The 55,767-nt window shown below is 62.8% G+C and carries 56 protein-coding genes and 1 tRNA gene (2 of these 57 cut by a window edge); 19 read left to right on the top strand and 38 right to left on the bottom strand.

Features of this window, described 5'->3' with window-relative positions:
* On the bottom strand, nucleotides 1-665 hold the 5' end (the start) of the coding sequence (istA, locus tag R5R73_RS13860) for an IS21 family transposase (protein WP_416221188.1). 859 nt of this gene lie to the left of the window's left edge; 665 of the gene's 1,524 nt are visible here — the first part of the coding sequence; it begins with the start codon at nucleotides 663-665; its stop codon lies beyond the left edge, outside the window.
* A 36-nt stretch (nucleotides 666-701) separates the two neighbouring features.
* Nucleotides 702-1,121, bottom strand: coding sequence for an SIS domain-containing protein (locus R5R73_RS13855; protein ID WP_322527818.1), 420 nt, complete (start codon nucleotides 1,119-1,121; stop codon nucleotides 702-704).
* 153 nt (nucleotides 1,122-1,274) lie between these two features.
* Between R5R73_RS13855 and R5R73_RS13850 the strand changes: the two genes are divergently transcribed.
* Both R5R73_RS13850 and R5R73_RS13845 read left to right on the top strand, forming a co-directional pair.
* Complete coding sequence (locus R5R73_RS13850) at nucleotides 1,275-2,018, top strand: sulfite exporter TauE/SafE family protein (RefSeq protein WP_322527817.1); 744 nt, start codon at nucleotides 1,275-1,277, stop codon at nucleotides 2,016-2,018.
* Between the two features lie 656 nt (nucleotides 2,019-2,674).
* Nucleotides 2,675-2,959, top strand: coding sequence for a DUF3892 domain-containing protein (locus R5R73_RS13845; protein WP_322527816.1), 285 nt, complete (start codon nucleotides 2,675-2,677; stop codon nucleotides 2,957-2,959).
* A gap of 505 nt (nucleotides 2,960-3,464) precedes the next feature.
* On the opposite strand, the gene R5R73_RS13840 is transcribed toward R5R73_RS13845, so the two are convergent.
* Nucleotides 3,465-4,267 (bottom strand): IS5 family transposase gene (locus R5R73_RS13840; RefSeq protein WP_139284296.1). Its coding sequence is split into 2 segments (ribosomal slippage): nucleotides 3,465-3,937 and nucleotides 3,937-4,267, totalling 804 coding nucleotides; the frame shifts between segments, so codons are not numbered across the junction.
* Between the two features lie 145 nt (nucleotides 4,268-4,412).
* Between R5R73_RS13840 and R5R73_RS13835 the strand changes: the two genes are divergently transcribed.
* The 4 genes from R5R73_RS13835 to R5R73_RS13820 all read left to right on the top strand — a co-directional run bounded on the left by R5R73_RS13835 (nucleotide 4,413) and on the right by R5R73_RS13820 (nucleotide 8,173).
* A complete protein-coding gene (locus R5R73_RS13835; protein ID WP_322527815.1) occupies nucleotides 4,413-5,669 on the top strand; it encodes a hypothetical protein in 1,257 nt (418 codons plus the stop codon).
* A 46-nt stretch (nucleotides 5,670-5,715) separates the two neighbouring features.
* Nucleotides 5,716-6,585 (top strand): DNA adenine methylase, encoded by an 870-nt coding sequence (locus R5R73_RS13830; RefSeq protein WP_322527814.1) that lies wholly within the window; start codon nucleotides 5,716-5,718, stop codon nucleotides 6,583-6,585.
* A gap of 433 nt (nucleotides 6,586-7,018) precedes the next feature.
* Nucleotides 7,019-7,642: a LysE family translocator gene (locus tag R5R73_RS13825; RefSeq protein ID WP_322527813.1), complete on the top strand. Its 624-nt coding sequence runs from the start codon at nucleotides 7,019-7,021 to the stop codon at nucleotides 7,640-7,642.
* Between the two features lie 327 nt (nucleotides 7,643-7,969).
* Entirely contained in the window at nucleotides 7,970-8,173 is a 204-nt protein-coding gene (locus R5R73_RS13820; protein WP_071229947.1) for a cold-shock protein, read from the top strand.
* Between the two features lie 158 nt (nucleotides 8,174-8,331).
* Here R5R73_RS13820 and R5R73_RS13815 read toward each other — a convergent pair whose 3' ends face one another.
* Nucleotides 8,332-8,595 carry a type B 50S ribosomal protein L31 gene (locus R5R73_RS13815; RefSeq protein ID WP_276232970.1) on the bottom strand — a complete coding sequence of 88 codons (264 nt, stop codon included), beginning with the start codon at nucleotides 8,593-8,595 and terminating at the stop codon, nucleotides 8,332-8,334.
* Between the two features lie 158 nt (nucleotides 8,596-8,753).
* On the opposite strand from R5R73_RS13815, the gene R5R73_RS13810 reads away from it, so the two are divergent.
* Complete coding sequence (locus tag R5R73_RS13810) at nucleotides 8,754-9,059, top strand: hypothetical protein (RefSeq protein ID WP_322527812.1); 306 nt, start codon at nucleotides 8,754-8,756, stop codon at nucleotides 9,057-9,059.
* A gap of 10 nt (nucleotides 9,060-9,069) precedes the next feature.
* Here the strand turns inward: R5R73_RS13810 and R5R73_RS13805 are convergent, their stop codons facing one another.
* Entirely contained in the window at nucleotides 9,070-9,348 is a 279-nt protein-coding gene (locus tag R5R73_RS13805) for a hypothetical protein (protein WP_322527811.1), read from the bottom strand.
* A 238-nt stretch (nucleotides 9,349-9,586) separates the two neighbouring features.
* On the opposite strand from R5R73_RS13805, the gene R5R73_RS13800 reads away from it, so the two are divergent.
* Together R5R73_RS13800 and R5R73_RS13795 are read left to right on the top strand one after the other, a co-directional pair.
* Nucleotides 9,587-11,158 carry a BCCT family transporter gene (locus R5R73_RS13800; protein WP_322527810.1) on the top strand — a complete coding sequence of 524 codons (1,572 nt, stop codon included), beginning with the start codon at nucleotides 9,587-9,589 and terminating at the stop codon, nucleotides 11,156-11,158.
* Nucleotides 11,159-11,328: 170 nt separating this feature from the next.
* On the top strand, nucleotides 11,329-12,906 hold the full coding sequence (locus R5R73_RS13795) for a BCCT family transporter (RefSeq protein ID WP_110630569.1): 1,578 nt from the start codon (nucleotides 11,329-11,331) through the stop codon (nucleotides 12,904-12,906).
* A 114-nt stretch (nucleotides 12,907-13,020) separates the two neighbouring features.
* Here the strand turns inward: R5R73_RS13795 and R5R73_RS13790 are convergent, their stop codons facing one another.
* From R5R73_RS13790 to sstT, 3 genes are all read right to left on the bottom strand, one after another.
* A complete protein-coding gene (locus R5R73_RS13790; RefSeq protein ID WP_071229941.1) occupies nucleotides 13,021-13,494 on the bottom strand; it encodes an Hsp20 family protein in 474 nt (157 codons plus the stop codon).
* A gap of 358 nt (nucleotides 13,495-13,852) precedes the next feature.
* Entirely contained in the window at nucleotides 13,853-15,067 is a 1,215-nt protein-coding gene (locus R5R73_RS13785; RefSeq protein ID WP_322527809.1) for a TraB/GumN family protein, read from the bottom strand.
* A 144-nt stretch (nucleotides 15,068-15,211) separates the two neighbouring features.
* A complete protein-coding gene (gene sstT / locus R5R73_RS13780) occupies nucleotides 15,212-16,456 on the bottom strand; it encodes a serine/threonine transporter SstT (protein ID WP_071229938.1) in 1,245 nt (414 codons plus the stop codon).
* A gap of 36 nt (nucleotides 16,457-16,492) precedes the next feature.
* Here sstT and R5R73_RS13775 point away from each other — a divergent pair, with 36 nt between their 5' ends.
* Nucleotides 16,493-16,618: a hypothetical protein gene (locus tag R5R73_RS13775; protein ID WP_282097184.1), complete on the top strand. Its 126-nt coding sequence runs from the start codon at nucleotides 16,493-16,495 to the stop codon at nucleotides 16,616-16,618.
* 81 nt (nucleotides 16,619-16,699) lie between these two features.
* Here the strand turns inward: R5R73_RS13775 and R5R73_RS13770 are convergent, their stop codons facing one another.
* From R5R73_RS13770 to def, 7 genes are all read right to left on the bottom strand, one after another.
* Nucleotides 16,700-18,148 (bottom strand): TrkH family potassium uptake protein, encoded by a 1,449-nt coding sequence (locus R5R73_RS13770; protein WP_322527808.1) that lies wholly within the window; start codon nucleotides 18,146-18,148, stop codon nucleotides 16,700-16,702.
* A 55-nt stretch (nucleotides 18,149-18,203) separates the two neighbouring features.
* On the bottom strand, nucleotides 18,204-19,577 hold the full coding sequence (trkA, locus tag R5R73_RS13765; RefSeq protein ID WP_071229936.1) for a Trk system potassium transporter TrkA: 1,374 nt from the start codon (nucleotides 19,575-19,577) through the stop codon (nucleotides 18,204-18,206).
* A gap of 178 nt (nucleotides 19,578-19,755) precedes the next feature.
* A complete protein-coding gene (locus R5R73_RS13760; protein WP_071229935.1) occupies nucleotides 19,756-19,962 on the bottom strand; it encodes a dodecin in 207 nt (68 codons plus the stop codon).
* Between the two features lie 101 nt (nucleotides 19,963-20,063).
* On the bottom strand, nucleotides 20,064-20,759 hold the full coding sequence (gene pncA / locus R5R73_RS13755; RefSeq protein WP_244179761.1) for a bifunctional nicotinamidase/pyrazinamidase: 696 nt from the start codon (nucleotides 20,757-20,759) through the stop codon (nucleotides 20,064-20,066).
* Between the two features lie 233 nt (nucleotides 20,760-20,992).
* Nucleotides 20,993-22,321, bottom strand: coding sequence for a 16S rRNA (cytosine(967)-C(5))-methyltransferase RsmB (gene rsmB, locus R5R73_RS13750; RefSeq protein WP_322527807.1), 1,329 nt, complete (start codon nucleotides 22,319-22,321; stop codon nucleotides 20,993-20,995).
* A complete protein-coding gene (gene fmt / locus R5R73_RS13745) occupies nucleotides 22,318-23,355 on the bottom strand; it encodes a methionyl-tRNA formyltransferase (RefSeq protein WP_322527806.1) in 1,038 nt (345 codons plus the stop codon). Before fmt ends, rsmB begins: the two co-directional genes overlap by 4 nt.
* Before the next feature lie 135 nt (nucleotides 23,356-23,490).
* Entirely contained in the window at nucleotides 23,491-23,997 is a 507-nt protein-coding gene (gene def / locus R5R73_RS13740; protein WP_322527805.1) for a peptide deformylase, read from the bottom strand.
* A 188-nt stretch (nucleotides 23,998-24,185) separates the two neighbouring features.
* Between def and R5R73_RS13735 the strand changes: the two genes are divergently transcribed.
* Both R5R73_RS13735 and dprA read left to right on the top strand, forming a co-directional pair.
* Nucleotides 24,186-25,346, top strand: coding sequence for a LysM domain-containing protein (locus R5R73_RS13735; RefSeq protein WP_322527804.1), 1,161 nt, complete (start codon nucleotides 24,186-24,188; stop codon nucleotides 25,344-25,346).
* A 94-nt stretch (nucleotides 25,347-25,440) separates the two neighbouring features.
* Entirely contained in the window at nucleotides 25,441-26,613 is a 1,173-nt protein-coding gene (dprA, locus tag R5R73_RS13730; protein WP_322527803.1) for a DNA-processing protein DprA, read from the top strand.
* 54 nt (nucleotides 26,614-26,667) lie between these two features.
* Here the strand turns inward: dprA and R5R73_RS13725 are convergent, their stop codons facing one another.
* Nucleotides 26,668-27,507: a 5'-nucleotidase, lipoprotein e(P4) family gene (locus R5R73_RS13725; RefSeq protein ID WP_322527802.1), complete on the bottom strand. Its 840-nt coding sequence runs from the start codon at nucleotides 27,505-27,507 to the stop codon at nucleotides 26,668-26,670.
* Between the two features lie 201 nt (nucleotides 27,508-27,708).
* On the opposite strand from R5R73_RS13725, the gene R5R73_RS13720 reads away from it, so the two are divergent.
* From R5R73_RS13720 to aroE, 3 genes are all read left to right on the top strand, one after another.
* Nucleotides 27,709-28,257, top strand: coding sequence for an L-threonylcarbamoyladenylate synthase (locus R5R73_RS13720; protein ID WP_322527801.1), 549 nt, complete (start codon nucleotides 27,709-27,711; stop codon nucleotides 28,255-28,257).
* A 94-nt stretch (nucleotides 28,258-28,351) separates the two neighbouring features.
* The gene (gene hemF, locus R5R73_RS13715) at nucleotides 28,352-29,284 is read left to right on the top strand and encodes an oxygen-dependent coproporphyrinogen oxidase (protein WP_322527800.1); all 933 of its coding nucleotides are present in this window, start codon (nucleotides 28,352-28,354) and stop codon (nucleotides 29,282-29,284) included.
* Nucleotides 29,281-30,093: a shikimate dehydrogenase gene (gene aroE, locus R5R73_RS13710; RefSeq protein ID WP_071229927.1), complete on the top strand. Its 813-nt coding sequence runs from the start codon at nucleotides 29,281-29,283 to the stop codon at nucleotides 30,091-30,093. Before hemF ends, aroE begins: the two co-directional genes overlap by 4 nt.
* A 333-nt stretch (nucleotides 30,094-30,426) precedes the next feature.
* On the opposite strand, the gene R5R73_RS13705 is transcribed toward aroE, so the two are convergent.
* Nucleotides 30,427-31,254 (bottom strand): M48 family metallopeptidase, encoded by an 828-nt coding sequence (locus R5R73_RS13705; protein WP_083387130.1) that lies wholly within the window; start codon nucleotides 31,252-31,254, stop codon nucleotides 30,427-30,429.
* Nucleotides 31,255-31,349: 95 nt separating this feature from the next.
* The gene (locus R5R73_RS13700) at nucleotides 31,350-31,973 is read right to left on the bottom strand and encodes a hypothetical protein (protein ID WP_071229926.1); all 624 of its coding nucleotides are present in this window, start codon (nucleotides 31,971-31,973) and stop codon (nucleotides 31,350-31,352) included.
* A gap of 240 nt (nucleotides 31,974-32,213) precedes the next feature.
* Between R5R73_RS13700 and R5R73_RS13695 the strand changes: the two genes are divergently transcribed.
* On the top strand, nucleotides 32,214-33,086 hold the full coding sequence (locus tag R5R73_RS13695) for an ATP-binding protein (protein WP_322527799.1): 873 nt from the start codon (nucleotides 32,214-32,216) through the stop codon (nucleotides 33,084-33,086).
* Nucleotides 33,087-33,213: 127 nt separating this feature from the next.
* Here the strand turns inward: R5R73_RS13695 and der are convergent, their stop codons facing one another.
* The 13 genes from der to R5R73_RS13630 all read right to left on the bottom strand — a co-directional run bounded on the left by der (nucleotide 33,214) and on the right by R5R73_RS13630 (nucleotide 46,512).
* Nucleotides 33,214-34,617 (bottom strand): ribosome biogenesis GTPase Der, encoded by a 1,404-nt coding sequence (der, locus tag R5R73_RS13690; RefSeq protein WP_322527798.1) that lies wholly within the window; start codon nucleotides 34,615-34,617, stop codon nucleotides 33,214-33,216.
* 189 nt (nucleotides 34,618-34,806) lie between these two features.
* On the bottom strand, nucleotides 34,807-35,973 hold the full coding sequence (gene bamB / locus R5R73_RS13685) for an outer membrane protein assembly factor BamB (RefSeq protein ID WP_071229920.1): 1,167 nt from the start codon (nucleotides 35,971-35,973) through the stop codon (nucleotides 34,807-34,809).
* Nucleotides 35,973-36,629 carry a YfgM family protein gene (locus R5R73_RS13680; protein ID WP_071229919.1) on the bottom strand — a complete coding sequence of 219 codons (657 nt, stop codon included), beginning with the start codon at nucleotides 36,627-36,629 and terminating at the stop codon, nucleotides 35,973-35,975. Before R5R73_RS13680 ends, bamB begins: the two co-directional genes overlap by 1 nt.
* A gap of 140 nt (nucleotides 36,630-36,769) precedes the next feature.
* Nucleotides 36,770-38,047, bottom strand: a complete 1,278-nt coding sequence (hisS, locus tag R5R73_RS13675; RefSeq protein WP_322527797.1) for a histidine--tRNA ligase — start codon at nucleotides 38,045-38,047, stop codon at nucleotides 36,770-36,772.
* A gap of 182 nt (nucleotides 38,048-38,229) precedes the next feature.
* A complete protein-coding gene (ispG, locus tag R5R73_RS13670) occupies nucleotides 38,230-39,345 on the bottom strand; it encodes a flavodoxin-dependent (E)-4-hydroxy-3-methylbut-2-enyl-diphosphate synthase (RefSeq protein WP_322527796.1) in 1,116 nt (371 codons plus the stop codon).
* A gap of 8 nt (nucleotides 39,346-39,353) precedes the next feature.
* Nucleotides 39,354-40,412: a RodZ domain-containing protein gene (locus R5R73_RS13665; protein WP_322527795.1), complete on the bottom strand. Its 1,059-nt coding sequence runs from the start codon at nucleotides 40,410-40,412 to the stop codon at nucleotides 39,354-39,356.
* A 59-nt stretch (nucleotides 40,413-40,471) separates the two neighbouring features.
* The gene (gene pilW, locus R5R73_RS13660; protein WP_322527794.1) at nucleotides 40,472-41,209 is read right to left on the bottom strand and encodes a type IV pilus biogenesis/stability protein PilW; all 738 of its coding nucleotides are present in this window, start codon (nucleotides 41,207-41,209) and stop codon (nucleotides 40,472-40,474) included.
* Nucleotides 41,210-41,403: 194 nt separating this feature from the next.
* Nucleotides 41,404-42,537 (bottom strand): 23S rRNA (adenine(2503)-C(2))-methyltransferase RlmN, encoded by a 1,134-nt coding sequence (rlmN, locus tag R5R73_RS13655; RefSeq protein WP_322527793.1) that lies wholly within the window; start codon nucleotides 42,535-42,537, stop codon nucleotides 41,404-41,406.
* An 82-nt stretch (nucleotides 42,538-42,619) separates the two neighbouring features.
* Nucleotides 42,620-43,048 (bottom strand): nucleoside-diphosphate kinase, encoded by a 429-nt coding sequence (ndk, locus tag R5R73_RS13650; RefSeq protein WP_071229915.1) that lies wholly within the window; start codon nucleotides 43,046-43,048, stop codon nucleotides 42,620-42,622.
* Nucleotides 43,049-43,350: 302 nt separating this feature from the next.
* On the bottom strand, nucleotides 43,351-43,677 hold the full coding sequence (locus R5R73_RS13645; RefSeq protein ID WP_071229914.1) for a HesB/IscA family protein: 327 nt from the start codon (nucleotides 43,675-43,677) through the stop codon (nucleotides 43,351-43,353).
* A gap of 44 nt (nucleotides 43,678-43,721) precedes the next feature.
* A complete protein-coding gene (locus R5R73_RS13640) occupies nucleotides 43,722-44,897 on the bottom strand; it encodes an aminotransferase class V-fold PLP-dependent enzyme (RefSeq protein ID WP_322527792.1) in 1,176 nt (391 codons plus the stop codon).
* A 156-nt stretch (nucleotides 44,898-45,053) separates the two neighbouring features.
* Nucleotides 45,054-45,536, bottom strand: a complete 483-nt coding sequence (gene iscR / locus R5R73_RS13635; RefSeq protein ID WP_322527791.1) for a Fe-S cluster assembly transcriptional regulator IscR — start codon at nucleotides 45,534-45,536, stop codon at nucleotides 45,054-45,056.
* Between the two features lie 193 nt (nucleotides 45,537-45,729).
* Nucleotides 45,730-46,512, bottom strand: a complete 783-nt coding sequence (locus R5R73_RS13630; protein ID WP_322527790.1) for an RNA methyltransferase — start codon at nucleotides 46,510-46,512, stop codon at nucleotides 45,730-45,732.
* A 135-nt stretch (nucleotides 46,513-46,647) separates the two neighbouring features.
* On the opposite strand from R5R73_RS13630, the gene R5R73_RS13625 reads away from it, so the two are divergent.
* Nucleotides 46,648-47,442, top strand: a complete 795-nt coding sequence (locus R5R73_RS13625; RefSeq protein WP_322527789.1) for an inositol monophosphatase family protein — start codon at nucleotides 46,648-46,650, stop codon at nucleotides 47,440-47,442.
* A 62-nt stretch (nucleotides 47,443-47,504) separates the two neighbouring features.
* Here R5R73_RS13625 and R5R73_RS13620 read toward each other — a convergent pair whose 3' ends face one another.
* The 7 genes from R5R73_RS13620 to queA form a co-directional block, all read right to left on the bottom strand.
* Nucleotides 47,505-47,753 carry a hypothetical protein gene (locus R5R73_RS13620; RefSeq protein ID WP_322527788.1) on the bottom strand — a complete coding sequence of 83 codons (249 nt, stop codon included), beginning with the start codon at nucleotides 47,751-47,753 and terminating at the stop codon, nucleotides 47,505-47,507.
* Nucleotides 47,754-47,827: 74 nt separating this feature from the next.
* Nucleotides 47,828-49,030 (bottom strand): AI-2E family transporter, encoded by a 1,203-nt coding sequence (locus tag R5R73_RS13615; protein ID WP_322527787.1) that lies wholly within the window; start codon nucleotides 49,028-49,030, stop codon nucleotides 47,828-47,830.
* 264 nt (nucleotides 49,031-49,294) lie between these two features.
* Nucleotides 49,295-50,200 carry a protein translocase subunit SecF gene (gene secF / locus R5R73_RS13610; protein WP_322527786.1) on the bottom strand — a complete coding sequence of 302 codons (906 nt, stop codon included), beginning with the start codon at nucleotides 50,198-50,200 and terminating at the stop codon, nucleotides 49,295-49,297.
* A 12-nt stretch (nucleotides 50,201-50,212) separates the two neighbouring features.
* Nucleotides 50,213-52,060, bottom strand: a complete 1,848-nt coding sequence (gene secD / locus R5R73_RS13605) for a protein translocase subunit SecD (protein WP_322527785.1) — start codon at nucleotides 52,058-52,060, stop codon at nucleotides 50,213-50,215.
* Between the two features lie 105 nt (nucleotides 52,061-52,165).
* A complete protein-coding gene (gene yajC, locus R5R73_RS13600) occupies nucleotides 52,166-52,498 on the bottom strand; it encodes a preprotein translocase subunit YajC (protein ID WP_071229905.1) in 333 nt (110 codons plus the stop codon).
* A 105-nt stretch (nucleotides 52,499-52,603) separates the two neighbouring features.
* Nucleotides 52,604-53,722 carry a tRNA guanosine(34) transglycosylase Tgt gene (tgt, locus tag R5R73_RS13595; RefSeq protein WP_322527784.1) on the bottom strand — a complete coding sequence of 373 codons (1,119 nt, stop codon included), beginning with the start codon at nucleotides 53,720-53,722 and terminating at the stop codon, nucleotides 52,604-52,606.
* 219 nt (nucleotides 53,723-53,941) lie between these two features.
* A complete protein-coding gene (gene queA / locus R5R73_RS13590; protein ID WP_322529604.1) occupies nucleotides 53,942-54,979 on the bottom strand; it encodes a tRNA preQ1(34) S-adenosylmethionine ribosyltransferase-isomerase QueA in 1,038 nt (345 codons plus the stop codon).
* A 134-nt stretch (nucleotides 54,980-55,113) separates the two neighbouring features.
* Between queA and R5R73_RS13585 the strand changes: the two genes are divergently transcribed.
* A tRNA-Leu gene (locus tag R5R73_RS13585) sits at nucleotides 55,114-55,200 on the top strand.
* A gap of 369 nt (nucleotides 55,201-55,569) precedes the next feature.
* A protein-coding gene (locus tag R5R73_RS13580; protein ID WP_071229903.1) for a hypothetical protein crosses the window boundary here: on the top strand, nucleotides 55,570-55,767 show its 5' portion. The gene runs 42 nt beyond the window's last position; only the first 198 of its 240 coding nucleotides appear in the window; the start codon lies at nucleotides 55,570-55,572; its stop codon lies off the right edge, out of view.

The following is a 55,767-nucleotide window of genomic DNA, read 5'->3' as shown; positions in this document are numbered from 1 at the left end:
TAACGCTCGGTGAGGTCGGCTTCCGCCTCCCGGCCGAGGTTGCGGAAGGCCGCCGACAAGCTGTCGGTGCGGTGCTCCGCGGGGACACCGCCAAGCCGCTCCAGCGCACGGGTCAGGCCTTCAGCCAGCGCCGGGTAGCTCTCGCCACCGAGCACCACCCGGACATAACACCAGCCGCTGTAGGCCAGGCGGAAGTGGTAGAGCCGGTGATCAAGCAGCTCCCCTGCCACGGTAATGACAATCCCCTTGAGCTCGGTGAAGTCGGAGAGGCCGCGCAGCCCGGGGCCATGGGTTTGCGGGAACATTACCTCTTTCTCCGGGCCGTGCGCGGCTCGCCAGCCCTTGACCCGGCGCTGCAGGGTTCGCAGCAGGCTGTCCGGGTACTGGCCGGGGTGCTGCTCCTGCAACCACTCCAGCAGGGTCAGTGCCTGCAAGCCCGGGGCGGCGGCCAGCTGGGGGACGAGCGTGGTCTCCCACACATCGGCGAAGGGGTCGGGCCGGGTTCGCCAGTGCCGTGATGCCGGCGGCTCGGAGGACTCGGCCCGGCGTTCGAGGCGGCGAGCGGTTCTGACGGAGAGGCCGGCCTTGGCGGCGGCGACCTCCTGGGTCTGGCCTTGTTGACGTTGCGACATATAGAGCGTGACCTGTTGGCTGGTGACCGCCATACCGGCTCCCTGGTGGGTCGGGACAAGCGGTCAAGCTTAGGGCAACCGGTCACAGTAGTTGTCGTCGGCCGGCCAGAGTAATTGTCGCTCTATAGTGGAAAGGCCGAACAGCACGTCTCCTTGCCTGCCCACGGCTTCGACATAGCGTGAGAACACATATTCGTAGCCGAAGTCATTGGCGACGCAGGAGAGGTGGCTGGGATCGGAAATGGCGATGGCGGGCAGGCCCCGGCGGTTATCACGGAAGCGCCCGGTGAGCTCTTCGGCGAAATGCATGGCGTCGCAGTGAGAACCGCCATTGCCGCAGGCGAGAACCTTGCCACCGGCTTTGAAGCGTGCCGCCAACAGCTCCGCCGCCTGAGCGACCGCTTCCAACTGGGCTTCATCCTGACTGAAGCGGGAAAGCACGTCGGCGGCTTCTTTCATCTGATCTCGGACGATCTCTTTCAATTCCACGGGGGCTTCCTTCGGGCTGGCATTGCTGAAGAGGATAGCAAGCCTGCACGTCCGATGCGGTAAAGCAGCGCTTCGGGTGGCCGTTCGTCACCTTGCCAGCCCGATGGGGGCGACGCACACTCTCACCGATCCCTTTTCGAGTCTGGTGGCCGTGTGAGTGTCGAGACGATTGTCATCATCGCCTGCGCCTATTTCGTGGCCGCCTTCGTCAAAGGGGCGACGGGCCTCGGGTTCTCGACATCCGCATTGCCCATCCTCGCGCTTGGCCTGGGCCTCAAATCCGCCATGCCGCTGGTCATCATTCCCTCGCTGATCAGCAATGCCATCGTCATGCGGCAGGCAGGGCACTTCGGCGAGACGATCCGGCGCTTCTGGCCCATGTTCCTTGCCACCATTCCCGGCTTGCTGCTGGGCCTCGCCGTGCTGGATCTGATCGATAGCCTCGTCGCCGGCGCGATACTGGGCGTGGTGCTGATCGGCTACGGCGCTTTCACGCTGTTTCGCCCAGGGCGGCCGATGCCGGATGCCCTGGGCCGGAAGCTCGCGCCGGTCTCGGGCTTTCTCACGGGGCTGGTCAATGGCATGACCGGATCGCAAGTGATGCCGGTGCTGCCGTTCCTGCTCGCGCTCCGGCTCGATCCCAAGCGGTTCATTCAGGCGATCAACATCTCCTTCAGCCTGTCGAGCGTCATCATGGCGATGGGGCTGGCGAAGCTCGGCCTCATGACGGTCGAATCGATCTGGATCTCGCTGCTGGGGCTGATACCCGTCTATGCCGGCACCCGAATCGGCGGCATCGTGCGTCAGCGGATGGACGCCGCCACGTTCCGCCGAGTGGTCCTGCTGATGCTGATCGTCTTCGGTGTGGTGTTGGTCAGCAAGACCGCCCTGGCCTAGCGCTCGCCAGGTAGCCACTGGCCATCCTCACCGGTAACAAGCTCTCCCCACCTGCGCGCAGCAAACGCCTACCTGATTCCCGCCATGCTCGACGCTATCGGCCAAGCCGGGTAGGGCGGGTAGGGCGGGAAGCGCTCAAGCATGGCCATCCGTAAGCCGATAGGGAAAGAAAGGTTCCCGAGTCGACCCGAGGAAGCCGGAATGTTCCAAGAACGCCACAGGTTAGGCGGTTGTGGCCACTCCAAGGCGCTGGATGCCCCCGGCTGCGCCCTTCACCGCCGGCGCGCTGTCGACTCCCCGCCCCGCCTGCGCGCTAAATGGGTCGGTTCTGATGCAGCGTTGCAGATGGCGTAAAGCCGCGCCAGTACTGGGGCGGCGGTTGGTTTAGTAGCCCTGAAAAATCATGCGGAATGTTGCGTTTTGCAGCCTACTCGACGAAAGGCGGGGGGAAGTGAATAGAGAAATGAAACTGAATGTGGCAGATTGATACGAAAGGTATTCCCGGTAGTGCTTCTCAGAGCTGAGCCGTTCCGACACGCAGCGGCTGGCTCCATAATAAGTGGAGGCGGTTACTGGCTCATCAAAATATCGGGCTCGCACAAAAGGGAAAGCGAGCTTGCGATCTGACACCTGGCTGACGATAAGAGGAAACGCTAATGGCTAATCATCGCGTTCAGTGCATCAATAAAAGTGATCGCCAAAATCCGCATGAAAGAATAATTAATATTGGCGGTATAAATGCCGATGGTAGTAGATGGAAAATAAGCCAGCCGCGTGCTATAGCCGGTATCGAATCTGGGGAATGGAAATTCTGGGTAAATACAGGCGGTGACTCAGTCTGGGTGGTTGTAGCAATTAGCTCACATGGTAATAAGTACTTGAAGACAGAAAATGATGGCGAGCAGCCAAATAACTTACTGAGCCTTCCAGAATGCCCTTAAGTTAATAGCTAGTTATAGGAGGCTGATAGCTCTTTATAATTAACCGATTGAAATGCTAAATTATCGGCCTCCGACTCTCGTCCGCCAGCTAGATGCGGACTGATTGGTACGTCGCTGTAAATGGATTGTTGGGGCAAGAATTAGCGGCATGGTTTAATTCATCGATTTTTAATGCTTTCTATTATTCATGGCTCTATTTCAATCTAAAGAGTAAAAATCAGGGGGGGCGATTATCTGATTTTTAAGTTTAGATAAATATCTAAAATATTGAATTTAAGTGTATTATGTTAGGGAGGTAGAAATGGTTGGGAATAATATAGAAATATCTTTGGATCGATTGCTACTGGACGAAAGTAATTTTCGTATTGACGAAGTGGATCATCAGTTGGCAGCAATTAAAGAAATAATAAAGCAGCAAGATAATGGGGCTAAGATTTTTAACCTGGCTAAACATATATCTGAGAAAGGTCAGCTTGCTCCTGGTGAACGGCTCTTAGAGCACGTTTCAAAACCTGTTCTGCAGTCGATTAAAGCAGATCAGCGAGCATCCGATCAGGGTCAACGCATAGTGGATATCGACTCGGCGCTCATATCTTGTGACCAGCCGCCTGAAGCCGCTCAACCATGAGAAGGTACGCTCGACCACCCAGCGATGGCGCCCGAGCCGTCGGCTGTCTTCCACGCCTCGCCGGGCGATGCGTGGGCGAATGCCACGCCTGCGACACGATCGCCGACAACGACGATGATCATACGCCTTGTCAGCGTGCAGCTTGCGAGGGCGATGACGCGGGCGGCCTCGTCGCCCCTGAACCGGGGAAACATGATCGAGCAGCGCGGCCAGGGGCACACTGTCATTCATGTTGGCACCCGACAGCAGAACCGCCAGAGGCGTGCCCCGACGATCCGTCAGCAGGTGTCGTTTGGTGCCCGGTCGGCCCCGATCCGTTGGGTTGGGGCCGATGGCCGATCCCCCTTTTTGGCTGACAGGGTGGCGCTGTCCATGCAGGCTCGTGACCAGTCGAGGCGATCGGCGTCATGCAGCTGTTGCAGGAGTGCCTGATGCAGGCGCTCCCATACACCGGCCTGCTGCCAATCCCGCAATCGACGCCAGCAGGTCACGCCCGAGCCGCAGCCCATTTCCAGCGGCAGCATGCGCCACGGGATGCCCGAACGCAGTACGAAGATAATGCCGGTCAGGGCGGCGCGGTTGGATATCGGTGGCCTGCCGCCGCGAGCCCCCGTTCTGGGCTCGGGCAACAGGGGTTCAACGATGATCCATAACTCGTCGGAAACAATCTTCGAAGTCATGCTCTCAGGCTATGAGCGAGTAAGCCTCTCTTCAAGGTTTTGAAACGTACTCTTAGTTATTCCTAATGATCAACAAGCTAATGATAATGAAGGCGAGGACGATTTTTATGTAGTAATGGAAGGGAATCGACGGGTCACGGCCCTGATGTTGCTTCGAAGTCCTGAGCTTATAAAATCTAGCTTTCCTAAGCTATATAACAAATTCAATAAGCTGAATCGGCAGAACTTAAAAGGAATTTTCGAAAATGTACCTTGTTCATGGATACCAGACCGAGATACAGCATTAGAGTGGATAGAAATTAAGCATGGGGCCAATCTAAATGGAGTTGGCTTGGAAAAATGGGATTCAGATGCGTCTGCAAGATTTTTAGAACGCAGGGGGTCTTATAGACGTTGGCGCATTGCTCTTAAAAAGCTAGAGGAAGCTGGGTCTGTACATTTTGTAAAAATCAATGCTGGCATACGGAGTAAAACTACAGCAGTTGAAAGGGTGTTGTCAGCGAAAGCAATTAAAGATTCGCTCAAGATGGAGTTCAAAAATAATAAAGGCGCTCTAGACTTCAATGGGATTAGTGAGGGCTTGGGAGTTAAGGTTCTTGAGGAAATAATGCTGGCTATGGCTGCTCCGGAATTTAATACAGCTACGGTCCATAGTTTAAAAGATAGAAATATTTTTATTTATAAGTTCGAGTATCTGTTGGGTGCAAACGACGAAGGAAAAGGTCCTAGAATAGCCGAGGCAGCTAACATTTCTATTGACAATGATAGAGATGCAAGTACATCGGGTTCGAACTTTCCATCGAGTCTAGATGTTACCGTTGAGAGTGACGCGGGCCAAAAGAAGACAAGCCATGATGAAAAAAGCGGCAAAAATATGGTGTCTGAAAGCTCTTCGAATAGCGAGAAGGGTAAAAGGCCATTGAAAGATTCTTTGGATCGAATTTACCTTGCACCAGCGAATAAGGGGCTCACTTATCATATACCTGATCCAGCAATAAACAAGATCTACCACGAAGCTAGAAGATTGAATGTTGAAGGTTATGAACGAGTATCCGGGATTATGACTCGAGTTTTTCTTGAGTTGAGTTGCGATTTTTATTTAGAAGAAAAAAATGTCCCGATGCCGGATCACTTCGAACGTAAAAGAATCACTAAGTGGTCCGATGCCAAGCTAAAAGAAAAGGTGGCAAAAGTTATAGAAGCTCTTGATCCCAAGGGAAGAGATGGTGGTTTAAACCAAGTAAAAAAGGCGCTGGGGTCTGATGATTGGCTCCACTCTATAGGTACATTGCATAGTTTTGTACACGATAGGCTGGGTAACGCCACATCCAAAGAAATCAAAACTATTTGGGATCGCTTTCATCCTTTGTTTAGTAGGATATATAAAGACATGGAAAAATGATAAAAAATAAATTATAATTTGCGGTATTAATTAGCTAGGGTCGACAATGTCTATAAGTTGTTACAGCAGCCCTCTACGTTATCCTGGTGGTAAAGGACGTCTTACGCAATATGTTGCAAATTTGCTTGCTATTAACGAGCTTAGGGATGGTGCGTATGTAGAACCATATGCAGGAGGGGCCGGGCTAGCCTTGTCTTTATTATTTTCTGAATGCGTGCGGACTGCGCATCTCAATGATATTAGCAAACCTATCTATAGTTTTTGGTATTCGATTCTTAACGAAACAGAATCATTTTGCCGTTTGGTTAGGGATGTTCCAGTCACTGTAGAGTCATGGGAAGAGCAAAAGAAAGTTCAAACGTCACAGAACGCGTCATCCCTTGAGCTAGGATTTAGTACTTTTTTTCTTAATAGGGTGAATAGGTCAGGTATTATAAAAGGAGGGTTGATAGGTGGTCGTGCGCAAGCTGGCAAATGGAAAATGGATGCTCGGTTTAATAAGAGTGATCTTATATTGCGCATTGAAAAAATCGCACAGTATCGAAATCGCATCAAATTTTATTCTTCCGACGCGAAGGATTTTTTGATTGATATTAATCAGCGCTTAGGAAGTCAAACATTTATTTATTTGGATCCTCCGTATTATGTGAAAGGGGGAGGTTTATACGAACACAATTATCGGCCAAACGATCATAAGGAAATTGCAGATTATGTTCAGGGCAGTTTGTCTCGACGGTGGATTGTGTCGTATGACAATCACGAAGCTATCAAGGCTTTATACGCCCAGCGCCGTCAGCAAACATTTAGCTTGCATTATTCAGCCAATAATCGATTCGAAGGTACAGAGTTAATGATCTATTGTGATGAACTAGTAATTCCCGATGAGGTCATTCCAAGTCGATCAGTAGTTATTTAAGGATATGCAGCGGCTATTAAACTTTAATGAATGGTATAAATATTGTAATGGAATTTTACAGCCTCCGCGAAAATCGACATTATACGCGGATGGCGAAAGTTCACGTTGTCCGCATGGCGGTCGCTTATCAGGCGAGAATGCTGCGCATAGTCCGAATGACCGGATCGAAGGAGCGCTATGCAGCGTTCAGTCATCTGATCGAGGTCTGGTTTGTCCGTAAGCGGTTTCTGTTCTCATGTGGTGATAAGGTGATTGGCTTCATGGCATACTGAAAGGCATATTTCATAAGGTTTTCAGATTTTTAATTTCTATAAAACAAGGTATTACGGCAATTTTATAGTCCTGCTTCGGGCGACGATCCGGCCACGCTACTACTATGTGTGCCGCGAACGAATGACTATCTACCTTCGATAACCGCCTACAGGGAAACGACATGGAGTGGGATTTCCTGCTGGTGTTCCTGCCAGCCTGCTTCGCGCTGAACATGGCATTCGGCCCCAACAATCTGCTGGCGACGACGAACGCGGCTCGTGTCGGGCCGCTGAAGGCGATCATCGCTTCGTCGGGGCGGATCGCTGCATTCACTCCCATGATTGCCATCGCGGGCGTCGGGCTGGGCACGTTGCTGACGACTTCCATGTGGTTTTTCATCGTCGTGAAGTGGGCGGGGGCGCTGTACCTGGCATGGCTCGGGCTCAAGCTGCTGATGAGCAAGCCGCAGTCGGCGATCATCGAAGGCGGGCAGCCCCAGTCGATGCGTTCGCTGATCCGTCAGGAATTTCTGGTGGCGGCCGGCAATCCCAAGGCGATCCTGATCTTTACTGCGTTCCTGCCGCAGTTCGTGGTTCCTGAACACTACGCCTTGAGCTTCACCATCACGGGCGCGCTGTTTCTGGTCATGGAAGTCGTGGCGATCGCGATCTATGCCGTGCTGGGCAGCAAGATCGGCCGTTATCTGCGCAATGGCAAGGCGATGCAGTGGTTCAACCGCGTCAGTGGTGCGCTGATGGTCGTCTTCAGCATCGGCTTGCTGGCGATGAAGCGGCCAGCTGGCTGAAATCGCCTCCTGCGGCCTTCTCGATGCCCGGCCATGGCGGGCGAACGGCGCCCGTATGGCGCTTGTGGTTCAGCGTCGCGCCCCGGCTCCGGGCTTATTCGGGCTTAGGCGTAGGCTGCGATAGCATCTTTTTGGTTTTCGATGAACATAGCTGTTGACTAACACCGGACGAGAGCGCAGACTGGCGATCAGTTGGTTAGCAAGTCGCATATTGTCAGTTGCACTCGAATCATTCGGTAGCCTGGTTATATCCCCTTGTTTTACCCACTATCTCGGGTAGCACCCGGCAATCGTAATTACGCGCTAAGCGCATAAGGAATTCGGAACATGGCAACTGGCACAGTTAAGTGGTTCAACGACACTAAAGGCTTTGGCTTCATTTCTCCGGCAGACGGTGGCGACGACCTGTTCGCACACTTCTCCGAGATCCAGGCTGACGGCTTCAAGTCTCTGCAGGACGGTCAGGAAGTTTCTTTCGACGTCACTCAGGGCAAGAAAGGTCTTCAGGCTGCTAACATCAAGCCGCTCTAAGACTTCCGGTAGATCCTTCGCCCTAGGGCGATAGAGCTTCCAACACCAAGGCCCGCTAACGCGGGCCTTGGTGTTTTCGTGTGCGTGAAATGTGGCATTCACATGAAGCGAGCCAGCCGATCACTCGGCTGGCTCGTTGTCGTTGGGGAAGGCTCGGCTCAGCTCTGGCGGCGCGTTGCGATGCTGCCGAACCGGCGCTTGAACTGCGCGGCGCGGCCTTCGGTGCCGACTTCGCGCTGCTTGCCGGTATAGAACGGGTGAGAGGCAGAGGAGATATCGAGGTGAACGAGAGGGTAGGTGTTGCCATCTTCCCACTCGATGGTTTCCGTCGATGTCATGGTCGAGCCAATCTTGAAGTATTGATTGACGCTGGTGTCGTGGAAGATGACCTGGCGATAATCAGGATGGATACCGGCTTTCATGGAATTCTCCTTTCGATCGATTTGGTAATGTTATTACATAACATCCGTTAGAGCAAATTGGCGCTTTCACTAGTAGGCGCGGTCGGGCGCGTTTGTGCGAAACGGGGCGTGATCCGCTATCATCGCGTCTCCTCCCAGCAGCCAGACAGCCATCGTTCATGCATAACCTCTACATTCCCGTCATTGCGATTCTGGCAGCTTTTGCCATTATCTTCGGTGGTCAGGCCATCTCGGATAGCTACGTCGACGATGACATCAAGTCATTGATTTCAAAGCAACTTGGCGTCGACAGCGAGATCGAGTTGCAGGCAATGAAAGAGGTTCAGAAGGGCTACGGCGTGTGCGGCCTTTATCAGATCGCCGATCAGGACCAACCCTTCGCGCCTTTCTACTATAGCAAGGTCAACGAGCGCGTGACGCTGGACGCCGAATCCGAGCGGTATCGGCGTCACTGCGGTGACTGAGGAAGGATTTTCAAATCTGCTGGAATCGGTCGATGCGTTCGCGAATCGCGTTCTCGGGGCCGATGAGATTCTGAAGATCGGCTTCGGTCAGCCCGATGTCCTGGTGGCCTCGAGCAATCGAGGTGTAGTTTTCCCCTTCGCGAATGGCTTCTTCGACCAGTAGCGACAGTTCCTTGCGATCATGCAGCGAGGCCGGATCGTAGCCCTGGCGCGAACGCTGGAACTGGTTGGCCTGTTCTCGACGACAGCGCTGCAGCAGACTCTCGGTGATGAATGGTGTGCTTTTCATGAACCGTACCCCCTCGGCGGCGAAATTCCTCCTGAGAGTAGAACCGATTCGAAGAGCGTCACCATTGCCATTTTGGTGTAGATGCGATGCCGTCTTGCGGGCGGCAACGGCAGTGCCATGGCTTTTCCCGGCGGTGAAAGAGAAGGGCTGGCGGGTCGATTTTAGCGTTAACGAATTTGCGGTCTTCGACCAAGGTCGGTAGGGTTTCGCCCTTCATGCCTAACGAACCGATCTGAATATGACCCCCGATAACAACATGCCGACGCCGCGTGGCCGGTTTGGCGATCCCGTCGTGCTGGTGCTGACCATCGGTTTCATCGTCGCCTTCGTGCTGCTTTCAGCCATTTCGCCGGGTGCCGTGACCGATGCCATCGGAGCGGGCTTCACCTGGACAGCGAGTACCTTCGGCAGCTTTTTCCAGTTGCTGCTGCTGTTGACGTTCTTCATTGCCATCGGCGTGGCGCTCTCGCCTGCCGGCCGGGCGCGAGTTGGCGGTACGGATCGCCCCGAGATGAGCACGTTCAAGTGGATCTCGATCATTCTGTGTACGCTGCTGGCCGGTGGCGGCGTGTTCTTTGCGGCGGGCGAGCCGGTCTACCACTTCGTGGTCACGCCGCCTGCCTTCGATAGCGAGCCCAACTCCGCGGCTGCCGTACCCCATGCCCTGGCGCAGTCGTTCATGCACTGGGGCTTTTTGGCCTGGGCCGTGCTCGGCACGCTGCCGGCCATCGTGCTGGCACACCAGCATTATCATCGCGGCCTGCCGCTGCAGCCGCGCACGCTGCTGGCGCCGGTTCTTGGCGAGCGTCGTGTTCGCGGCATGCTGGGCAGCGTGGTCGATGCGGTCTGCGTCATCGCGCTGGTGGCGGGCACGGTCGGGCCGATCGGCTTTCTCGCGACCCAGGTGAGCTTCGGCTTTCACGAGCTCTTCGGCCTGGCGGACGGCTACGGCACCCAACTGATCATCATGGCCGTGCTGGGCGCCGTCTACGTGACCTCGGCGGTCACGGGCATCGATCGCGGCATCCAGATCCTCAGCCGCTTCAACGTGATTCTGGCGATGGCTATCGCCGCGGTCATCCTGCTGTTCGGGCCGACCCAGTTTCTGGTCGATGCCTGGTTCCAGGGATTCGGCTCCTATCTGGGCTCGTTCTTCGAGATGGCGTCGATGACCGCCCAGACCGCGCCGGGCTGGTGGATGAAGTGGTGGACGGTGTTCTTCTTTGCCTGGTTCATCGGTTATGCGCCGCTGATGGCGATCTTCGTGGCGCGGATCTCCAAGGGCCGCACCATTCGCGAGATGATCGTCGCGGTGGCGATCCTCGCGCCGCTGGCGACCACGGTGTGGTTCACGCTGCTCGGGGGGTCGGGCATCTTCTATCAGCTTCAGGGCCTCATCGATCTCAGCGAGCCGCTGCAGAATTTCCGTTTCGATGTCGCCACGCTGACGGTGGCCCAGGCGCTGCCGGGTGGGGTGTTCATGGCGCTGGCGATCCTGCTGCTGACCACGATCTTCGTGGCGACCACGGGCGATTCGATGAGCTATGCCATTTCCGTGGTGTGCGCGGGGCACGATGAGCCCAAGCCGGCATTGCGCGCCTTCTGGGGCGTGGCGATGGCGTTGATGGCGGCGATCCTGCTGAAGATGGGCGCCGGCCAGATCAGCGTGCTCCAGCAGTTCATCGTCATCTCGGCGATTCCCGTTTCCCTGGTGCTGCTGCCGACCCTGTGGCACGGGCCGAAATCCGCCTACGCGATGGCGCGGGAGCAGGGCCTGCTGGGCGATACGGTGAGCGCCGTTCGGGGCTGACCGCGGCCCCGGTTCGATCGATGCATCGCCCCCGGCAGTCCGTTTGCCGGGGGCGTTTCTCGTTTGCGTGAAAGCGTCTTCGCCGCCGAAGATCGATCGATTCGATTTGCCGCCGCACTCGTGTATCTGTAGTGTGGCGCGCTTCATGCCTAAAGAACCCTCCCTTTGATATGACCTCTGACACCAACGTGCCATCGACGCAGGGTGGCCGTTTTGGCGATCCTGTCGTACTTGTTCTGACCATCGGTTTCATCCTGATATTTCTGTCGGCATCGGCGATCGCCCCCGAGACCGTTGCTCAGGTGATCGATGTCGCCTTTACCTGGTCCGCGAAAACCTTCGGCAGTCTTATCCAGCTTCTGATGTTGCTGACGTTTTTCATCGCCATCGGCGTGGCGATCTCTCCGGCCGGGCGGGCGCGGATCGGCTCTCTGGACCGGCCCGACATGAGCACCTTCCGGTGGGTGTCGATCATCCTGTGCACGCTGCTGGCGGGCGGCGGCGTGTTCTTTGCCGCGGGCGAGCCGATCTATCATTTCGTGGTCACGCCGCCGGCGTTCGATTCCCAGCCCGGCACCGCCGATGCCGTGCCGGATGCGCTGGCGCAGGCGTTCTTTCACTGGGGCTTCACCGGCTGGGCGATTCTCGGCACGCTGCCGGTGGCGATCCTGTCGCATCAGCACTACCAGCGCGGCATGCCGCTGCAGCCGAGAACCCTGCTGGCGCCGATGCTGGGCGACCGGCTGGCGCGCGGCGTTCTGGGGGGCGTGGTCGATGCGATCTGCGCCATCGCCGTGACCGCCGGCACGGTGGGGCCGCTGGGCTTTCTGGCGACCCAGGTCAGCTTCGGCCTGCACGATCTGTTCGGCTTTCCGGGCGGCTACGAGGTTCAACTGGCCATCCTGGCCGGGCTGGGGGCGATCTACGTGACCTCTGCGGTGACCGGGATCGATCGCGGCATTCAGTTCCTGAGCCGCCTGAACGTGATTCTGGCCATGGTGATCGGTGCGGCCATCCTGCTGTTCGGCCCGACGCAGTTCCTGGTCGACAGCTGGTTCCAGGGGTTCGGCACCTATCTCGGCAGTTTCTTCGAGATGTCGGCGATGACCACGGTGACGGCGTCGCCGGACTGGATGAAGTGGTGGACGGTGTTCTTCTTCGCCTGGTTCATCGGCTTCGCGCCGCCCATGGCGATCTTCGTCACGCGGATCTCGCGAGGCCGCACGATCCGCGAGATGATCATCGCCACCGCCGTGCTGGCGCCGATCGTCACCACGGTCTGGTTCACCCTGCTGGGCGGCTCGGGCATCTTCTACGAGCTCCAGGGCGCGATCGATCTCAGCCAGCCGCTGCAGAACTTCGAGTTCGACGTGGCGACCCTGACGGTGGCCCAGGCGCTGCCGGGCGGCGCGTGGATGGCGCTGGCGATCCTGGTGCTGACGACGATCTTCGTCGCCACGACCGGGGATTCGATGAGCTACGCCGTCTCCGTGGTGTGTGCCGGTAACGACAATCCGGGCTCCGCGCTGCGGGCGTTCTGGGGCATCGTCTTCGCGCTGATGGCGGCGATTCTGCTGGGGATGGGCGAAGGGCAGGTCAGCGTGCTGCAGCAGTTCGTGGTGATCCCCGCCGTGCCGGTGGCGTTGGTGCTGATACCGACTCTGTGGCACGGGCCAAAGGCGGCCTACGCGATGGCGAGAGCGCAGGGCGTGCTGGACGACTCACGCAGCGCGCCGGCACCGCACTGACGCCGTCTCCAATGCCGGAAAAGACGACGCCCCCGACGGAGAGCCTCCGTCGGGGGCGTTGCGGTCTACTCGGCCGCCATTGGCTCGGCGGCTGGCCTTATACGATCACGCGGTTCAGGCCGTGACCGTCTCGGCGGTCGATGACGTCTCGGTCAGGCGGCGCTGGCTGCCGTTGATCGGGATCTGCCGCGGGCGCTGCTCTTCGGGCACGACGCGGAGCAGATCGACGATCAGCAGGCCGTTCTCGAGCCGGGCGCCCTGGACCTCGATATTCTCGTCGAGCCGGAACGACAGCTTGAAGGCGCGCTGGGCGATGCCCTGATGCAGATACTGCACCTTGTCGTCCTCCTGGCGCTCGCCCTTGCCGGCGGTGATCGTCAGCACGCGCTTCTCGACGTTGACATCGAGCTCCTGCTCGGCGAAGCCCGCCGTGGCCACGGCGATACGGTAGTCGTTCTCGCCATGTTTCTCGACGTTGTACGGCGGGTAGCTGGGCACGTCGTTCTGCATCGCGGACTCGAACAGATCGTTGAGACGGTCGAAGCCCACGGAGCGACGGAACAGCGGAGAGAGTGACAGTGTGTTCATGGTACTAACCTCCTGATTGACAGCGAAGTCCGGAAATACGTCATTACATGTACGCCTTGCGCTTTCTCCCGCTCGGCGGGGTATGGCGGTATTCCCGTGGTCTACGCAGACCCGCTTGGCGGCATCTGCCGTCGAGGGGAGTGGCGCATCGACGATGCCGTCCTGAGTTGCCCGCTCGACATTATGTTAAATAGGGCCGTCGAATCCGTTTTCAAGCGGTCGATGCAAAAATTCGTGAAAGCGAATCCGCCAAAAAACCGATAAGGCCCGAAACCGGCGTGGTTGCCGGCCTCGAGCGCTATATGGAGATGCCGGAGCGGGTTTCAAGCGTCCGCTGTCGGTGGGAGATCGGCTCGAATCAGCCGAACAGCTGCCCGGCGATGCGCAGCCCGGCGACCCAGGTCGCGATGGCCGAGCCGAGGCTCGAGAGCAGGAAGACCAGCAGCGTGCGGGCGACCCGGTTGCGCCACCAGCCGCGCCAGTGGCTGACATCGCTGCGTAGCCGCGAGAAGTCGCCGACGGTGGGGCGGCGCAGGTAGAGCTCGACCCCGGCGGTCACGAAGCCGACGCCGATCGTCGGGTTGAGCGAGGTCAGCGGCGCGCCGACGAAGGCTGCGGCGATCGTCAGCGGGTGGCCCAGCGCGATCAGCGCGCCCAGGGCGGAGAAGCTGCCGTTGATCAATACCCATTCGCCCACCAGCGACCAGCCGAGGGAGGTATCGCGGCTGAAGCCGATGGCGAAGCCGGTCAGCACCAGCGCGACGATCACCCAGGGAATCGCTTTCCACCAGCGCGAACGGGGCGCGGTCGACTCCAGGTTGGCACGTTCCTGGATCACGGCATCCAGCGCCGGCGGCTGGCGATTCAGGGTCTCGAGGTGATCCTTCATGCCCTTGAGATGGCCGGCGCCGATCACCACCAGCACGCGCTTCGATTCGCCGTCGGGCAGTTCCTCGATCAACTTGAGCGCCATGTAGCGGTCGCGCTCGGTAATCAAGGGTTCGTAGAGCGTCTGGGACTGTTCGGCGAACTCGGCGAAGGTGGATTCGAGCACGTCGCCCTGCTTGAGTTTCTCGATCTCCTCGCTGGAGACCTTCTGCCGCGACAGCACGCTGCCCAGCAGTCCGGAGATCAGGCTGAAGCGCTTGTACCAGGGCACGTTCTGGTAGATGCGCTTGAGGGTGACGCCGATCTCGCGGTCGATCAGGTAGAGCGGCAGCCCCGCCCGCTGGGTCTCCTTGACCGCCGTGCGCATTTCCGCGCCGGGTTCGATCCCGGACTGTTCGGCCACGCGCTGCTGGAAGGCGCCCAGCGCGAGGCTGGCGGCGACCATGCCCGCCTTGCCCTGCTTGAGTACCTGGAACAGATCGAGCTTGGCCATGGCGTTGGGCTGGACCAGGCTCTGGTGGCGGGAGGTGCAGAGTTCGATCGCGACGGCGTCGAATTCGCCGGAGCGAATCAGTTCGCGAACCTCGTCGGCGCTGGCCTGGGAAACGTGGGCGGTGCCCAGAAGCGTCAGGTGGTGATCGGCGAGCTCGGCGGTCTCGCGAGGTCCGGCGGCGGTGTCAGGCATCTAGGGGCGTTCCAAGACTGAAAGGACTGAAGGATAGTCGTCCCATATTGCACGTCACGCCGCCAATTCCAAGCCGTGGGCACGGAAAACCCATCGCGGACACCGAAAACGGCTCGGTGATGGCGGCGCTGGCCCGGTTGCCGGTCAATCGCTCCCGGCGAGGCGTGCCCGGGCGCGGGGCGAACGGCAGGCCGCGGCGGTAAACAGCACGTCGGTGGAGGAGTTGAGCGCGGTCTCGGTGGAGTCCTGAATCACGCTGATGACGAAGCCGATCGCGACGACCTGCATGGCGACGTCCGCCGAGATGCCGAACAGGCTGGCGGCCATCGGGATCAGCAGCAGGGAGCCGCCGGCCACGCCGGAAACGCCGCACGCCGCCAGTGCCGAGACGATGCACAGCAGGAACGCCGTGGCGAAGTCCACGCCGATGCCCAGGGTGTTGGCGGCAGCCAGCGTCATCACCGTGATGGTGATTGCCGCGCCGGACATGTTGATCGTGGCGCCCAGCGGGATCGAGACGGAGTAGGTGTCCGGGTGCAGGTCGAGCCGTTCGCACAGCGCCATGTTGACCGGAATGTTCGCCGCGCTGCTGCGGGTGAAAAACGCGGTGATGGCACTGCCGCGCAGGCAGGCGAAGACCAGCGGATAGGGGTTGCGGCGCGTGTAGAGGAACACGATCAGGGGGTTGGTCACCAGCGCCACGAAGACCATGCAGCCGAGCAGCACTGCCAGCAGTTGGGCGTAATCCGCCAGGGCGCTCATGCCGGTCGAGGCGAAGGTGTTGGCGACCAGCCCGAAGATGCCCAGCGGGGCGAGGCGAATCACCCAGCGCACCAGCCCGGAGACCGCATCCGACACGTCGGCCAGCGCCCGGCGCGTGGTGTCGCTGGCGTTACGCAGCAGCAGCCCGAGCCCTACCGCCCAGGCCAGGATGCCGATGAAATTGGCCTCGATCAGCGCATGGACCGGATTGTCCACCGCGCTCATGGCCAGGTTGCGCAGGATCTCGGCAATGCCGGTCGGCGGCGTGCCATCGGCTCTGGGAGCGTCGATGATCAGCGAGGTCGGAAAGAGAAAACTCGCCGTCACGGCGACCAGTGCGGCAACCAGCGTGCCGATCAGATAGAGCATCAACACCCCGCGCACCTGGGTCGGCTGGCCGCGCTGATGGCTGGCGATGGCCGCCATTACCAGCACGAACACCAGAATCGGCGCGACCGCCTTGAGCGCGCCGATGAAGAGATCGCCCAGAATGGCGAACGACGCGGCGGTCGACGGCGCCAGCGAGGCCAGGATCAGGCCCGCCACGATGCCGATCAGGATCTGGGGAATGAGCCCGATGCGAGGCAGGCGCGAGGAAGCGGTTCGGGTGTCGGAACTGGCGGACATGACTCTCTCTTATGACTCTTGCTTGAGGATACCGAGATGGATGGCAGCGTAGCCACGAAGGGCGGCATTCTATCATCGCTGCCGGCGCGAAACTCGCCGGAAACCCTGCCCGGCGCGCGATCCCTGGTGGCATCGACCAGCGCGGCAGCGGATTGGTGGTAAAAAAACGATGGATTTCGGGGAAACGATGGATTCGAGAAGCGGGGAAATGGATTCGAGAAGAGGGGAGTGAGCGCCGGCCGCTCAGCGACGCCAGAAGGCCGGCGTGAACAGTACCAGAATGGTGAAGATCTCGAGGCGTCCCAGCATCATCGCCAGCACCAGGATCCATTTGGCGGCACTGGGGATGTCGCCGTAATCGGTCGAGACATCACCGAGCCCCGGGCCCAGGTTGTTGAGTGCCGAGCCGATCGCCGACCACGCCGTCACCTGATCGAGCCCGGTGGCGAGCAGGGCCAGCAGCATCACCACGAACAGCATCATGTAGACAGAGAAGAATCCCCACACGGCTTCGGCGACCCCCTCGGAAATGCGCATCTTGCCGACCTTGACGGCGAACACGGCGTTGGGGTGGATCAGGCGGTGAATCTCGCGAATACCCTGTTTCAGGATCAGCAGGATACGAATCACCTTCATGCCACCGCCCGCGGACCCCGAACAGGCGCCGACGAAAGCCGCCATGAACAGCAAGATCGGCAACACGCCGGGCCACAGCGTGAAGTCGGCCACGCTGAAGCCCGAGGTGGTCGCCACCGAGACCGCCTCGAACAGCCCGTGGCGGATGCCGGTGGCATCGTGATAGGTGCCGGTGGCGAACAACGTGACGACGGTGATGGCGATCAGCAGGCCCAGGAAGGTCACGAAGAAGCGAAATTCCGGATCGCGGATGTACTGCAGCAGGCGCCGCTCGCGCCACACCGCGAAGTGCAGGCCGAAGCTGACCGAGGAGACGATCATGAAGAATACGCAGATCATCTCGATGGTGGTGCTGTCGAAGTGGCCGATGCTGGCATCGTAGGTGGAGAACCCGCCGACGGCCACGGTGGCGAAGCTGTGGCCGATGGCATCGAACCAGTTCATGCCGGCCGCCCAGTAGGCCAGCGCGCACCCCACGGTCAGGATCACGTAGATGTACCACAGCGCCTTGGCCGTCTCGGTGATTCGCGGCGTCAGCTTGGAGTCCTTCAGCGGGCCGGGGATCTCGGTCCGGTAGAGCTGCATGCCGCCGATGCCCAGCGTCGGCAGAATCGCCACCGCGAGCACGACGATCCCCATCCCGCCCAGCCACTGGAGCTGCTGGCGGTAGAAGCGAATCGACGCCGGCAGGTGATCGATGCCGCTGAGAACGGTTGCCCCGGTCGTGGTGAGCCCGGAAAACGACTCGAACACCGCATCGGTGAACGACATCGACGGCGCTTCGGAGACCATGAAAGGAATCGTCCCGAACAGTCCGAGAACGCTCCAGAACAGCACCGTGATGAGGAAACCGTCGCGGGTGCGCAGCTCGCGCTTGGCCTTCCGGTTGGGCCAGTAGAGCAGCGCGCCGGTGACGATCGAGATTGCCATGCCGGCGCCGAAGGCGTGCCAGTTGCCATCGTGAAAGATCCGGGCAATGACCATGGGCGGTACCATGGTCAGGCTGAACAGCATCAGCAGCAGACCGACGATGCGAAGAATGACCAGCAGGCTCACGGAAACTCGCTCCCTACCGGCCAACGCGGGCGGGCTGTGCCGAAGGTGTCGAACATCAGAAAAAGGTCAGGCCGACTTGGAATAGCCGCTCGACATCGCGAATGCGGCGCTTGTCGATCACGAACAGGATCAGGTGGTCGCCGGTCTCGATCATGACGTCGTCATGAGCGATCAGGACCTCCTTGCCCCGTACGATGGCGCCGATACTGGTCCCGCTGGGCAGGTCGACTTCGCCGATGGTGCGGCCGACCACGCGAGAGGAGCGCTTGTCACCGTGGGCGATGGCTTCGATCGCCTCCGCCGCGCCGCGACGCAGCGAATGCACGTTGACGATATCGCCTCGGCGCACGTGGGTGAGCAGGCTGCCGATGGTGGTCTGCTGCGGCGAGATGGCGATATCGATCTCGCCGCCCTGGACCAGATCCACGTAGGCGGCATTGTTGATCAGCGTCAGCACCTTCTTCGCACCGAGGCGTTTGGCCAGCATCGACGACATGATGTTGACCTCGTCGTCGTTGGTCAGCGCGCAGTAGATGTCGCAATCCTCGATGTTCTCCTCGAGCATCAGCCGCTTGCTGGTGGCGCTGCCATGCAGGACCACGGTGCGGTCGAGCTTTTCGGAGAGGGTGCCGCAGCGGCCGAGATCATGCTCGATGATCTTGACCTGATGCTTGTGTTCCAGCGTTTCCGCCAGGCGCTCGCCGATGTTGCCGCCCCCGGCGATCAGCACGCGACGGAAGTCGCGGTCGACCTTGCGCAGCTCGCCCATCACGGTGCGGATATCGCGCCGCGCGGCGATGAAGAAGACCTCGTCGTCCGCTTCGATGACGGTGTCGCCGGTGGGAATGATCGGCCGGTCGCGGCGGTAGATCGCCGCCACGCGGGTATCGATGTCAGGCATGTGGCGCCGCAGAAAGCCGAGCTCCTGCCCCACCAGCGGGCCGCCGTAGTAGGCCTTGACCGCCACCAGCTGGGCCAGGCCGCCGGCGAAGTCGAGCACCTGCAGCGCGCCGGGGTATTCGATCAGACGGCGGATATGGTCTGTCACCACCTGCTCCGGGCTGATCAGCACGTCCACCGGAATGGCGTCGTTGGAGAACAGGCTCTTGCGCGTCAGGTAGGCCGTCGAGCGCACGCGGCCGATCTTGGTCGGCGTGCGGAACAGCGTATGCGCGACCTGGCAGGCGACCATGTTAATCTCGTCGGAACTGGTCACCGCGATCAGCATGTCGGCGTCTTCGCCGCCGGCCTGACGCAGAATGTTGGGGTAGGACGCGGTACCGATCACCGTCCGGATGTCGAGACGGTTCTGCAATTCGCGCAGCCGCTCCTCGTTGATATCCACGACCGTGATGTCGTTCTCTTCATTGGCCAGATGTTCGGCCAACGTGCCGCCGACCTGACCGGCACCCAGAATAATAATTTTCATGCCAAACCATCACGGAAATACGGCGTACCGCCTGCCAGTTTACCCGGCGCCGGAAAACCGGGGCGAAACCCGCCGGGCGCCGAAATCAGCGCGTAGCATAACGAGGTGGACGACCGAATGACAGGGCCGCGGGCGACATCTCGCCGGCGGCCCCGAGTCGTATCCAGTGCAGCGTCATTCAATCCAGCGTGACGCCGACCTTGATGGTCACCTGCCAGTGGGAAAGCTTGTTGTCTTCCAGGTGGCCGCGGGTTTCGGTGACCTCGAACCAGCGCATGCCGTGCAGGGTCTTGCTGGCCTTGGTCAGCGCATTCTGGACGGCATCCTCGATGCTGGTGGTCGAGGAACCGGTGAGTTCGATCTGCTTGTAGACGTGGTCGCTCATGGTAAAGCTCCTTGGTTGAAAGCGTCGGCCGTTGCCGACGACTGAAAGCCCCTGGACTCCCTGGGGCCTGGAAAGAGGTACGATTCAGGCGCGCCGTTGGCTCAGGCATCGACGATGGCGATGCCCAGCGACGAAAGACGCTGGCGGGTATCGTCGTCCGTCTCGAACGTGACCGGCCGCGTCAGCGGCCAGAGGAAATGGGTGTTGAAACCGGCGGCGACGGCGTCTTCGGCAGTCCACAGTACGCAGACATCCCGCGCCAGCCCGCAGACGTAGACATCGGTGACGCGGCGATCGCGCAGCCAGCCCGCGAGCCCAGTGGCAGGGCGATGGCCGTCGGGGCCGATGTTGTTGCGAAAGGCGCTGTAGGAATCGATGCCGGGATCGGTGCCCTTGCGAATGATCGCGTCGCAGGCGGACCAGTCGATCGCCGGATGCAGCGCCGCGCCCTCGGTGCGCTGGATGCAGTGATCGGGCCATAGCGTCTGGGCGTGGCCATAGAGCTCGATCGACTCGAATGGCTGATGGGGCGGATGCCGGGAGGCGAACGAGACGTGCCCCGGCGGATGCCAGTCCTGCGTCGCCACGACATGGGCGAAGGCATGTTGCGCCAGCAGCCACTCGAGCCCCAGCAGGATCTCGTCACCCTTGGCACAGGCCAGCGCACCGCCCGGCATGAAGTCCGGCTGGACATCGACGACGATCAGGGCGCTATGCGGGGCGACGCCGCCGACGGCGAGTCCGGCGGGCTGGGTCTCGGGGCTGGCAGGGTTATCGAGAACGTCGTTGTCAGGCACGGCTGGCGCTTCCTGCGTGGCGAATTCTCTCTCAGTATCGAAGGCTGGCGGGAATGTCGCAAGCCGGCCCGGCATCGGGCTGTCCGGACCGCACACCGGGACGTTGCGTAGCCCCCGGTATGGCTGGTCATCCGCCTGGCCCGCCCAGCGGAACGACCGGGGTGCGAGGTGGGGCGGTACCGCTGCGAACAAACGATGCCGCAGCGAGAGAACGACTCAAGCGAGAGAACGGCTCAGGCGCGCTTGCGCAGGCGGGCGTAGAAGAAGCCGTCGTGGCCGGCAGGTGTCGGCAGCAGTTGCCGGCCGTGGCCCGCCGCTTGGCCCCAGTCGAGATCGTCGGGCATGTCGGCGACGGCATCCGGCGTGCGCGAGAGAAACGCCTCGATCTGGGCGCTGTTTTCCGCCGGCAGCACCGAACAGGTGGCGTAGAGCAGGGTGCCGCCCGGCGCGAGCCTGGGCCACAATGCGTCGAGCAGGCGTGCCTGCAGCGCGGCCAGTTCGGCGACGTCGCTGTGGCGGCGGGCGAGCTTGATGTCCGGGTGACGCCGGATGACCCCGGTACCGGAGCAGGGCGCGTCGAGCAGAATGGCATCGAACGGCTGGCCGTCCCACCAGCGTTCGTCGGCGGCCGGGTCGCTGGCGTCGGCCGCCTGGAGCGTGGCTTCCAGCCCGAGGCGCTGGAGAGTCGACGAGACACGCTGCAGGCGCGTCGGATCGACGTCCAGCGCGGTGAGGTCCGCCTCGAAACGCTCGAGCAGATGCGCCGTCTTGCCGCCGGGGGCGGCGCAGGCGTCGAGGACCCGCTGGCGATCCTTGTCCGCCAGCGCCGGCGTCAGCAGGTCGGCGCAGAGCTGGGCGGACTCGTCCTGAACGCTGACGTCACCCTCGGCGAAGCCGGGCAGCTGGGTCACGTCGCAGGGCGTTTCCAGTTGAATGCCGTCCTCGGCGAAGCGGCAGGGCGCGGCGTCGAGCCCCGCCGTTTCGAGACGCTGCAGATACGCCTCGCGGGAAGCGTGGCGGCGATTGACGCGCAGGGTCATCGGTCCGGCTTCGTTGTTGGCCTCGCAGATCGCCCGCCAGGCGTCCGGCCAGGCATCGCGGAATTCGAGCAGCAGCCAGTTTGGGTGCCACAGCGCCACCGGCGCATCCCGATCGACCTTGGCCTGCAACGCCACCGATTCGCGCTGGAACCGACGAAGGCAGCCGTTGAGCACGCGAGTCGCCCACGGCTTGCCGAGGGCGCGGGCGGCGCCGGCCGTTTCGCTGACGGCGGCATGGGGCGGCACGCGCATGTACAGGATCTGGTACAGGCCGATGAGCAGCAGTGCCTGGATGTCGGTATCGCGCTGTTTCATCGGCTGGCGCAGCAGTTGGCTGGCGAGCGCTTCCAGGCGCGGATGCGCGCGGCAGACACCGAAGCAGAGCGCCTTGACGAAGCCACGGTCGCGCTCCTTGATCGCGCTGGAGGCCAGCTCGGCGTCCAGGCTCGACAGCGAGCCCTTGCCGTTCAGGACCGGCACCAGCCGTTGCGCGGCAAAGGCGCGGGTATCGCCAGGATTCATTGGTCGGTTTCCTTGGAGGGCTGGTCGGCGGCGCGGCCGAGGCGCTGGTCGGAACTTCGGCCGAAACATTGGCCAGGGCCGAGACGGGGATGGTTGGCATTGAGCAGGTCGCGCGCCGCGAGCGGTTTGCCGCCGGGCAGTTGCAGCTTCGTCACCCGCAGGACCTCGCGGCCACTCTCGCCACAGGCGATCCGCAGGGCGTCCGCGGCGGGTTCGAGCAGCGTGCCTGGCTCGCGATTTTTGTCACCGGTTTCGGCTTCCGCCATCGCGAACCACAGCCGCAGCGGCTCGCCGTCGAGGCGCGTCCAGGCCACCGGCCAGGGGTTGAAGGCGCGAATGCGACGTGACAGCACCGCCGCCGGCTGGCGGAAATCCAGCTCCGCTTCCGGCTTGGAGAGCTTGCTGGCATAGGTGACGCCGTCCTGCGGTTGCGGCGTGGCGGTCAGGCCTTGTGCGGCCAGCGCGTCGAGGCCCTCGACCAGGGTTTCGCCGCCCAGCGCGGCGAGGCGATCATGCAGGTCGCCGCCGGTGGTGGTGTCGTCGATCGGGGTGCGCTTGATCAGCAGCATGTCGCCGGTATCGAGACCGGCATCCATCTGCATCAGGGTGATGCCGCTTTCGCTGTCGCCCGCCTCGATGGCGCGCTGGATCGGCGCCGCGCCGCGCCAGCGCGGCAGCAGCGAGGCGTGCACGTTGAGGCAGCCCAGCCGGGGAGTGTCGAGCACCGCCTGCGGCAGCAGCAGGCCGTAGGCGACGACGATCATGATGTCGGCCTCGAATTCGGCCAGCCGTCGCTGGGCCGCTTCGTCCTTGAGGCTGAGCGGCTGTTCCACCGGCAGTTCGTGCTCGAGCGCCAGGCGCTTGACCGGGCCGGGCGTGAGCTTGCGGCCACGGCCGGCGGGGCGGTCCGGCTGCGTGTAGACCCCGACGACCTGATGGCGGGAGGCGAGCAGGGCCTTGAGGCTCTCGGCCGCGAAATCCGGCGTGCCGGCAAAGACGATACGCAGCGGCTGCCCTTCAACACGGTGACTCATTCGATACGTTCCTGACGAGTGAATGCCTGAGGATGAGTGATGCCTGCAGTGGATAAACCCTGAAGAGCAATGACGAAAGGCCGGCGTCGCGAGGACGGCCGGCCTTCGAAAGCCTGAAGATGACGCGACGGGCGATCAGGCGTCCTGCTTCTGGCGCTTCTGCATCTTCTTGAGAACCCGGTCGCGCTTCAGCGGCGACAGGTAGTCGACGAACAGCACGCCCTCGAGATGATCGCACTCGTGCTGGATGCAGTGGGCCAGCAGGCCGTCGGCATCCAGCTCGTAGGCGTTGCCGTCGCGATCGGTCGCCTTGAGATGGACGCGCAGTGCCCGCGGTACCTCGGCGTAGTAGTCGGGGATCGACAGGCAGCCTTCCTGCAGCGGCTCGCGTTCGTCGTCCAGCGGCTCGTAGGTCGGGTTGATCAAGACCAGCGGGTTGTTGCGATCGTCGCTGACATCCATGACGATCACGCGCTGGTGGACATCGATCTGCGTGGCGGCCAGGCCGATACCGGAAGCGTCGTACATGGTTTCCAGCATGTCGTCGACCAGCGTGCGGATCTCGTCGTCGACCTGGGTGACCGGCGCTGCCTTGGTGCGAAGGCGCGGATCGGGATATTGGAGAATGGTTCTGATGGCCATATTCGTTTGCGTGCCTATCGGCATGAGTGACGTGATCTGCCTATTGTAGAGCGCCAGCGCCGACGGGGAAACCGCTGTGCCGAGGCCATGCCGTGATCCATGGACGGGGCTGGCCCTCAAGTCCGTCCTGCCGGCGCCGATCTATAGTGGAAGATGTCGATGACCCACCCTTGGGGATGATAACTGCAATGATCAGTCTGGATGGTTGGCGAGCGTGCCGCTCCCGTTGTCGCGCCGTGGCGGGACGGCTGCTGCTGGTTGGTGGCCTGGGTCTGCTGGCCGCTTCGCCGACCCCGGTGTGGGCGCTGTCGGCTCAGGAGCCGTTGTCGCTGAAAGCGGATGCGCCGGCCAGCTACACGGTTCGCGAGGGGGATACGCTGTGGAGCATCGCGGCGCGCTTTCTCGATTCGCCGTGGCAGTGGCAGGCGCTATGGCAGCGCAACCCGCAGGTGGCCTCGCCACGGCAGCTTTATCCGGGAGACGTGATCCGGCTGGTGGCGACCGATGGCGCGCCGCATCTTGCCCTGGAGCGCGGGCGTGGCGAGACGGTTCGGCTCTCTCCCAGCGTACGCCGCGCCCCGGCCCGGGAGGCGGTGCCCAGCCTGCCGCTGGATCGCATCCGGGTCTTCCTCGAGTCCTATCAGATCGTCGACCCCGGCGTGCTGGCCGATGCGCCAACGGTGGTCGCTGGCCAGGCCCAGCGATTGTTGAGCGGCGCTGGCGATACGCTCTATGCCCATGGCCGGTTGCCGGCGACGGGCACCACGTTGGGCATCTATCGGCCGGGCAGCGATTACCGTGCGCCCATGTCGTCCGAGTCGGAAGGGCAGGGCTCGGAGACGAGGTCGCTGGGGCTGGAGCTGCATCGCCTCGGCCATGCGCGGGTGCGGCGGAACGTCGATGGTGTCGGCGAGCTGAAGGTGCTGGATGCGGTACAGGAGATTCGCAATGGCGACTATCTGCTGGCGCTGGACGAAGGCGGCATCGCGACGCAGTTCCAGCCGAGGGCGCCTGAAACACCGATCGTGGCAACCATTCTTTCCGTGCCGGACGGTGTGCGCTTCATCGGCCGCCATGATGTCGTGGCGATCGATCGCGGCCGTGCCGACGGGCTCGAGACGGGCCATGTGCTGCAGGTGATGCGTCAGGGCGAGCGCGTGCGCGACGATGTGCGCGACGAGTGGGTGACACTGCCGGATACCGAAGCCGGCGCCGTGATGGTGTTCCGGGTCTTCGAGCATCTCAGTTACGCCCTGGTGATGCGCGCCTCGCAGGCGCTGGCGGTGGGCGATCGACTCGTGGTGCCGAGCGATCTCCGAGAAGTCGTAGCCAGCGGAGGCGCGCCGTGATCGGCACCGCGCCGATCGGGGCGTCGTGGATCGGGGCGTCGTGGATGGAAGCCGTCTGGCGAACGGTCGGTCACGCCGTGGATGAGGGGCGGTCATGAGCCCGGAGCTGCGTGACTGGCTGGCACTGGATGCCCTGCCGGGGCTGGGGCCGGCCAGACTGGCACCGCTGCTGCGCCGCTGGCGCGAGGGCGACGATCTGCCCTGGCCCCAGGGATGGCTGGCGGCGCTACCGTCGAATCTGGCCCAGCCGCTGCGCCTGTGGCTGGATCATCCCGCGCGCAGCCCGCTTGCGCCTGCGATCGACGCTGCGCTCGAGTGGGAACGGGCCGATGCCCGCCATCATCTTCTCCACCCCGGACATCCGGCATGGCCCGACCTGCTGACCCAGCTGCCGGACCCGCCGACCGTGCTGTGGGCCAAGGGCGATCTCGAGGTGCTGAATCGCCCTGCCATGGCGGTCGTCGGCACCCGGCGACCCACGCGGGAAGGCCAGGACAACGCCGTGCGTTTCGCCCGGGATCTCGTCGCGAAAGGATTCTGCATCGCCAGCGGCATGGCCCTGGGCATCGATGGCGCCGCCCAGCGAGCGGCGTTGCAGGCCGGCGGCGCCACCATCGGCGTGCTTGGCTGTGGCGTGGACGTGATCTACCCGCCGCGCCATGCTTCGCTGTATCGGGAGCTGCTGGCGGGGCAGGGCTTGCTGCTGTCCGAACATCCGCCCACGACCCGAGCCCATCCCCGCTTTTTCCCGCGGCGCAATCGTCTGATCACGGGGCTATCTCAGGGCGTGCTGGTGGTGGAAGCCGCGGAGAAGAGCGGTTCCCTGGTCAGCGCGCGCCTGGCGCTGGAGCAGGACCGGGAGGTCTTCGCGATACCGGGATCGATTCACAACCCGCAATCGACGGGCTGTCTGCGCTTGATCCGCCAAGGCGAGGCGGCGCTGGTTCGCCATGTCGACGACATTCTCGACGATCTTGCCGCCTGGCAGGTGCCGGCGTCCGGCGTTTTCCCGACAGCGCATACCGAGTCGAGCCAATTCTCGCCGTCATCGCCACGGATCGCGACGAACCCGCCATCGCCTGTCGTCGCGCCTGCCGCCCCCGACTCGCCCTTGCTGGCAGCGCTCAGCGACGCGCCGACGCCGGTGGATCTGCTGGTCGATCTGACCGGGCAGTCGGTGGCCGACATACAGCTGGGGCTGCTCGAACTCGAGCTCGACGGCTGGGCGGCCCAGATCACCGGCGGTTGGGTCAGGAGAGGGGGCTGACGCCCCGCGTCATCGCTACCGGGATCGGGCCGCCACGCAGCGCGGCGGATGCACCTACTCGCCGGCCGGCCCTCCCCACACTTCCAGATGGTTGCGGCGAGCCCGCGATTTCTCTTCGTCGCTCAGGCTCCAGTCGCCGCCGTAGATCGCTTCTTCCCAGGCACCATAGGCCGGATTGGGCAGCATGATGTAGCGGCTGCCGAAGGCGTCGGCCTGGGCGTTGACCGCGGCCCGGCGGGCGGCGGCGGTATCGCGGTCGAAACCGGCGGAGAAATCGCCGAGGTTGTCGCCCATCAGCAGCACGACCCAGTGCGACTGCGATACGCGCTGACGCCGCGGTGTCTTGTCGCTGGAGTCGCTGCGCGGCAGCAGATGCTCGCCATTGGCATCGGGGAAGCCGACCCGCTGCAGGTTGCGCAGCGTCGCCTCGGCTTCGCTGTCGCGGCGGTTGGTGACGTAGAAGATCTCGACCCCGCGCGATGCCGCGTAGTCCAGGAACGGCTTGGCGCCCGGCATCGGTACTGCGCTGGCCTTCTCCACCCACTGGTGCCAGCTGTCGCTGGCGTAGTTCTCGTCGTTGGCAATCAGCCACGCTTCGTAGGGCGAGTTGTCGAGCACGGTTTCATCGACATCGACGACGATCGCCGGTGGGCGCTGCCCGCTCGTTCCGGGAGCGGAAAGGGCGCGATCCAGATTCATGCGGGCCAGGTTGAAGGCCTGATGGCTGAGCGCGGCGTATTCGCCGGAGGACTGCATCCACACCGTTGCCATCACCAGTTCGTCGGAGAGGGACACCTGCGGGGCTGGCGGTTGGGCGGGCTGCTGGGCGCAGGCGGTGAGACCGCCGGCCAGTGCCAGCGAGAGCAGCGATAAGGAGAGTGATGAACGGGGCATGGTCGGTTCCTCTTCGTCTTGTTGGCTTCGTCTTGTTGGCGTGTGTTCCGGACGGCCCGACAGGGCGGGCGATAGTCGCACTTGCCACGCCGGATACGGGGCGGGGTGCGACGTTGAGGCACGGCGGGTCGTCGTTCGGGCATGGTAGAATTTAACCCATATCCAGCGACAGGTCGGCTCGCGGAAAGAAGGATCAAGATCATGCAGGACTTTACAGCAGCCGTTGCGGCGCTCCGGCGCGGCGGCATCATTGCCTATCCCACCGAAGGGGTGTGGGGGCTGGGGTGCGATCCGGATGACGAACGGGCGCTGAGCGCGTTGATCGCGCTCAAGGGTCGTGCCAGCGAGAAGGGGCTGATCCTGATCGCCGGAGACATCCGGCAGCTCGCGGCGTGGCTGGAAGGCGTCGACGACGACGCGATGGCGCGTCTCTCCGCCAGCTGGCCCGGCCCCAATACCTGGTTGATCCCCGACAATGGCCGGGCCGCGCCGCTGCTGCGAGGAAGCCATTCCACGCTGGCGGTTCGCGTCAGCGATCATCCGCTGGTCCAGGCGCTGTGCGCGGCCTGGGGCGGCCCGCTGGTGTCGACCTCGGCCAACCGGGCCGGCGAACCGCCGGCAATGAGCGCGTCACAGGTGCGCGAGACGTTCGGCGAGGCGCTGGACGCGGTGGTGGACGGTCAGCTTGGCGGGCGCGATCGGCCCAGCACCATTCGTGACCTGATGACCAACGAGGTGCTGCGCGCCTGAGCGCTCGCCTTTACGCAGCGACATTTTCTCGCTTCACGCTCCGGATTTTCACGACTCTGGACGCTCACTCTCCCGACCTGAAGGAACGACGACCGTGGCACATCCGCATCTCGAACGCGTCAAGGACTATCTGCTCACCCTGCAGGACTCACTCTGCGACTCGCTGGCCGAGCTCGATGGCGGGGAAGGCTTCCGCGAGGAGACCTGGGACCGCCCCGAAGGCGGTGGCGGGCGGTCGCGGGTGATCGAAGAGGGCGCGCTGTTCGAGAAAGGGGGCGTCAATTTCTCCCACGTCTACGGCGAGAAACTGCCGCCTTCGGCAACCGCGGCGCGCCCCGAGCTGGCAGGCCGCAGCTTCCATGCGGTCGGCGTCTCCTGGGTGCTGCATCCCCGCAATCCGCACGTGCCGACCGTCCACGGCAACGTGCGTTTCTTCATTGCCGACAAGCCGGGCGAGGAGCCGGTATGGTGGTTCGGCGGCGGCTACGACCTGACGCCCTACTATCCCTATCTCGAGGATGTCCAGCATTGGCATCGGGTTGCCAAGGCGGCCTGCGATCCTTTCGGCGAAGCGGTCTATCCCCGCTTCAAGGCCTGGTGCGACGACTATTTCTTCCTCAAGCATCGCGACGAGACCCGAGGGGTCGGCGGGCTGTTCTTCGATGATCTCAACGAATGGTCGTTCGAGGAGTGCTTCGCTTTCCAGCGCTCGGTCGGCGACAGTTTCGTCGATGCCTTCGGGCCGATTGCCCAGCGCCGGCGCGATACGCCGTTCGGCGAGCGCGAGCGGGAATTCCAGTCCTATCGACGCGGTCGCTACGTCGAGTTCAATCTGGTGTGGGACCGAGGTACCCTGTTCGGTCTGCAGAGCGGCGGGCGCACCGAGTCGATTCTGATGTCGATGCCGCCGCTGGCCCGCTGGCAGTACCAGTGGGCGCCGCAGCCCGGTTCCGAAGAGGCTCGGCTGCTCGCCTATCTCCAGCCCCATGACTGGCTGAATACGCCGGAGGAACAACTGTCGACATGACCGACCGCTACGCCGTTTTCGGCAACCCCATCGGGCACTCCAGATCACCGCGGATCCATGCCGCGTTCGCCGAGCAGACCGGCGAAGCCATCGACTACACCGCGATCGAAGCGCCGGTCGCGGATTTCGCGGGGGCTTGGCGTGCCTTCGTCGAGGCCGACGGCCGGGGCGCCAACGTGACGGTGCCGTTCAAGCAGGAAGCCTTCGCGCTGGCGGAAGTGCTCTCGCCACGGGCCAGACAGGCCGGGGCGGTGAATACGTTGATGCTGGGTCATGATGGCAAGGTCTACGGCGATACCACCGACGGCGTGGGGCTGGTTCGGGATCTCGAGGCTCATGCCGCGCCGCTGGCGGGCGCTCGCGTGCTGCTGCTCGGTGCCGGAGGCGCTTCACGCGGCGTGATCGAGCCGCTGCTGGAAGCGGGTGTCGCATCGCTGACGGCCGCCAACCGCACCGTGGCCAAGGCCGAGGCACTGGCGGCCCTGTTTGCCGATAAAGGCCAGGTGTCCGGATGCGGCTTCGAGGACGTGGCGGGGCCGTTCGACCTGGTGATCAACGCCACCAGCGCCAGCCTGGCCGGCGATCTGCCGCCACTGCCAACGGGAATTTTCGCGGCCGACGGGCTGGCCTACGACATGATGTATGCCGTCGAGCCGACCGTGTTTCTGCGCTGGGCGGCAGAGCAGGGCGCGCGGTCGGTCGACGGGCTCGGCATGCTGATCGAGCAGGCCGCTGAATCTTTCTGGCTGTGGCGTCAGGTGCGCCCGGATACCGCACCGCTGCGGGAGATGCTGCGGCGGGAATTGTAACTTGGGTTTCGGTAAAGCAACGAATTCCAGCAGAGTCAGCTTACCACTGTCCGAGTCTCAACGATCCTCTTGCTCGTGATTGCGAGGGGCAAGCCCCTCGCGCTCCCCTTTTTTAACGCCACAGACGGCGAAACCCTGAACGCCAATCGCCCGTGCTCGGGTCGGCGCGAAAGGGCATCCTGCCCAACGCGCCTCTTGCGTCATCCATGACGCAAGACCCGGCACGAGCGACCGTCGTCCAGCGCCGTCTGGAAGGCGTCATTGGGTGGCGGATTCAAGCCTATCGGTTCTACCTGCCAGCAACCTGTCCCGCAGATGCTGACAGGAGGGGCGTTAAACCTTGCAGCTGGGCCGCTTGCCTTCGGCCTTGGCCTGCTCATAGCGTGGCTGGGCTTCATCGAGGCGACTGCGCAGACCTTCCATGCGTTGGCTGTTGCTGGGGTGGGTGGACATCCAGGCCGGCGGTTCGCCCTGGCTGTTGGCAGACATGTTCTGCCACAGCTGCAGGCTGGCGCTGGGGTCGAAGCCTGCATCGGCCATCAGGTCCAGCCCGACCAGATCCGCTTCCGACTCCTGCTGGCGCGAGAAGGGCAGGATGACGCCGTACTGTGCGCCGGCGCCCAACAGCCCCATGACCTGCTCGCCCCCGGCGCCTTCGAGGCCGGCAACGGTCTGCAGTATCGAAAGCCCGCTCTGCGTCGCAGCCTGGGTGGAGACCCGCTCGTTGGCGTGGTGTGCCAGCACGTGGCCGACTTCATGGCCGATGACCGCGGCGAGTTGATCCTGGTTGGTGGCGACATCGAGCAGGCCAGTGTTGACGCCGATGTAGCCGCCGGGCAAGGCGAAGGCGTTGGCGGTATCGTCCTTGAACACCTTCACTTCCCACTCGGAGATGCCGGCGCTGGCGGGCACTTCGGCGGTGATCGCCTTGGCCACGCACTGCACGTAGGTTGCCTGGGCACCGCTGACCGTGGGCAGCTCCTGCTCGTACTGCGCGAAACTCTGCTCGCCCATCTGAGCCAACTCATCGTCGGAGTAGAACGCCAGCTGGTTGCGCCCCAGCGGCGACGTGCTGCAGGCGCTGAGCAGCGCGGCAAGGCCGAGGGCGCCGATCACCCGGCGCGAAGGTTTTCCTGACATGAGAGGCTTCGAATCTTCCATGATGGTCTCCAAGATCTGCCTGAATCGTATGTTGTCGGGGTGGTTGGCCGAGACGGGTCATCGATTGGCACAAGATACCCGGCCTGTCGGGGCGGTCAACCGTCCACCGGCACGGTATCTGGTGCGGACGTGGTCTGCTCGCCGATGTCGAGGATCAGTGTCGGTGCGGTGACGATGCCGTCGAGCGCTGCGGGCAAGGTCGGTGTCAGCGACAGCTGGCTGCCTGCCGGCAGTTCGCCGCGACGACTGAGCTGGCGGGCGAGCGAAAGCAGCGACGAGACGCGCTCGGCGCGGGAAGCCAGGGCATCGATACCGGCCGGTTCGAGTGCCACGGGAAGCGTGACAGTGGCCGGTTCACCGCCCTGCAACTGGATCGGCTCGTCGACTTCGCCGCTGGCGGGTTCGGCGCCCGGCACCTGCAACTGCCAATCGAAGCCCTGCAGCTCGATCGGCGGCGCGCTGGCGGGCAATGTCATGGCGAGGGGAAGATCGATATTGACCGGCAGGCCGGCCAGCGCGAGTCCGGAGCTCAAGAGCGTGAGTTCGTCGATATCTTCCAGGCCGGGCGAAAAGTGGTAGTTCCCGATACGGACGTTTTCGACACCCATCGAGGAAAGGGCGATCCGCCCCAGCATGAAGCCGACCTGCGGCAGCGCCAGGCAACCGCCCAGCAAGGACACCAACATCAGCGCGATGAACGGGCGGGAACGAGACGGCATCGCCTCTCTCCTTGAAATTAGCGGCGGTCGGGAAAGGGTAGTGAAGCGGCGGTGCATGGAAACATCCTGCGTCGAGTCCGGGGTGCTGCAAGAGCCCCCGCGACTGGACCCACGGAACCAACCGGCACAAGATACGCTGTTTCCGGCAATCCGCAATCGTCGCGAATGACGATCTTCAGCGCTGTTTCATGAGGTTGCCGGTATGGTCTCGATCGTGAATGTCAATGAGGAGAGTGGAAGATGGATGGTGATCTGGCGCTACGTTTGAGCCGCCTGCTGGACCGTGTCGAGGGGTGGTTGCCGGAGCAGTCGCCAGCGGTCGACTGGAGTCGCGATATCGCAGCGCTATGGCAGTCTCACCCGCTCGGTGGGCAGTTGGTGGCGGTATCGCCCCGCGACGGGGTTCGGCTCGATGATCTGATCGGCGTCGAGCGTCAGAAACGAGCCCTGCTCGACAACACCCGCGCCTTTCTCAAGGGCTATCCTGCCAACCACGCCTTGCTGTGGGGCGCGCGCGGCAGCGGCAAGTCCTCGATGGTTCGTGCCTTGCTCAACACGCTGGCCGGTGAAGGGCTGCGCTTGATTCAGGTCGATCGCCACGACCTGGTGGCGTTGCCGATCCTGGTGCAGCGCCTGCGCGACCGGCCAGAGCGTTTTGTCGTCTATTGCGACGATCTCTCTTTTGAAGGCAGCGACGATGCCTACAAGGCATTGAAGAGCGTGCTCGATGGCACGCTGACCGGGCCGCCGGAAAACGTGCTGCTGTACGCGACCTCCAACCGTCGTCACCTACTGCCGGAATCCATGGCCGACAACCAGGAAACCCACCTGGTCGATGGCGAACTCCACCATGGCGATGCCGTGGAAGAGAAGATCTCGCTGTCGGATCGCTTCGGCCTGTGGCTCGCCTTTCATCCGTTCAGTCAGCAGGCCTATCTCGAGACCTGCCAGCACTGGGTCGCTCATCTGGCCGGTGAGGGCGCGTGGAGCGAGGACGCCCGCGCCGAAGCCGTTCGCTATGCCACCCTGCGCGGCGTGCGCAGCGGCCGGGCGGCGTGGCAATTCGCCTGTCAGTGGGTTGGGTCGCAGTCCATGCAGAGAACCGTGGGGTAGGGGCACACCACCCCAGTGAGCCATTGATACAGAGCCGCTCGAGCCTGAAACGATTTACCGAAACGGCGCGTAGCGATGCGCGCCGACCGTTTCTGCACTGGCTCTCGATTCAGCCTCGATTCTCGCTTCAGCGGCGGTTCTTGCGCGCCTCGCGGGTCCGGCTCAGCTGCCGTCCACGCGCCTTTTCGCGATCGCTGGCGCCGGCCTGATTGTCGTAGGGGTTGTTGCCGGAACGGAATTCGAAGCGAATCGGCGTGCCACGCACCTTCAATACCTTGCGGAAGGTATTGGTCAGATAGCGCCTGTAGGCTTCCGGCAGGGACGATGTCTGGTTGCCATGAACGACGATGATCGGCGGGTTGCTGCCGCCCTGGTGCGCCATGCGCAGCTTGGGGCGACGGCCATGGATCATCGGCGGCTGATGCTCGCTGACCGCATCCTGCAGGATCGAGGTCAGGCGGTTGGTCGACCAGTGGCTGTTGGCACTGTCGAACGCCTTGTCGACCGACTTGTAGAGATCGCCCACGCCGGTGCCGTGCAGCGCCGAGATGAAGTGCAGCTCGGCATAGTCGGCGAATCCCAGGCGGCGCTTGATGTCGGAGCGCATCTTGTCTCGCGCTTCGCTTTCCAGGCCGTCCCACTTGTTGACCGCCAGCACCAGCGCGCGGCCGCTGCTGAGGACGTAGTCCAGCAGGTGCAGATCCTGCTCCACCAGGCCGGTACGCGCATCCAGCACCATGATCGCGACATGGCACTCCTTGATCGCTTCCAGCGTCTTGATGATCGAGAACTTCTCGGCGATCAGGCTGACGTTCTTGCGACGCCTTACGCCGGCGGTATCGACCAGCACGTAGGGCTTGCCGCGGCGTTCGAAGGGAATCTCGATGGCGTCGCGGGTGGTGCCGGCTTCGTCGAACACGACCACGCGGTCCTCTCCCAGCATCCGGTTGACCAGTGTCGACTTGCCGACATTGGGGCGACCGATGACGCCGATATGAATGCCGGGATGATTGCCGGCGGGGCCGGCGTCCGGGTCACGCTCCGGGAAGGGCGCCAGCACTTCGTCGATCAGCGTGGTGACGTTACGTCCATGCGCTGCGGCGATCGGGTGCGGGTCGCCCAGACCCAGCGCCCAGAAGTCGGCCATTGCGGTCTGCTCTTCGAGCCCGTCGGTCTTGTTGACTACCAGCCAGGTTTTCTTCTGGTTTACGCGCAGGTGGTTGGCGATCGCCTGATCGGCCGGCATCAAGCCCGCACGCCCGTCGACCATGAACAGCACGATATCCGCCTCGTCGATAGCGGTCAGGGACTGCTCCGCCATGGCCGCGTCGATGCCTTGTTCGTCACCGCTGATGCCGCCGGTATCGATGACGGTGTAGGTCTTGTCGCCGAGCTGGCCGCTGCCGTACTTGCGGTCGCGGGTCAGACCGGGGAAATCGGCCACCAGTGCATCGCGGGTGCGTGTCAGGCGGTTGAAAAGCGTCGACTTGCCGACGTTGGGTCGGCCAACCAGGGCGATAACGGGATTCATGGCGATTCGCAAAAGGGCGGTGACAAGGTGGACGATCGGAGGGAGGGGTCGGGTGACCCGGTACGATCGATGCTAATAGCCCGGCATTCTAGCATGCGAGAAGCGCGAAGTCCGAACCTCTCGATATCGCCTTCCATAACGCCATCGGCCCCGCCGAGGCGGGGCCGATGAGCCATCACCCGATGCCGATCAATTCCGGTCGGAAAGCGTCTCGAGGTCGTAGGCGACGAGGGTGCCGTCGTTGCTCAGCGCGTAGATGCGCTGATTGCCGGTCAACAGCGGCAGCGTCAGCCCATCACCGCCGATCTCTACCCGTCCATTCATTTCGCCGGTCGAGGCGTCGATGAGATGGATATAGCCATCGTAGTCGCCCACCACGATGTTGCCGTCGACGAACGAGGGCGCGGTCAGCGAGCGGCCTTCGAGGGTGTCGGAATCCCACATTACCCGGCCGGTGTCGGCCTCGATCGCGATGACGTGGCTCGCTTCGTTGACCGTGAACAGGTAGTTGCCGACCACCAGCGGGGTCAGATAGCTGGACTCTTCATGCTCCCACAGCACCTTGCCGGAAGTGGCTTCCAGCGCCAGCAGGCGGCCGTTGTAGCTGGTCACGAACAGGCGCCCGTCCTGGGTCAGCACCGGCTGGCCGTCGAGATCGACGAGCTGGTCGACTTCGGTACGGCCCTTGGGAACGGCGACGCGCATGTCCCACAGCGGCTGACCGCTACGGTTGTCCAGCGTCACCAGGCGGCCGTTGGCGAACCCGGCAAAGGAGACCGGCTCGATGACACGGGGCGCGCCGGTGCCGCGCAGGGTCAATGCCGGCTGGGAGCTGGAGTAGACCCACTGCTCGTTGCCATTCAGGCGGTCGAGCGCGGTGACGGCGCCATCGACGCTCTGCACCACGACCAGTTCGCTGTTGACCTGGGGAGCGGCCAGCACTTCGCTGGAGACCCGTGATTTCCAGTCGATGCTGCCGTCCCCGCGATCGATGGCCAGCACTTCGCCGTTGCGGGTGCCGATATAGAGACGGCTGCTGTCGGCGCCGATGCCGCTGGAGATAGGCGTGCCCAGCTCGACCTCCCACTGGGTTTCGCCACTGTCGGTGTCGATGGCGTGCAGGTCACCGGTTTGGTCGACGGCGTAAAGGGTGCCGCTATCGACGAGGGGGGTGAGCGGATAGCGGGCGCGGCCCAGGCCTTCGCCGATTCCCTGGTCCCAGCGCTCGTCGAGGCTGACCTTGGGCGTGAAGTCCTGGAGTTCCTTGGGCGGATACTGCGGCTCGACGCTGCCGGCGCAGCCGGCCAGCAGTGTCGCGGTCAACCCCAGCGGCAGAAGTAGGTGAGTCAATTTCATCAGGTGGCGTCCTCCGCACCGAGATCGTCTAGCTTGAGCTGCAGGCCGTAAAGGGTCTGGTCGGCATCCTGCGCCAGACTCTGCGCCTGCTGGTAGGCGTTACGCGCATCCTCGGGGCGTTCGAGCGCGACGTAGGCATCACCGAGCACATTCTGGCGCTGCGCTTCCAGTGCGCTCGGCACGCTCTCCTCGAGGGTCGTCAGGGCGGTTTTTGCATCGTCGCCGGCAATCTGCAGGCGTGCGAGATCGATGCGCGCCAGGCTCTGCATGTAGGGGCGGTCACTGTTGGCGACGACATCGTTCAGCGCCTGGCGGGCGCGTTCGTTGTCTTCGGCATTGATCGCGATCTTGGCTTCCAGTAGGCCGGCCAGATCGGCATAGAGCGTATCGCCGTGGTCGCTCTGCAGGCCGTCGGCCAGGTCGAACGCCTGGGTGCGGGCGTTGTCGTCGAGGGTGTCGCTGCTGGCGATCGCGATCAGCTGCTGGTAGGCATTGGAGGCCTCGGCGGATTGGCCTTCCTGGTAACGCTGCCACGCCTGCCAGCCGAACACGCCGGCCGCGGCGATGACGATGCCCACCAGCAGGGCGCTTCCGTTGGACTTCCACCACTGTTTGATCGCGTCCAGCTGCTCTTCTTCGGTCCTAAGCTCCGCCACGGGCGGTCTCCTTACACTATTGACTACGAGCTACGAGCTACGAGCTACGAGCTACGAGCTACGAGCTACGAGCTACGAGCTACGAGCTACGAGCTACGAGCTACGAGCTACGAGCTACGGTTAGCGCCAGCGTCGGGGCGCTATGAAAGCCGTGCGAGCCAGGCAATGGCGTCGTCCAGCGCCAGCGTCTGTTGATCGCCATCGTCACGCAGCGGTTTCAGGGTCAGTTGGCCCTTGGCGATTTCGTCCTCGCCGAGAATCAGCGCTACCCGGGCGCCGCTGCGATCGGCACGCCGGATCTGACTCTTGAAGCTACCGCCGCCGCAGTGTACCTGAAGTCGCAGCGCGGGCAGAGCATCGCGCAGGCGCTCGCCCAGCAGCAGCGCCTCGCGCTCGGCGGCATCGCCCATTGCCAGCAGGTAGGCATCGGCGCCGCCCTTGGCGTCTTCTGGGATCAGGTCGAGGGTATCCAGCAGCAGCATGAGGCGCTCGAGACCGATGGCGAAGCCGACGCCCGGTGTCGGCTTGCCGCCGAGCTGTTCGACCAGGCCGTCGTAGCGTCCGCCACCGCAGACCGTGCCCTGGCTGCCGAGGGCGGTGGTGGTCCACTCGAACACGGTACGCGAGTAGTAGTCGAGACCACGCACCAGTCGCGGGTTGATGCGATAGCCGATACCGGCGGCATCCAGCGTCGATTTCAACTGTTCGAAATGCACGCGGGACTCCTCGTCGAGGTGGTCCAGCAGCTGTGGTGCCCCGGCGAGCATTTCCGACATGGCCGGATTCTTGGAATCCAGGATCCGCAGCGGGTTGGTCTTCAGCCGCCGTTGCGAATCCTCGTCGAGGACTTCGCGATGGGACTCGAAGTAGGCGACCAGGGAGTCGCGATAGTTCGCGCGGGCTTCCGGCGAGCCCAGCGAGTTGAGCTCGAGAGTCACGTGTTCGGCCATGCCGAGCTGACGCCACAGTCGGGCCGAAAGCAGGATGATCTCGGCGTCGATATCGGGGCCGGTCATGCCGTAAGCCTCGATACCGATCTGGTGGAACTGGCGATAGCGGCCTTTCTGCGGGCGCTCGTAGCGGAACATCGGGCCCATGTACCACAGCCGCTGCGTCTGGTTGTGCAGCAGGCCGTGTTCCATGGCGGCACGCACGACGGCGGCAGTGTTTTCCGGGCGCAGTGTCAGGCTTTCGCCGTTGCGGTCGTCGAAAGTGTACATCTCCTTCTCGACCACGTCGGTCGCTTCGCCGATGGAGCGGGCGAAGAGCGCGGTCTGCTCGACGATCGGGGTGCGGATCTCGCGATAATCGTAACGGTCTACCAGCGAGCGCAGTTGTCGCTCGACGTACTGCCATGCGGGGGATTGATCCGGCAGCAGATCGTTCATGCCGCGAATGGCTTGTAGTTTGTTGCTCAACTGATACTCCTGCCTATAGCAGAACGCCACAGGCAGCCTGCCTGGGCGTTCGTCGGTTACTCTCTGATTGTGGGTCGCGAGGCGTCAAGCCTCACGGGGCACTCTGTTACGCTTCGCCTGCTCTTTCATGCTTGGCGCGCGCTTTCTTGCTTCACGTACACCCAAGCTTCGCGCGCACTTTTCTAGGCTTCTCGTGCAATCAGGTCGCCGGCGCGGCTCTCTTTCTCTTTGGCCTTGGTGCGGATCAACGCTTCGAGATCGTCGACCAGGTGGTCGTTGCGCAGCTTGCTGGCCGGCTTGCCATCGATGTACACCAGATTGGCCGGGCTGCCGCCGGTGAGGCCGATGTCGGTTTCCTTGGCTTCACCGGGGCCGTTGACCACGCAGCCGATGACCGAGACGTCGAGCGGCGTCATGATGTCTTCGAGACGCTCCTCGAGCGCGTTCATGGTCGCGATCACATCGAAATTCTGACGCGAGCAGCTGGGGCAGGCGATGAAGTTGATGCCCTTGGCACGCAGCTTCAGGCTTTTCAGCATATCGAAGCCGACCTTGATCTCCTCGACCGGATCGGCGGCCAGCGAGACACGAATCGTGTCGCCGATGCCGTCCATCAGCAGCATGCCGAGGCCGATGGAGGACTTCACTGTGCCGGAACGCAGGCCGCCGGCTTCGGTGATGCCCAGGTGCAGCGGCTGCTCGATCTGCTTGGCCAGCAGCCGGTAAGCCGACACGGCCATGAAGACGTCGCTGGCCTTGACGCTGACCTTGAAGTCCTGGAAATCGAGCCGGTCGAGATGGTCGATGTGGCGCATGGCCGATTCGACCAGCGCTTCCGGGGTCGGCTCGCCGTATTTCTTCTGCAGGTCCTTCTCCAGCGAACCGGCGTTGACGCCGATACGGATCGGGATACCGTGATGGCGCGCGGCGTCGACGACGGCCCGCACGCGATCCTCCCGGCCGATATTGCCGGGGTTGATGCGCAGGCAGTCGACACCGAGCTCGGCGACACGCAGGGCAATCTTGTAGTCGAAGTGGATGTCGGCCACCAGCGGTACGCTGACCTGACGTTTGATCTTGCCGAAAGCTTCGGCGGCATCCATGTCCGGCACCGAGACGCGCACGATGTCGGCACCGGCTTGCTGCAGACGCTGGATCTGCGCGACGGTGGCGGCGACATCGTTGGTGTCGGTATTGGTCATGCTCTGTACGGCGATGGGGGCACCGCCACCGACAGGCACATGGCCGACATGGATTTGTCGAGAGAGACGGCGGGTGATCGGAGATGGCGTATGCATGGCGCTTCTCAGTCTCCCAGGGTGAAGCGGGCAACGTTGTTGCCGCCCGTGTATTGACTCAGGTCGACCGATTCTCCGCGGTATTCGAGCGTCACGCCACTGGCGTTGCCGATGGTCAGGCGGAAGGGCGGTTCACCCTCGGCGCTTGACTGGCTGCCGGCGGACTGCAGACCGCTGAAGATCCGGTCGTCGTTGGCATCATAGATCTCGGTCCATGACTCTTGGTTGAAAGTCAGGGAGAGCGTGTCGTCGTTAGTCGCAACCGGAGTCGCTGTATCTGTCGCCGCGGTGTCTTCGGACGGCGCAGAAGTCACGTCGTCCGCCACAGAGCTGACCTGTTCAGCCTGCCGAGCACCGGCGTCCGGAGTCGTCGTCTCCGCGGACGCGGAGACGCCAGTGCCGGCCTCGGTATCACTGCCGGTGTCGGTGAGCGTGGCGTCGTTCAGCGAGGTCGAGGAGCTGTCTGCCTCGGACGAGGGCGTATCCTGCCGAGTGGGCACCGGCGGTAGCTGGGTGTCGGTGTTGGGTGTCATCGCGGCACTGCTGGAATTCGCGGCGTCGGCATTGGCATCGTTGCCGTTCAGGCGATCGACGGCGATCGGACTGTCGTCGCTGCCGCCCCCGAAGATCTCGTTGCCTTCCCGACTCTGCCACCAGAGCAGCGTCAGCGAGATCAGGCCGATGATCACCAGGAGGGTGAACAGGCGGAAGATCCAGGCGCCGACCCGGGAGGGCGGGCGCGAGGTATGGACCGGTGCCAGCTTGCGCTCCATGTCGCCTCGCCCGTGGGTGGCATCGTAGGCGCTGACGACCCGTGACTCGTCCATCCCTAGCAGGCGCGCGTAGGCACGCACGTAGCCTCGTCGATAGGCGGCGATCGGGACCTGGTCGAAACGATCCTCTTCGATGCCGGTCACGACGATCGGACGCAAGTTCAACTGCAGTGCGACGTCCTCGATGCCAAGCCCCTGGCGTTCGCGCTCGCGCTGGAGCATGACCCCCGCCATCTCGTGGGAGGGGCTGGGTGCATCATGCTGCTTGTTCGGTGATTCGTTCATTTCGCTCATGGGCGAAAATCCTTCTGATCTCTTCTCGAGTCAAGACTCGAGTACGGGGTCTGTTCGCCTCAGGAACCGCCAAGCTGCTGACGATAAAAGGCGGCACGCGTCGAGTCGCCCTGAGCGCTGGCGATATCGCTCGCCAGTTGCAGGCTCTCGGTGTCGGTACCGGCCACGGTGAAGTAACGCTGCAGGCGTTCCCAGGCGCGTTCGTTGTTACCCTGCGTGTGATCGATGCGAGCCAATGCCAACAGGCTGCGCCCGTTGCGCGCATCGATGTCGAGTGCGCGTTCGTAATGTCGGCGAGCGGCGGTCGTGTCGCCATTGGCCATCTCGCACTGGCCCAGGTTCGCGAAGAGCTGGGCTCTGTTGGTATAGGTGATGTCCCCACTGGCGATACGCAGCTGTTCGCACGCCTTGGCGTACTCGCCGCGCTGATACAGCAGCGCCGCATAGTTGTTGCGGATGCGCGTCGCCTCGGAATCGGCTTTCAAGGCCTGCTGGAAGAAACCGTCAGCCAGATCGAACTCCTGCTGACGTTGATAGAGCAGCGCCAGACCTTCCAGCGCACCGCTGTCGTTGGCGTCGAGGTCGAGCGCGTGTTCCAGGGCCTGCTGTGCACGGGGCAGGTTGTTCTCGGCGAGATAGGCCTTGCCCAGCCGCGTATAGGCTGCCGCCGCGTCTTCGGGGCTGTCCTGCTTCGGCCCGTTGGACGAGACCGCCGTGGCGCAGCCGCTCAACAGACACACCACGCCCATCGCGATACAAAGCGACCGTATCGAACAAGGGCGAGTTTGGTGGGTCATGCACGGCTCTCCCACGTTACGAGACAGCGACGATAGTCGGTCGCGTCCCGAACAGCTGAAAACAAAGCGGTTTTGGGGTTCCCATCAAAGCGCCGCGTCGAGTCGAAGTCAAGGCGACAGCGGGCCGATTCGACGTCGATAGCGGTTCGACTCGTCGATTTCGGCGGCCCGATGCGAGGCCCGGCAGCCAGGTCTCAATCGGCATCCAGTTGAATCGACTGGATGTAGCGCTCGTGGCGGCGCGTTCGATCCTTTACCCGGCCGACCAGCTGGCCGCAGGCGGCATCGATATCGTCGCCACGCGTGGTGCGCACCATGGCCGTGTGGCCGAGTTCGTAGAGCCAGCTCTGGAAGCGCATGACCTGGTTGCGCGACGGCTTCTCGTATCCCGAATGGGGGAACGGGTTGAAGGGAATCAGATTGATCTTGCAGGGCAAGTCGTCGAGCAGCGCGATGAGTTCCTGCGCATGCGCCTGCTGATCGTTGACGTCCTTGATCAGGGTGTACTCGATGGTGATATGGCGCGCGTCGCCGCACTTGGCAAGATAGCGCTTGCAGGCATCGAGCAGCTTCTCGATGTTGTACTTGCGATTGAGCGGCACCAGCTCGTTGCGCAGTTCATCGTTCGCCGCATGCAGCGAGATCGCCAGGCTCACGTCGATATCGTCGCCCAGCTTGTCGATCATCGGCACCACGCCGGACGTGGAGAGCGTCACGCGGCGCTTGGAAAGGCCGTAGGCGTTGTCGTCGAGCATCAGCTTCATCGACGGCACCACGTTGTCGTAGTTGAGCAGGGGTTCGCCCATGCCCATCATCACCACGTTGGTGATCGCCTTGCGCCCATCCGGTGCGCTCATGCGGCCGCCGGCGCGCTGCTGGGCCACCCAGACCTGACCGATGATCTCGGCGCTGGTCAGGTTGCGCTGGAAGCCCTGCTTGCCGGTGGAACAGAAACTGCAGTCCAGCGAACAGCCCACCTGGGACGAGACGCAGAGCGTGCGGCGCGTACCGTTGTCGGCCGGGATCAGCACGGTTTCGACGTAGCTGCCGTCCTCGACTTCCAGTACCCACTTGCGAGTGCCGTCGCTGGAGGTGCCTTCGTAGACCACGCTCGGGCCACGGATCTCGGCATGTTCCGCCAGACGGGCACGCAGCGGCTTGGAGAGATTGGTCATCGACTCGAAGTCGTCGCAACCTTCCTGGTGGATCCACTTCATGACCTGGGCGGCGCGGAACTTCTTCTCGCCCAGCGAGACGAAGAACGCCTCCATCTGTTCGCGAGAGAGCCCCAGTAAATTGGTGCGCGGAGTAGCGGTAGCAGCGCTCATAGCAACGGAATCGGCTCGAGGGTGGCGGGGTGTCCGGAGACGAGGATGACCGACCGGCACGAGCGGCCGGCCGGTCGACGAATCAGCTGCGCGAGCAGAGTTCGTCGTCGTTGAAGAAGTAGCTGATTTCGCGGGCGGCGGATTCCGGTGCATCGGAACCGTGCACGGCGTTGGCGTCGATGGAAGACGCAAAGTCGGCGCGAATGGTGCCCGGTGCGGCTTCCTTCGGGTTGGTCGCGCCCATCAGCTCGCGGTTCTTGGCGATCGCGCCTTCCCCTTCGAGCACCTGGACCATGACCGGACCGGAGGTCATGAAACCGACCAGATCGGCGAAGAAACCGCGCTCCTTGTGCTCGGCGTAGAAGCCTTCTGCCTGCTCCTTGGAGAGGTGGAGCATCTTGGCGCCAACGATCTGCAGGCCGGCTTTTTCGAAGCGGCTGTAGATATCGCCGATTGCGTTCTTGGCAACGGCATCGGGCTTGATGATGGAAAGCGTGCGCTCGGTGGCCATGACTTCGGTCTCCTGGCTTTAGTGAATCGATCGCGGTTGTCGCGAGCGGAAAATGAATGACTGAGATACGAGACGACGCGCCCCCGACGCCTCGTCTCGAAGCCTGGCTTCGAGGTCGATCGCATCGGCAGGTGGCGCGTCGCCCGGAATTCTCGTTGGCTGGCACGATGAGCGGTTTCAATCACCGTCGTGCCAGCCGCAAAATCGCGCCATTGTAGCGCAAGCCCGCGGCCGGCGCACCCTGGGCGGCACCAGCAAGGGGCGCCCGGCCATGGCGCGGACGGGGCACTTCGAAGCGGCGTTCAGACGTTGAAGCTTTCGCCGCAGCCGCACTCGTCGGTCACGTTGGGGTTGTTGAAGCGGAAGAATCGATTGAGTCCTTCGCTGACGTAGTCGACCTCGGTGCCGTCGAGAATGGCCAGGGCTTCCCGGTCGACCAGCACCTTGACGCCGCGCTCCTCGAACGCGATGTCTTCGTCCCGCAGGTCATCGGCGATGTCCAGAACATAGCTGTAGCCGGAGCAGCCGCTCGGCTTGACCGCCACGCGCAGCCCCAGGCCGCCGCCGCGCTCCTCGAGGACATGGCGAATCTGGGTCGCGGCGGATTCACTGATCGTGATGTTTTGCATGGCATTTCTCCTTGCCGTGAATGAAGGGCAGTTAAGCCTTCATCTCAACGATGGTTCATGGCGGGCTTGGCCGATTGGCGCAATCCGCTCAGCGCGCGGCGGATCTCACCGACCGCGCCATCTATCTCTTCAATGGTGGTGAAACGGCCGAAACTGAAGCGGATCGACGCCAGCGCCTGCGAATGGGGAACGCCGATCCCCTTGAGGACGTAGGACGGCTCCACGCTGGCCGAATTGCAGGCCGAGCCGGTGGAGACGGCCAGGCCGCGTAGTGCCATCAGCAGCGACTCGCCGTCCACGCCGTCGAAAGCGAGGTTGACGATATTGGGCACCGACTGTTCCAGCGGCGAATGGTTGTGAATGCCGCCGCAATCGGCCAGACCATCGAGAAAACGCTGGCGTAGCGCGCGAACGCGCTCGCCATCGGCTTCGCTCTCGTCGCGTGCCAGCGCGAACGCTTCGCCCATGCCCACGATCTGGTGCGTCGGGAGCGTCCCTGAGCGCATGCCGCGTTCATGACCGCCTCCGTGGATCAAGGCCTCGATACGCAGGTCCGGGTCGCGGCGAACGTACAAGGCGCCGATACCCTTGGGGCCGTAGGCCTTGTGGGCGGAGAGCGACATCAGGTCGATCCCCATGGCCTCGACATCCAGCGCCAGGCGGCCCGAGGCCTGCGCGGCGTCGACGTGAAAACGCGCGCCGAATTCATGGGCCACGGCGGAGAGGGCGGTGAGATCGTTGACGCTGCCCAGCTCGTTATTGACCGCCATCAGCGAGACCAGCACGGTCTCCTGGCGCATCGCTTCGCGCAGTTGCTCGGGCGAGATGCGGCCGTCGGTTCCCGGGGTCAGCCAGGTCACTTCGAACCCTTCCGCCTCCAGCGCCAGCGCGGTATCCACGACCGCCTTGTGCTCGATGATCGATGTCACCAGATGGCGTCCGCGGGCACGATTGGCGCGCATGAACCCGATCAGCGCCAGATTGTCCGCCTCGGTGGCGCCGGAGGTCCACACGATTTCGCGCGGATCGGCCGCGATCAGGTCGGCGACCTGGCGGCGGGCGTTTTCCACCGCCTGTTCGGCCAGCCAGCCGGGCATGTGGCTGCGCGATGCCGGGTTGGCGTAGACCCCGTCCAGGGTCAGGTGTCGCATCATCTGCTCGGCCACACGTGGATCGGTCGGGGTGGTGGCGGCGTAATCGAGATAAATCGGAGCGCTCATGGCACGGAAGATCTCTGGCAATCGATCGAAATGGATTCGGCAGCGTCAGCTCGAAGCGTAGTCGTTTACGAGCTCGCCCGGAGCAACGACACGATGACTGGTGCAACGACACGATGAATGTGTAGCGATTCGGTGATCCGTGCACCGACATCGTGATCAGTGCGACGACACCGTGATCGTGGCGGCGTCGTCGGCGAACGAGCGTACGTCGGGCTCGGGCCGGGCGGCGGCGCGGGCCTGTTCCCGGCGTACCAGCTCCTGCAGGCTGATATCGCTCAGGAAGCGCTGGATCTCGTCGGAGAGGTCGCACCACAGATGATGAGTGATGCACTTGCTGCCCTGATGGCAGTCAGCCTGGCCATGGCAGCGGGTAGCGTCCACCGACTCGTTGACCGCATCGATCACGCCCGCTATCGAGATATCGGCGGGCGCTCTCCCCAGCAGGTAACCACCGCCAGGGCCACGCACGCTGCTGACGAGCTTGGCACGCCGCAGTCGCGCGAACAGCTGCTCCAGATAGGACAGCGAGATATCCTGGCGCTTGGAAATATCTGCCAGACAGACCGGTCCCTGATCGGCGTTGAGAGCCAGATCAAGCATCGCGGTGACGGCGTAGCGCCCTTTGGTAGTCAAACGCATCGGCGGGTATCGGCTGTCGCTGCATCGGTAGCGGCATTATGGAAAAACCCAGTAACACGGTCAACCTTTCTGCCGGCGATCGACGCTCGCTGTTTCGATCGCCGGTGTCTTCCGGTTCGAGCGCCCTATGTCGGAACTGTCAGGTCGGAGCTGCCATGTCGCGTCTTGCGTTACGGATGGCGCCCCGCGACGGTCAGGACTTCTCCCGCAGCCGTTTGTCGATCGTGCCGAGAATGCCGCGCAGGATATTCATCTCCATCGAATCGAGATGGGCGCGCATGAAGAGCCGGCGCAGGCGGGCCATCAACTGGCGCGGGTTGTCCGGATCGTGGAATTCGATCGCCGTGAGCGTACTCTCGAGATGAGCGAAAAAGCGCTCCAGGTCGGCGTGGGTGGCAGGCGGGTTGTCCCACGTCACGCCGAAGGGCAGGTCGGCCTCGCGGTCCGGCTCGGCAGCAGGAGTCGCCGAAGCGTCGTCCAGGGCGAGGAATGCCTGACGACATTCGTAGGCGAGCACTTGCACGGCCGCGGCCAGATTCAGCGAGCTGAAGTCCGGGTTGGTCGGAATGTGCACGTGCTGATGGCAGCGCTGCAGTTCGGCATTGGTCAGGCCAGTATCCTCGCGGCCGAATACCAGTGCGGCCCGCGCGCCTTCGGGTGCCAGCGCCGCCGGCAGGCTCTCCGCCAGGGCCCGGGGGGCGACCATCGGCCACGGCAGATGGCGCGAGCGCGCACTGGCGCCGACCACCAGCGTGCAGTCGGCAACGGCCTCTTCGAGTGCGTCGAATTGCCGCGCAGCGTCGACGAGCGTGTTGGCCCCGGAGGCGCGCGAATAGGCGTCCTGGTCCTTGGGGTCGCAGCGGGGTGTGACCAGAGCGAGATCCTCGAGGCCCATGTTGCGCATGGCGCGGGCGGTGGCGCCGATGTTTCCGGGATGGCTGGTGCCGATGAGGACGATACGGATACGGTCGAGCATAAAGGCGGCTATCAGGGCTGTGGCAATCGGGAAAGCGCGCAGTCTAGCATGACTCGGCAAGCCTGCTTCTGTTAGACTGCGCGGCGTTCTTTAACAGCTCTCGACTCCGCTCTCGATTTCCCCAAGGCCAGATCCATGCACCCGATGGTTCAATATGCGCTGCGTGCCGCTCGCAGTGCCGCTGAGCAATTCGTACGTATCCGTGACCGTCTCGAGGTCAACCATGACGAGCAGGTGTCTGCCAGTCTGCTCGAGGATACGGCACGCAACGCCGAAACGCTGATCGTGCATCAGCTCTCCCGTGGTTATCCGCAGCACGGTATTTCCGGTCGCTATACGCCTTACCGCGAAGGCAAGGGGACCGACAAGGACACCGTCTGGCACATCGAGCCGATCCACGGCGAATCCAATCTCGGAGTGGCGAGCCGCCAGTTCGCGATTTCGATGGTGTGCCTGGTCAAGGGGCGTCCGGAACATGCGGTGGTCGTCTCGCCGTTCAGCGACGACGAGTTCCTGATCAGCCGCGGTCGTGGCGCCCAGGGCAACGGCAAGCGCATGCGTGCCTCCAAGACCATCAGCGTCAATGGTGCCCGAGTGGCACTGGCATGGCCGACGCTCGAGGCGCGCTCCCAGTGGCTGCCGCAATATCTCACCGTGGTCGAACGCCTCGGCCCCCAGATCGATACCCTGACGGGCACGGGCTGCGCGCTGCTCGACATGATCGAATTCGCCTCCGGCCGTGCCGACGCGATCTTCGTTCTCGGGCTGGAAGAGCAGGACCGCCTGGTCGGCTCGCTGCTGCTGAAGGAAGCCGGTGCGTTGACCGGCGCCATCGACGGCTCGCCCAGCGTCGAAGACGGCGGCAGCCTGATGGCCGCCGGCCCGCGCCTCTACAAGGCACTGGCGCAGCAGCTCAAGGCCAGCGTCTAGGCTAGCGGTCTCGGTCGGCAAGCTTCGTCACCAGGCGAATCACCAGAAAGCGCCCTGTCGGGTTATCCCGGCAGGGCGCTTTTGCGTTGGGGTTGAGTCGCGAGTTCAGGTCGAATCAGGGCGTCGGTGCCACCATCGAATGGGGGGCGGGTAAGCAGACTGCCCACGACGAACGCGATCATACCGAAGGCGAGCCCGGCATAGATCGGCGAGTTGGCGAGCAACCCATCCTTGAGCATGAAGCCGATCGCACGCTCGCCGAACGGCTGGGTATCAGTCAGCCGAGCGTGGTGCGCAAGTTGAGACGTCACGGTCTTCGGCTCGAACGGTAGCGCCCCGGCCGTTCTCGCGACGATGAACCGGCGGCAATGAGCCCGCGACGAGGCTAGCGGCTGATATCCGCATTGGCGTCGGCGTTCGTGCTCGCCGCCGCTCGCATGCCCCTCGAATCGTCTCGGCGTGTGGCGGAGGAGCGTCTCGTGGCGGCCGGTCTGCGCTTGCCGTAGCCCCAGCGCTCGGCTTCCGACGGGGCATCCGGGGCGCTGTCGTCATGCAGCCATTCGCGCCAGCTGGCGACCAGCAGCGCCATCAGCACCGGGCCGACGAACAGGCCGACGATCCCCATGGTTTTCACGCCCCCCACGAGACCGAAGAAGGTCGGCAGAAACGGGAGCTTGATCGGACCGCCTACCAGGCGCGGGCGCAATGTCTTGTCGACGACGAAGAGTTCGAAAGCGCCCCAGATGAACAGTCCGATGCCGTTGGCCATGTGTCCAGTTGCCAGCAGATAGAGCGAGACCAGCGTGAACGTCAGCGGCGCGCCACCGGGCACCAGCGCCATGAACGCGGTGATGACGCCGAGCACGACCGGGGACTGAATGCCGGCGATCCAATAGGCGGTACCGAGCACCAGGCCTTCGCCGAGGGCAATCAGGCCCATGCCCATCACGGTCGAACTGATCGTCGCCGGCACCACGCGCGAGAAGCGCTGCCAGCGCGCCGGCAGTACCCGTTCGCCGACGATGTCCAACTGGCGCGCCATGCCGGCGCCATCCCGGTAGAGAAAGAACAGCGTGATCAGCATGAACAGCAGGGTCAGCGCCAGATGCAGCGCATTGCTGCCAAGAGCGAGCACCCAGCGGGAAATGTTGCCGATATGCTCGCCGCCTACCAGTTGAATCAGAGACTCCGGCGCGTGGGGTTCGGCCAGGGACGCTTGCCACTGCTCGGCCAGCCAGGTTCCGATGCCCGGAAGAGATGCAACCCAGGAGGGCGTCGGAATGCCGCGCTCGTTGGCGACCATCAGCCAGCCGACCCAGCCCTTCAGTTCCTGGAAGGCGTAGGAGCAGGCAAGCACCATGGGGATCACCAGGCAGAGAATGATCAGGCCCAGCGCGATGCTGGCGGCCAGGGCCCGGCGCTGGCCGCAACTCGCCAACAGCCGCCGGTAGAGCGGCCAGCTGGCGACGCAGATGATCAGAGCGGCCAGCACGGGAATCAGGAAGTCGATGAAGAAGTAGACGCCGGCGATCATCACCAGCACGAGAAGCCAGCGGGCGACGCTGCTGTCGGCAAAGATGGGGGCCATGAAAGACTCGTGAACGTGACGGAGGAAACCGGATACCCGGGCGAAATCGAACGGCATGCCAATCGACAGCGAATCATCATACCTCACGGGATTCGATTCGCACTTATCGGCGTGCCGGGAAGCCATGGGTGCAGTTGACTAAACGCTTCGACCGGCAAGGTTTCAGGAAGGGTCTCAATAGGTTGGGCGTAAAAAACCCCTCCGAAGAGGGGTTTGCGAGGCTGTTGCCGAGTTGCCGATGAGGCGCTTTGCGGGCCTTCCGGCTCAGGGCAGCTCTTCTTCGACCTCTTCCTTCTTCACCGGAATCAGGTCCTGGCGTTCCAGCTTGAACACGATCAGCAGCGCCGCGGCGACATAGATCGAAGAGAACGTGCCGGCCACGATCCCCAGGATCAGCGAGATCGCGAAGTTGTGGATCATGTCGCCGCCGAGGAAGAACAGCGCGAACAGGACCAGCAAGGTGGTGCCGGATGTCGCCAGGGTGCGCGACAGCGTCTGGTTGATGGCTTCGTTGAAGATCTGGACCAGGTTGTCGCTACGGGACAGGCGGATGTTCTCGCGAATCCGGTCGTAGACGATGATGGTGTCGTTCAGCGAGTAGCCGATGACCGCCATGATCCCCGCGAGCACCGTGAGATCGAACTCCCACTGGAACAGCGCGAACAGTCCCAGCACGATCAGCACGTCGTGGCCCAGCGAGATGATCGCGCACAGGGCGAACTTGTACTGGAAGCGGAAGGCGACGTAGACCGCCACGCCGGCCAGCGCCACCAGCATGCCCAGGCCACTCTGGTCGCGTAGCTGGCCGCCGACCTGGGCGCCGACGAACTCGGCACGAACCAGGTCGATCTGGGCGCCGCTGCTGCTCAGTGCCGAAACGACCTGATTGCCGACGTCATTGCTGAAGGTCTGCTGCAGGCGTACCAGAATCTCGTCGGCGGCACCAAACGTCTGTACCGAGAAGTTTTCGAAGCCGCTGTTGGCCAGCAGCGTACGGATGTCGTCGAGCGACGGTACCGCGGCATAGTGGAGCTCGACGACCGTACCGCCGGTGAAGTCGAGACCGAGATTGAGGTTCAGCAGGGCCAGGGCCGCTATCGATACGATCGTCAGCACGATCGAGACGATGAAAGCGATGCGGCGCTTGCCCATGAAATCGAATTGGCGCATTGCTCGCGTCTCCTAGATCCACAGTTTCTTCACCGGCTTGCCGCCGATGGAGAGGTTGACGAGGGCACGCGACACCAGAATGCCGGTGAACATCGAGGTCAGGATGCCGAGTGACAGCGTCACGGCGAAGCCTTTCACCGGGCCGGTGCCGATCGAGAACAGCACCACCGCGACCAGCAGCGTGGTCAGGTTGGCGTCGACGATCGAGGTGAAGGCGCGGCCGTAACCGGCATGAATCGCCTGCTGCGCCGGTGTCTTGCGCCTGAGTTCTTCTCTTATGCGCTCGTAGATCAGCACGTTGGCATCCACCGCCATGCCGAGCGTCAGCACGATGCCGGCAATGCCGGGTAGCGTCAGCGTGGCGCCCAGCAGCGACATGGCCGCGATCAGCAGCACCAGGTTGACCGCCAGCGCGGCGTTGGCGATGACGCCGAAGGCCTTGTAGCGGATCAACATGAACGCCACGACCAGCAGGCCGCCAACGATCACCGAGAAGATGCCGCGCTCGATGTTCTGGGCGCCAAGGCTAGGCCCGATGGTGCGTTCCTGAACGAAGTAGATCGGGGCGGCGAGCGAGCCGGAGCGCAGCAACAGCGCCAGTTCGCTGGCTTCGGTCGGCGAGTCCAGGCCGGTGATGCGGAACCGGTTGCTGAGCGCACTCTGTACCGTCGCCAGGCTGATGATGCTGCGGCTCGTCGTCGGAATACGCTCCTGAACCTGCTGCCCATCCTTGGTAACGGTGCGCATTTCGGTGCTGTGATCGATATACAGCACCGCCATGTTGCGACCGATGTTGGTGCGGGTCGCCTGGTTCATCAACGAGCCGCCGGTGCCGTCGAGGTTGATGTTGACCTGCGGGCGGCCGTTCTGGTCGAAGCCCTGGCTGGCGCTGGATACGCGGTCGCCGGTGATGATCACGTCACGCGACAGCGTCGCGGTGCGCTGCGGGCTGTTGCGGAACGGGAACGTCTCGGTTTCGGCATCCGGCGTGTCCGGGCGTGCCTCGAGGCGGAACTCCAGGTTGGCGGTGGCGCCGACGATGCGCTTGGCCTCGGCGGTGTCCTGCACGCCGGGCAGTTCCACTACGATGCGGCTCGGGCCCTGGCGCTGGACCAGCGGCTCGGAAACCCCGAGTTCGTTGACGCGGTTGCGGATCGTGGTCAGGTTCTGCTGGACCGCGTAATCCTGAATGTCCTGGATCGACTGCTCGGTCAGCGTCATGTCGAGGAACGCGCGGCGGCCCTCTTCACGATTCTCCAGCTGGAACTCGTTGAACGTCTGGCTGATCTGCTCGCGGGCGGCATCACGGTCTTCGCTGTTGGCGAATTCGAGATGCAGGGCGTTGTCGTCGATGTCGGTGGACCGATAGCGGATGCGCTCGTCGCGAAGATCGGCACGGATGGCGCTCGCCGTCGCCTCGAGTCGCTGTTCGACGGCGGCATCCATGTCGACTTCGAGCAGGAAATGCACCCCGCCCCGAAGATCGAGACCGAGTTTCATCGGTGCCGCGGAGAGGCTGGTCAGCCAGGACGGCGTGGAATCGGCGAGGTTGAGCGCCACGGTGTAGTCGTCGTCGAGCGTTTCGTCGACCACATCGCGGGCGGGAAGCTGCTGTTCGGCGTCGGCGAGCCGAATCAGGGCGGTATTGTTACCGGTCATCGCTGCCGATTTGACCTGGATATCTTCCTCGGCCAGCGCCCGGGTAACACGGTCGAGCTGCTGATCGCCGAGAGAACCGTTGGTCGTGCTGATCTGGACGGCGGGGTCCTGTGGGTAAAGATTGGGTAACGCGTAGATGACGCCGACAACACAGACGATGAGTATCAGCAGATACTTCCACAGGGGGTAACGATTGAGCATGGAAGCCCTGTCCTTTCAATCAATGACGATCTGGCGACGATCGTCGTGCGAAGAGTGTCGCAAAAAGAGATGGCTGCCGATGGGAAGCATCGGCAGCCAGTAGCGTTACAGCGACTTCAACGTGCCTTTGGGGAGAACGGAGGCCACGGCGCTCTTCTGAACGCTGACGATGGTGCCCTCGGCAATCTCCATGCTGATGAAATCGTCGGTCACGTTGGTGATGCGGCCGAGCAGCCCGCCACCGATCACGATTTCGTCACCCTTGGACAGGTTGGTGATCAACTTCTTGTGTTCCTTGGCGCGCTTGGACTGCGGGCGCCACAGCAGGAAGTAGAAGATCAGCACGAAGCCGACCAGCATGATGATCTGGGCAATACCACCGCCGGCAGGGCCGCCCGCCTCCTGGGCGTGAGCCGCAGGGATGAAAAAGTCCAGCATGGATGTATCTCCGAAGGTTGTGTAGGGAAATGGTCGTGTAATGAAACCGTTACCTGGATGAGACTGACGAAACGACATACCGGCCGACGGCCGGTTTGAATCCTGTCAATCGACCCTGGGCGGCACGGGCAGTCCGCGTCGCCGGTAGAATTGTGCTACGAAGTCGGCCAATGTACCCGCTTCGATAGCCCCGCGCAAACCCGCCATCAGGCGCTGATAGTAGCGGAGATTGTGAACCGTATTGAGCATCGAGCCGAGCATTTCGCCGCACCGATCCAGGTGGTGTAGATAGCCGCGAGAAAAGTGCTGGCAGGTGTAACAGTCGCAGTCGGCTTCCAGCGGGTTGGTGTCCTGGCGATGGGTCGCGTTACGAATCTTGACGGTGCCGTCGGCGGTGAACAGGTGGCCGTTGCGGGCGTTGCGGGTCGGCATGACGCAGTCGAACATGTCGATACCGCGACGTACGCCTTCGACCAGATCCTCCGGCTTGCCGACGCCCATCAGGTAGCGCGGCTTGTCTTCCGGCATCCAGGTCGGCAGATAATCCAGTACGCCGATCATCTCTTCCTTCGGCTCGCCCACCGAGAGGCCGCCGATGGCCAGGCCATCGAAGCCGATCTCCAGCAGCCCTTCGAGCGAGCGCTTGCGCAGGTCGGGGTACATGCCGCCCTGAACGATGCCGAACAGCGCCGACGGGGAATCTCCGTGCGCGGCGCGGGAGCGGGCCGCCCAGCGCAGCGACAGTTCCATCGACTTTCGCGCCTCGTCTTCGGTGGCGGGGTAGGGCGTGCACTCGTCGAAGATCATCACCACGTCGGAACCCAGCGAGCGCTGCACTGCCATCGACTCTTCCGGCCCCATGAAAACCTTGGCGCCGTCCACCGGCGAGCGAAAATGCACGCCCTGCTCGGTGATCTTGCGCATTGCCCCGAGCGAGAACACCTGGAAGCCGCCGGAGTCGGTCAGGACCGGCTTTTGCCACTGGGAGAAGTCATGCAGGTCGCCGTGGGCTTCGATCACCTCGGTGCCCGGCCGTAGCCACAGGTGGAAAGTGTTGCCGAGGATGATCTCGGCGCCGATCGCCTCGACATCCTTGGGCGTCATGCCCTTGACCGTACCGTAGGTACCTACCGGCATGAAGGCCGGCGTTTCCACCGTGCCGCGCGGGAAGGTCAGCCGGCCGCGACGGGCACGACCTTCCTGGCCCAGTCGCTCGAATTTCATGAAGCATTCGTCTCGCATGGTGTCTCTCTTGATTTAACGCGCCCGAAGCCGCGCGATTTAACGCGCCCGAATCCGCGCGCAAAGCCTGTGATATGGACGCGCCCGAGGCCGCGCGCAAAGCCTGTGACATCGGCGCGCCTGACATCGCGCGCAAAATGTGTATGGTTCAGTTGCGTCTTATGACAACGCGCCCGAAGCCGCGTGCAAAGCGTTTGTGGATCAGTTGGGCTGGCGAGTCAAAAACATCGCATCGCCATAGCTGAAGAAGCGGTACTGCTCGGCGACGGCTTCCTGATAGGCACGCATCACGGTCTCGTAGCCGGCGAACGAGGAGACCAGCATCAACAGCGTCGATTCCGGCAGGTGGAAGTTGGTGACCAGCGCATCCACGCAGCGCCAGCGATAGCCGGGATAGATGAAGATATCGGTCTCGCCACGGTACGGCGCCAGCTCGCCATCGCCGCCCTGGCTGGCGGTTTCCAGGCAACGCACGCTGGTGGTGCCGACGGCGACGACCTTGTTGCCGGCGGCATGGGCGCGATTGACCTGTTCGCAGACCGATTCATCGACTTCCAGCCACTCGCTGTGCATGTGATGTTCGCGAATGTCGTCGACGCGCACCGGCTGAAAGGTGCCGGCGCCGACATGAAGCGTGACGAAGGCCGTCTCGACACCTTTGGCGCGCAGGGCTTCCATCATCGTCTCGTCGAAGTGCAGCCCGGCGGTGGGGGCGGCCACGGCGCCTTCGCGGCGGGCATAGACGGTCTGGTAGCGCTCGCGGTCCGCCAGCTCGTCCTCGCGGGTGATGTATGGCGGCAACGGCATGTGGCCGTGCTGCTCGAGCAGGGCGATCAATGGTGTCTCGCCCAGGAAACGCAGTTCGAACAAGGCGTCTCGGCGGCCCTCGACGACGGCATGTATATCGCCCTCGAAGATCAGCTCCGTGCCTGGCTTGGGCGATTTGCTCGAACGCAGATGAGCCAACCCGCGGTGGGCGTCCAGCGGGCGTTCCAGCAGCATCTCGACCTTGCCGCCGCTCGCCTTCTGGCCGAACAGGCGTGCCGGAATCACGCGGGTATCGTTGAATACCACCACATCGCCGGGTTCGAGCCTCGACAACAGATCGGGGAAGCGAGCATGTTCCAGTGCACCGGATTCACCGTCGACGCACAGCAGGCGGCAGTCGGTACGCTGTTCGGAAGGGTAACGAGCGATCAGCTCGTCGGGCAGGTCAAAATGAAAATCGGCGCGCTGCATGGCGTAGGTCGCGTATCGGCTCGAATCAGGATGGTCGGGTAGCGTTCGAAAGGGCGCCATCATAAAGCACCCGACCGATTAAGTCAGCGTGGTGATTGACGCCGGGCCAAGCGTCCGTATAATGCCTCTCCGCTGCCGGCGTGGCGGAATTGGTAGACGCAGCGGATTCAAAATCCGCCGCTGGAGACAGTGTGTCGGTTCGAGTCCGACCGCCGGCACCATTCCAACCCTTCAATTGCTCTCTATTTATCCTTTCCTCATGAGAGCGATATGAGCACTCGAACCTGTAGGCTGAAGTGACACATATCGTGACGCTCGCCTTCCTTCGCCGCGACTGTGACACATTCAGATTTCTCTCTTCCCATCCGATGGCTTTTCCCGAACCCGGCCTCAACCGCTCTTTTCATATCTCTGTGCAAGAGCTGAGCATCTTCAGCGCGCGCATGAAGTTGCCAAAGTCCTCCTGAGCTACTTGGCTGCCCTGGTTATATTGAAATAGCCATCCTCGCGGAAAGTAAGATCGCAACCAGGAAGTTTGTGAGCTATTGAGCTATACAGAGTGGCAGATTGCTTATCAGGCAGGAGGCCATATGACTCGTACAGCACGTATCGAACCCATCAAGGAAGAAACACAAGAGAGCATTATCGTGTCTGGCTGGCGCGTGGTAGACGTCACGGATCCCAATGGGAAGCGCGAGATTTCTCGGCATGAGACCGAGCCGCAAGCCATTGAAGCCGCTCGCAATTACGAACGCGAGACTTCCAGCGAGCCTGGATCACAGCCGGAC

The sequence above is a fragment of the Salinicola sp. LHM genome (assembly GCF_034479735.1).
Taxonomy (GTDB): Bacteria; Pseudomonadota; Gammaproteobacteria; order Pseudomonadales; family Halomonadaceae; genus Salinicola; species Salinicola salarius.
Note: the sequence above shows the minus strand (reverse complement) of the source record. Positions and strands in the feature narration are given on the sequence as shown.

Coding starts and splice junctions, on each gene's coding strand:
- yajC (WP_071229905.1), bottom strand. CDS start 52,498: ATGCTGGACTTTTTCATCCCTGCGGCTCACGCCCAGGAGGCGGGCGGC.
- R5R73_RS13805 (WP_322527811.1), bottom strand. CDS start 9,348: ATGAAAAGCACACCATTCATCACCGAGAGTCTGCTGCAGCGCTGTCGT.
- sstT (WP_071229938.1), bottom strand. CDS start 16,456: ATGTCCGCCAGTTCCGACACCCGAACCGCTTCCTCGCGCCTGCCTCGC.
- dprA (WP_322527803.1), top strand. CDS start 25,441: ATGAGCCCGGAGCTGCGTGACTGGCTGGCACTGGATGCCCTGCCGGGG.
- R5R73_RS13790 (WP_071229941.1), bottom strand. CDS start 13,494: ATGAACACACTGTCACTCTCTCCGCTGTTCCGTCGCTCCGTGGGCTTC.
- R5R73_RS13835 (WP_322527815.1), top strand. CDS start 4,413: ATGTTGCTTCGAAGTCCTGAGCTTATAAAATCTAGCTTTCCTAAGCTA.
- secD (WP_322527785.1), bottom strand. CDS start 52,060: ATGCTCAATCGTTACCCCCTGTGGAAGTATCTGCTGATACTCATCGTC.
- rsmB (WP_322527807.1), bottom strand. CDS start 22,321: ATGAATCCTGGCGATACCCGCGCCTTTGCCGCGCAACGGCTGGTGCCG.
- R5R73_RS13760 (WP_071229935.1), bottom strand. CDS start 19,962: ATGAGCGACCACGTCTACAAGCAGATCGAACTCACCGGTTCCTCGACC.
- R5R73_RS13795 (WP_110630569.1), top strand. CDS start 11,329: ATGACCTCTGACACCAACGTGCCATCGACGCAGGGTGGCCGTTTTGGC.
- queA (WP_322529604.1), bottom strand. CDS start 54,979: ATGCAGCGCGCCGATTTTCATTTTGACCTGCCCGACGAGCTGATCGCT.
- ndk (WP_071229915.1), bottom strand. CDS start 43,048: ATGGCCACCGAGCGCACGCTTTCCATCATCAAGCCCGATGCCGTTGCC.
- R5R73_RS13640 (WP_322527792.1), bottom strand. CDS start 44,897: ATGAGCGCTCCGATTTATCTCGATTACGCCGCCACCACCCCGACCGAT.
- R5R73_RS13705 (WP_083387130.1), bottom strand. CDS start 31,254: ATGGAAGATTCGAAGCCTCTCATGTCAGGAAAACCTTCGCGCCGGGTG.
- rlmN (WP_322527793.1), bottom strand. CDS start 42,537: ATGAGCGCTGCTACCGCTACTCCGCGCACCAATTTACTGGGGCTCTCT.
- R5R73_RS13665 (WP_322527795.1), bottom strand. CDS start 40,412: ATGAGCGAAATGAACGAATCACCGAACAAGCAGCATGATGCACCCAGC.
- R5R73_RS13845 (WP_322527816.1), top strand. CDS start 2,675: ATGGCTAATCATCGCGTTCAGTGCATCAATAAAAGTGATCGCCAAAAT.
- def (WP_322527805.1), bottom strand. CDS start 23,997: ATGGCCATCAGAACCATTCTCCAATATCCCGATCCGCGCCTTCGCACC.
- R5R73_RS13695 (WP_322527799.1), top strand. CDS start 32,214: ATGGATGGTGATCTGGCGCTACGTTTGAGCCGCCTGCTGGACCGTGTC.
- pilW (WP_322527794.1), bottom strand. CDS start 41,209: ATGACCCACCAAACTCGCCCTTGTTCGATACGGTCGCTTTGTATCGCG.
- aroE (WP_071229927.1), top strand. CDS start 29,281: ATGACCGACCGCTACGCCGTTTTCGGCAACCCCATCGGGCACTCCAGA.
- der (WP_322527798.1), bottom strand. CDS start 34,617: ATGAATCCCGTTATCGCCCTGGTTGGCCGACCCAACGTCGGCAAGTCG.
- tgt (WP_322527784.1), bottom strand. CDS start 53,722: ATGAAATTCGAGCGACTGGGCCAGGAAGGTCGTGCCCGTCGCGGCCGG.
- R5R73_RS13815 (WP_276232970.1), bottom strand. CDS start 8,595: ATGAAAGCCGGTATCCATCCTGATTATCGCCAGGTCATCTTCCACGAC.
- R5R73_RS13810 (WP_322527812.1), top strand. CDS start 8,754: ATGCATAACCTCTACATTCCCGTCATTGCGATTCTGGCAGCTTTTGCC.
- R5R73_RS13820 (WP_071229947.1), top strand. CDS start 7,970: ATGGCAACTGGCACAGTTAAGTGGTTCAACGACACTAAAGGCTTTGGC.
- bamB (WP_071229920.1), bottom strand. CDS start 35,973: ATGAAATTGACTCACCTACTTCTGCCGCTGGGGTTGACCGCGACACTG.
- fmt (WP_322527806.1), bottom strand. CDS start 23,355: ATGAGTCACCGTGTTGAAGGGCAGCCGCTGCGTATCGTCTTTGCCGGC.
- R5R73_RS13630 (WP_322527790.1), bottom strand. CDS start 46,512: ATGCTCGACCGTATCCGTATCGTCCTCATCGGCACCAGCCATCCCGGA.
- R5R73_RS13785 (WP_322527809.1), bottom strand. CDS start 15,067: ATGCCTGACACCGCCGCCGGACCTCGCGAGACCGCCGAGCTCGCCGAT.
- secF (WP_322527786.1), bottom strand. CDS start 50,200: ATGCGCCAATTCGATTTCATGGGCAAGCGCCGCATCGCTTTCATCGTC.
- ispG (WP_322527796.1), bottom strand. CDS start 39,345: ATGCATACGCCATCTCCGATCACCCGCCGTCTCTCTCGACAAATCCAT.
- R5R73_RS13645 (WP_071229914.1), bottom strand. CDS start 43,677: ATGCAAAACATCACGATCAGTGAATCCGCCGCGACCCAGATTCGCCAT.
- R5R73_RS13720 (WP_322527801.1), top strand. CDS start 27,709: ATGCAGGACTTTACAGCAGCCGTTGCGGCGCTCCGGCGCGGCGGCATC.
- iscR (WP_322527791.1), bottom strand. CDS start 45,536: ATGCGTTTGACTACCAAAGGGCGCTACGCCGTCACCGCGATGCTTGAT.
- R5R73_RS13775 (WP_282097184.1), top strand. CDS start 16,493: ATGGATGGCAGCGTAGCCACGAAGGGCGGCATTCTATCATCGCTGCCG.
- R5R73_RS13735 (WP_322527804.1), top strand. CDS start 24,186: ATGATCAGTCTGGATGGTTGGCGAGCGTGCCGCTCCCGTTGTCGCGCC.
- R5R73_RS13725 (WP_322527802.1), bottom strand. CDS start 27,507: ATGCCCCGTTCATCACTCTCCTTATCGCTGCTCTCGCTGGCACTGGCC.
- trkA (WP_071229936.1), bottom strand. CDS start 19,577: ATGAAAATTATTATTCTGGGTGCCGGTCAGGTCGGCGGCACGTTGGCC.
- R5R73_RS13700 (WP_071229926.1), bottom strand. CDS start 31,973: ATGCCGTCTCGTTCCCGCCCGTTCATCGCGCTGATGTTGGTGTCCTTG.
- R5R73_RS13625 (WP_322527789.1), top strand. CDS start 46,648: ATGCACCCGATGGTTCAATATGCGCTGCGTGCCGCTCGCAGTGCCGCT.
- R5R73_RS13615 (WP_322527787.1), bottom strand. CDS start 49,030: ATGGCCCCCATCTTTGCCGACAGCAGCGTCGCCCGCTGGCTTCTCGTG.
- R5R73_RS13825 (WP_322527813.1), top strand. CDS start 7,019: ATGGAGTGGGATTTCCTGCTGGTGTTCCTGCCAGCCTGCTTCGCGCTG.
- R5R73_RS13800 (WP_322527810.1), top strand. CDS start 9,587: ATGACCCCCGATAACAACATGCCGACGCCGCGTGGCCGGTTTGGCGAT.
- R5R73_RS13830 (WP_322527814.1), top strand. CDS start 5,716: ATGTCTATAAGTTGTTACAGCAGCCCTCTACGTTATCCTGGTGGTAAA.